The following is a 57,671-nucleotide window of genomic DNA, read 5'->3' as shown; positions in this document are numbered from 1 at the left end:
TATGCTCTCCACCAACCCTTGCCCATCGGTCAGCACGTGCTTTTTATATCCGTAGCGATAGTGCCTGCCTTTGCGCACCCAACGAGCTTCCGTATCCACCCCTGGTCTGCGACTTTTTAGCTCATACTGATAAGCCTGCTCTTGCGCTTGCTCTTCTTCGGTGCGCAAGTCTTCTCGGTCGTCGGCCACTTCGATGAGGATACTTCCATCGGGAGCGTGCGGGCTATCCACAATGCTCGCATCCACGATAGCCCCTTGGTCAATACGACTAATCCCGTGCTTTTTGAACTGCTTATTCAGCTCGCGAAGGAGCTTATCCATAATCCCCAAGCGTGTCAGTTCAGCGCGAAAGCGACAGATGGTGCTGTGGTCTGGAGCTGGAAGGCCCATATCCAAGAGGAGGAATTCGCTGAAGAGGAGGGAGTCATTGATCCGTTCTTCGACTTCGTAATCACTCAGGCCGTACCAGGTCTGAAGCAGTAGGATCTTGAACATCATCAAGGCATCATAGGCTGGATTGCCGGTGGCGTTCTGGGTCTTTGTATACTTCTTGTTGAGTAGTGTGCGAATACCTCGCCAGTCAACGCAAGCGCTGATCTGTCGAAGGAACGAGTGCTTCATGCGGTCGCGGCGCACCTGCGTATAAACTTGTAGGAAGCTCGGCGCGGATTCGGTTTGTTTGGTTGGCAAGCGATACGACTGTTTTTGCTGTGAAGGTACTAAATATCAGAAATATACGGAAATGGAATAGACCTGGGTCCCCTCCAGTGCCGTGCAATGGTCTCATATAGGTCGCCGTCGTGACCTATATAGGTCAGCTCAGCGACCAATATAGGTTCACATTACTCCCCCGCAGAGAGCCATATCCTCCCGATCCACTCCCCCACTCCATATACGACCCATCCCCTACGGAGTAGCTCCGTAGGGGATGGGTCATTAGCCCGCCAGATAAGGGGCAGGAGATGAAGCGATGGGTAGCAACTACTGCATCACCTTACGATCGGTGAAGAGATAGAGGCGGTCACCTGGGCGCACCTTCTCAGGCACGGCGATCGAGCAGAGCTGACCCTTGACAGCCTTCTCTACAGGCTCCATGTCCACACGGATCTCTTCGACGACAAAGCGCACAAGCCCCGTCGTCGGGCCCGTGATGATGATCTCATCACCGACCTTCAGCTCACCACTCTCGACGGCAAACTCCCCGACACCGACTTTACCGAAATACTTGGTCGTCTTGGCAACGTAGACCTTCTGCTTCGTAGCCGAAGAGCCGTAGCTCGACGTCCATTCGCCGAGGCGCTGGCCGAGATAATAGCCGTCCCAGAAGCCACGGTTGAAGACCTGCCCGAGGTGGTTGTCCCACTTCTCGACGTTGTCCGTGGTGAAGTTCCCCACGCAATAGGTGTCGACGGCCTCGCGGTAAGCACGCACGACCGTATCGACGTACTCGGGGCCACGCGCACGGCCCTCGATCTTGAGGACGCGCACACCAGCATCAAGCATCTTATTGAGGAAGTGGATCGTCTTCAGATCCTTGGGCGACATGATGTACTGGTTGTCGATCTCCAGCTCAATGCCCGTCTCCTTATCCTTGACCTCATAGGAGCGGCGGCAGATCTGCGAGCAAGAGCCACGGTTAGCGCTCTTCCCCTGCTCGTGCAGGCTGAGGTAGCACTTACCTGAGACGGCCATACAGAGGGCGCCGTGGGCAAACATCTCGATACGGATGGGCTCACCAGCAGGGCCGACGATGGGCTCCTCAATGATCGCCTTATGGATGGCAGCGACCTGGTCCATATTCAGCTCACGTGCCAAGACCACGACGTCAGCAAACTGTGCGTAGAAGCGCAGCGCCTCGACATTGGTGATATTGAGCTGGGTGGAGAGGTGGACTTCGACACCGATACTACGCGCGTAGAGCATGGGTGCGACGTCGGCAGCGATGATAGCCGACACGTCGGCATCCTTCGCCGAGTCAATGATCTCACGCATGAGCGCAAGGTCTTCGTCGTAGATGATGGTATTGACGGTAAGATAGCTCTTGACGTCATGCTCACGGCAGATCGCCGCGATCTTATGGAGGTCTTCGGTGGTGAAGTTATTTGCACTCTTCGAGCGCATGTTGAGACCTTCGATACCGAAGTATATGGAGTCAGCACCCGCGTTGATAGCTGCCATGAGCGACTCATAGGAGCCCACGGGGGCCATGATTTCGTAATCTTTCCTGTTCATTTGTGATAAATAGAGATATGGAGTGCAAAGATAGCTCAATATAGCTCCACGGACTTTCCACCTCCATAGAGAAAGTCTATCAGCACCCCTATACAAAGCATCCGCGCCCGATACCAGCTGGGGTATCGGGCGCGGATGTAAGGCGGCTGTTCCGGCAGACAGGTACTATCTGCGGCGCGTCGTGGTAGCAGTGGGAGCAGCCGAAGTCGCGGCGGGTGCGAAGGCTTCGGTGATAGGATGCCCGATGCAACCCGAGGGATACTGCGTCTTCAGCAGAGCAGCCAGCGTAGCGGCGATATCCGTGATATACGTCTCACGATAGAGATGGCCTGCACGGACGCCATGCCCCATGAAGACGAGGGGGATGTGCGTGTCGTAGGGAGACCACACGCCGTGTGTCGTACCCTGAGGGAGCGAAGTGCCTGACTTCGAGTACCACCCTGGATCGGGCACGATGAAGATATCACCACTGCGACCCTTGCGGTAGCCGTTGATGATACGCGTCTTGATCGCATCGGGGATCGCAGCCATAGCCACTTCTTCGGCAGGTACAGCGTACGCCACACCAGGGAGCTTATCCTTGAGTGCCTTGCAGATCGCCTGATAGAGGCCGTGGCGATTGACGCCAAGCGAGTCGATGAGGTCCTGACGGAAGAAGACCTGATAATTCATATACCCACGGACGATCTGTGCATCACGGCCGATGTAAGCACAGGCTGCGGAGTCAGCGATGCGGCGAGCCAAGTCGCTACGGAAGGCCTGCCCGGGGATCTTGTGATCGCGGTCAAAGGTGAGGTTGTGCGCAGCAGCGTGGTCGGCAGTGAGGATGAAGAGGTAGCCGTCACGACCGAAGCGCCCATCGAGGTAGCGGAAGAAGTCGGCGAGATCCTTATCTAGACGGAGGTAGGTATCCTCGGTCTCGACAGCGAAGGTACCATAGCGGTGACCCACATAATCGGTAGCCGAGTGGCTCATAGCGAGGAAGTCCGTCTCGTCAGCACGCGAGCCGAGGCTTTCTCCTTCGATAGCGGCCTTAGCCATCTCGAAGGTCAGCGTATTCCCCATAGGCGTGGTGCGGATGACACCAGGGCCCTTGACCTTCGCCAGCTCGGCGGTGTTGAGAGGGAGTGTAGCGGGGAACTTGCCATCCTTATCCCAAGGCTGTTCGTAAGGCACAGCGTCGGCCGTGCTCTCACGATAGGTATCGATAGGATAGAGCGTATTCCAGCCGTCCTTGAGGAGCTCAGCGACACGACCACGAGCATTGAACTTCTTCACCCACTCGGGCAGGTCCTGCATGTAGTAGGTGCTGGTGATGAAGTTGCCCGTCTTGTCGTCCAGCCAGTAAGCACCGTTAGCCGTGTGGCCTGCGGGGAGGATGGAGGCGCGGTCCTTGATAGCTACTCCGATGGTCTTCGAGCGGAAGTTCGTAGCGATGCGCAGCTCATCGGAGATGGTCGTCGTGAGGAGGTTGCGGGGAGACATCTGCCCGCTGACGCCGTTGGGTACACCGACCGAGCTTACCGTCGTGTCTTGCGTGCAGTAGATGGGGTTGCCATCCTTGAAGAAGTCATTCCCTGCGATACCGTGGATCGAGGGGACACTACCGGTGTGGACGGAGCTGTGCCCGATAGCGGTATAGGCAGGGAGGTAGTTGATGCGGGTATTCTCGCAGTTGAAGCCCTGCGTGAGGAGGCGCTTGAAGCCACCCTCGACGAAGCGAGCCTGATAGCGGTAGAGGTAGTCCCACGTCATCTGGTCGACCATCATCGTGACGACGATGCGGGGGCGGTTGTGCTGCGGAGCGGCCTTCGCTGCCACGGGCGCGGTGAGCGTGAGCGCAGTCAAGGCGAGGGCGCCAAAGAGGTTCTTATGTATCATAATGTAGGGTGTGAATAGTCGTCTTTCGTGGCTAAGCGGGGAGGAGCAGCTCGACACGGCTCCAGCGCTGGCGCACTTCGCTGCTGACGAAGGTGAGGCCAAGCTCTTCGCCTCGAGCACGCAGGAGGGGTATGTCCTCCTCGTAGAAGCCGCTGAGGATGAGACGTGCGCCAGGGCGCATCACCTCGCGGTAGCGGGGCATGTCCTCGAGCAGGATATTGCGTGTGATGTTCGCCAAGATGAGGTCGTAGCCTTCGCGCCCCTCGAGGAGGGCTGCATCTCCGCAGAGCATCTCGTCGATGGTGACGCCTGAGAGTGTGGCATTCTCCTGCACATTAGCATAAGCCCAAGGGTCGATATCGATCGCCGTGAGGTGACGTGCGCCACGCTTGAGGGCGATGAGACCAAGGATACCCGTACCGCAGCCCATATCGAGGACACGCTGTCCCGAGACGTCGTGCGAGAGGATCCATTCCCCGACGAGGGAGGTCGTCTCGTGATTGCCCGTACCGAAGGCCATCTTGGGGTTGATGATGATCTCCAGAGGCACCTCGGGACGTGGGTCATGGAAGGGGGCACGGATCAGGCATGCTCCATCGCCGAGGAGGATGGGCTGGAAGTAATTCTTCTCCCACTCCTCATTCCAGTTGATGTCGGGCAGCTCTTCCGCCGTAAGCGTATAGGAGAAGCCTGCGACGGGGAAGCCATCGAGGAGCTCGCGGGTCGCGTCAGCATCGTACTGCTCCGTCGGGATGAAGGCCTTCAGCTCGTAGGCATCTTGCTCGAAGCTATCGAAGCCCAAGGGCCCCAGCTCGGCGATGAGCCAGTCGCTAAGGTCTTCATCACGAAGAGACGTGGCGGCGCTATCGTAGTGGTAGCTGATAGTCAGCTGTAGGTATTGCATAGGGATAGATAGGGATAGATAGGGATGAATAGGCGGGAGAGCCGTTAGCCTAAGACCTCACGGAGCACCTCATCCATAGCGGTAGCGGTGCGGTCGAAGTCCTCACGGCTGTGGGCCATCGAGAGGAAGATACACTCAAACTGCGAGGGGGGCAGGTAGATCCCACGCTCGATCATGCCACGGAAGTAGCGGGCATAAGCCTCCGTGTCGGAGCGCTTAGCATCGGCATTCGAGTGCACACCACCGGGCGTGAAGAAGATCGTCGAGAGCGAGCCGACGCGGTTGTACGAGAGGCGATCGGTGTAGCGGTCGAGGATGGGGCGGATCGTTGCCTCGAAGGCCTGCCCCTTCTCCTCAAGACGGGTATAGAAGTCAGGCTCGGCGAGCGTCTGGAGCATCGTGATACCTGCTGCCAGAGCGAGCGGATTGCCCGAGAGCGTCCCTGCCTGATAGACGTCGCCGAGCGGAGCCAAGCGATCCATAATGTCGGCACGACCACCGAAGGCCCCGACGGGGAGCCCACCACCGATGATCTTCCCGAGGCAGGTGAGATCAGGACGAATACCATAGAGCTCCTGCGCACCACCACGAGCAGCACGGAAGCCGCTGATGACTTCGTCGAAGATGAGCAGTACGCCCTCTTCCTCCGTCACTCGGCGCAGCTCCTCGAGGAAGCCTGGTGCGGGAGGAATGAGCCCCATATTGCCCATGATCGGCTCGAGGATGATAGCAGCGACCTCACCACGATGCGCCTCGAGGGTGCGGCGCACGCTCTCAATATCATTGTAGGTAGCTACCAGCGTGTCCTCGATGATGTGCTTCGTCACACCAGCGCTCGACGTCTGACCAAAGGTAGCCAGCCCCGAGCCTGCCGAGATGAGGAAGGTATCGGCATGGCCGTGGTAGCAGCCCTCGAACTTGATGATCTTGTCGCGCCCCGTGAAGCCACGTGCCAGACGGACGGCACTCATCGTCGCCTCCGTCCCCGAGTTCACCATACGCACACGCTCTACCGAGGGGAAGAACTTCGTGCAAATAAGCTCTGCCATCTCGACCTCGCGGGCATTACAAGCCCCGTAGCTCGTCCCCTTCTCCAGCTCACGGCGGATAGCCTCCTGGATGGGAGGGTAAGCGTGCCCGAGGAGCAGGGGTCCCCAGGAGCTGATGTAGTCGATGTATTCATTGCCATCGACGTCAAAGACGTGGGCGCCCTTGCCGTGATCGATATAGAGGGGGGTGAGGCCTACCGAGCGGAAGGCACGCACGGGGCTATTGACCCCGCCAGGGATATACTGCGAGGCCCGCTCAAAGAGCGCAGCCGAAGAGTCTACTCGTCTCATACTATCTATTGAAGTCTCGCTGGCGAGGCCCGAAGGGGAGCTACTGCCAGCCTATAATATGCTCTCCTACAAAGTTAGGAGAAAATGCCGAGGGGAGGGGTTTCTCACCGCGCCTGCGCTCCAAAGCGTACCACGACTATACACGCTAAGGCAACAGCACGCCCATATACAAGCGCCCCGCCCCACCGACCGCAAGAGCGGTAGATGGGGCGGGGCGATGTCTTAGCGTAGCACGTCACGCTACGAGAGGACTACTGCTGATCGTCCTTAGGATTGGCCTCAGTCTTCTTCTTGTAGTCGCTGTAAGCGTAGTAGATGACAGCGATACCGATGAGGATATAGGTGATGAGGATACCCGTGAAGCCACCGATCTTATAGACGAGGTGCTCGTAGCGGTTGACGGAGACTGTACCCCCAGCATCGAAGGTAGAGGTCATAGAGAAGTAGCGCCAGACGCCGAAAGCGATAACGATAAGACCGCAGACAGCGGAGAGGATAGCACCGGTAATAGGCTTACGGCTACCAGAACCCGTGTACATATTACGGGAGATGAACTTGTTGTCGTTGTCGTTGCTCATTGCTTATGGGGATTTATGAATTGAATGACGTGGGGATTACTTCGCTGGACGCTTGGCCTTCTCTACACTACCATAGAAGAAGACTTCGAGACGCTCACCCGATCCAGTAGACTGGAAGAAAATGGTGGGGTAGCTCGACGAGGACTTAGCAGCCTCCATACGGAAGACAGCCGTGAACGTGCCATCAGCACCGACTTCCTTGGCGAAGGGGCCATCAAGCTGCTCATTCGCACCGAGGGGCTCGGTCATCTTCAGGCGAAGCGAGCCGTCAGGCTCCGTACCGATGACGCGGCACCAGAGGATGTTGACACCACGCGAAGAGGGCTTACCATCAGGTCCGTAGGTCACGATGGGCAGGCCGATATGATATTCATCGCCCGTGACGGGAGCCTTCGTCACCTCCTCGGTGGCGTTGGCCTTCTGCCAGCGATTATAGGTAAGCTCCTTGACGATGGAGAAGACGGCAAAGAGGATCACAAAGAGCCCCAGCGCCATAACGGTCTTACCCAACACGGAAAAGTGCATACCAGCACCAGGTACGGGGGTACAAGTGGCGGCGCACTCCTTATAGAAAGCCTCCATCTCATCGGTCCAGTGAGCCGCAGCGATATCCTCGCCCGTAGCCTTGACGCGGTAGGCAGCTGTGGGCTTCTTGCGCACATTGCGAGAGAGCCACGTCTCTACGGTAAGAGAATAAAGGACGAGCTCGAGGGTCTCTACCTCACCTGAGAGGGGAGACTTGAGGTTGACCTCGAAGACCTTAATAGGAGAGTAGTTAGATGAGACGGAAATGAACATCTGACGGATATGATTAGAAAGTGAAGGGATTGGGGTAGCGACGAGGAGAGCTAAAGGCATAGTCGCCACAGTCTCTACCCTTATATCTTACTACGATTAGTCTGCTGATTTAGTATAACTCCCGTAGCCCTCTACTCAAGTCGTAGCCGCTGAGCGGGTGCATTTAGCGGCCCGAGAGGACGAGCAGGACGCTCACGTCGTGGGGCGAGATGCCTGGGATACGCGAGGCCTGACCGATGGTACGCGGACGGATGCGGTCGAGCTTCTGCCGTGCCTCCGTGCTCAGCGCTTGTATCTCGGCATAGTCGAGTCCCTCGGGGATGAAGACGTACTCCAGACGCTCGAGCTTCTCGGCCTGCTCACGCTCACGCTGTATATAGCCGCTGTACTTGATGAGGATCTCGGCACACTCGGTGATCTCCTCGCGACGCGAAGGGATGGCTTCGATGGCACGACGGAGGGCGGGCACCATCTCACTGAGGTCGGAGAGCGTCAGCTGGGGACGCAGGACGAGGTCCACGAGCTTACAGCCCTGACGGAGCGGAGCGAGCCCACGCGCCTCGAGCTGAGGATTGATCTTGTCGGGGCGGATGGAGTAGCCCGAGATGAAGGCGATGAGTTCGTCGCGCAGGCGGATCTTCTCCTCGAGAAGGCGCACTCGCTCCTCGGTAGCTAAGCCGATCTCGGCAGCACGGGGCGTGAGACGCACGTCTGCATCATCCTGTCGTAGGAGGATGCGGTACTCGGCGCGCGAGGTGAACATACGGTAGGGTTCGTCCACGCCCTTCGTGACGAGGTCATCGATGAGCACCCCGATATACGCCTCGGAACGGCTGAGCGTGAAGGGAGGGAGGTCGTGCACCTGCTGGTGGGCATTGATACCCGCGATGAGCCCTTGGCCTGCTGCTTCTTCGTAGCCGGTGGTCCCGTTGACCTGACCTGCGAGGAAGAGGCCTGCGATGACCTTGCTCTCGAGCGTATGATGCAGCTGTGTGGGGTCAAAGAAGTCGTACTCGATGGCGTAGCCTGGGCGATAGAGGCGCACATCACGCAGCGCAGGGATCTGTCGCAGGGCCTCGAGCTGCACCTCTAAGGGCAGCGAGGAGGAGAAGCCATTGAGGTAGTACTCATTCGTGCGCTCGCCCTCGGGCTCGAGGAAGAGCTGATGACGGTCCTTGTCGGCGAAGGTGACGATCTTCGTCTCGATGCTCGGGCAGTAGCGGGGGCCGATACTCTGGATCTGGCCATTGTACAGCGGTGAGCGATCGAGGGCCTCACGGAGGACAGCGTGGCAGGCCTCATTGGTATAGAGCGTATAGCAGGGGAGCTGACGCAGCGTCGAGCGGGTAGGCGTATCGAGGTAGGAGAACTTATGATGATCATCCTCGCCCTCCTGTACGCCCATCTCATCGAAGTGCAGGCTACGAGCATCGATACGTGGGGGCGTACCCGTCTTCATGCGGTCGGTGCGGATACCCGCCTCCTGCAGCTGCTCGGAGATGCCGTAGGTAGCTGGCTCGGAGATACGGCCACCCGTGATCTGCAGCTCACCGAAGTGCATCAGCCCCGAGAGGAAGGTCCCCGCGGTCAAGATGACGGCATCAGCGGAGAAGTGCACGCCCAGCTGGGTCTCTACGCCACGCACACGCCCCTCCTCGAGGGTGAGGCGCGTGACGGTATCCTGCCACAGATCGAGTAGCGGCTCGCTATCCAGCTCCTCACGCCAAGCCTCCATAAAGTGCATACGATCACTCTGCGCACGAGGGCTCCACATAGCGGGGCCCTTGCTGCGATTGAGCATGCGGAACTGAATAGAGGTGCGGTCGGTGATAAGCCCCATGCGCCCCCCGAGGGCATCGATCTCGCGGACGATCTGTCCCTTGGCGATACCGCCCACAGCGGGGTTGCAGCTCATCTGCCCGATCTTATTCATATCGGGCGTGATGAGGAGCGTATGAGAGCCGAGGTGTGCCGCAGCAGCAGCAGCCTCACAGCCGGCGTGGCCAGCCCCGATGACGATGATGTCGTAGTGGGGCATCAGACGTTGAAGCGGAAGTGCATGATGTCCCCATCCTGCACGACGTAGTCCTTGCCTTCGACAGCCATCTTACCGGCCTCCTTGACAGCCGCCTCGCTGCCGTAGTGGAGGAAGTCCTCGTACTTGATGACCTCGGCACGGATGAAGCCCTTCTCGAAGTCGGTGTGGATAGCAGCAGCGGCACGGGGCGCCTTGCTGCCCTTGGTGTAGGTCCAGGCACGTACCTCCTGCACCCCAGCGGTGAAGTAAGTCTCCAGATCAAGGAGCTTGTAAGCGGCCTTGATCAGACGAGCCACGCCCGACTCCTCGAGACCGATCTCAGCGAGAAACATCTGACGCTCCTCGTAGGTCTCCAGCTCGGCGATCTCACTCTCGATCTTCGCAGCGACGACCAGGAGTTCGGCCCCTTCGCTGGCGACAGCTTCGCGGACACGCTCTACATACTCGTTGCCCGAGACAGCGGAGGCCTCGTCGACATTGCAGACGTAGAGTACGGGCTTGCTGGTCAAGAGGTAGAGCTCACGAGCGACCTTCTGCTCATCCTTCGTCTCGAAGGTGACGGTGCGGGCGTTGAGGCCCTGCTCCAGAGCTTCCTTGTAGCGCATCAGGACGTCGCAGGCGAGCTTTGCCTGCTTGTCACCGCCCGTCTGGGCCTGCTTGTAGACCTTCTGCAAGCGGGCTTCGACCGTCTCGAGATCCTTGAGCTGCAGCTCGGTGTCGATGATGGACTTGTCGCGCAGGGGGTCGACACTGCCGTCGACGTGCGTGATGTTGTCGTCATCGAAGCAGCGCAGCACGTGCAGGATAGCATCCGTCTCACGGATGTTGGCCAGGAACTTATTCCCCAGCCCTTCGCCCTTGCTCGCACCCTTCACCAGACCAGCGATGTCGACGATCTCGACGGTCGTGGGGACGATGCGCTGGGGCTGGACGATCTCGGCCAGCTTCGTCAGGCGCTCATCGGGGACGGTGATGACCCCGACGTTGGGCTCGATGGTGCAGAAGGGGAAGTTAGCGGACTGCGCCTTCGCGTTGGAGAGGCAGTTGAAGAGGGTGGACTTACCGACGTTGGGCAAGCCTACGATACCACATTGTAGGGCCATTATGCGTATTGATTATATACCTTATTATAAGATGCAAAGATAGCGAAATGCGAGGAGGTCTCTAAGAGAGCCCCCTCGCATCACACATTACAGCGCTTGGATAAGCGCCTGTCATTTACATATCCTACAGCTCACTCACCCTCCTCTTGAGTGGAGTGACGATGCCATCGGAGAGCTGAAGCCTCACCCAAATACCATCCGGCCTGTTCGGCCCTGAGATCTGATAAATAGGCTCACCCCCATTATAAATCCCCACCAAGAAGAGTATTGCCTCTGCCCCATTGACAAGCCAAGTCGAATTATTAATCACGGGAGGAAGAAACTCACACTCCAGCTCTGCCCCCCCATTGGCACTCAGCACGCGCACAAACGAGGGGTCAATCTTCCCCTCAAGAGGGTAGAAATCGGGGCGTGGAGCTGTGACCACAATTGAATTGTACGTCACATCCAAGCTATCTTTAAGCAGCCCATTCGTCTTCCCATCGACAAAGCCTAAGAGATGCTTCTGGTACACCTCAGCAGTAATATCCTGCTGCTGCTCATTGACGACAAGGACATGGAAATTACTCTTTACGGGGCGCTGTCGATAGGGCTCATCCATTCCCGTGACACGACGAGGAGTATCCTTGTGACAAGCGTAGCACACTACGGTTATAAGCCATAGCAGCATCAGACGGGAGATTGTTTTCATAAAGCAGGAACCCTTGGAGTATGATAGCGATGAAGCCCAACCACAATTTGAGGATTATCCTTTTGTAGACGGGGGCGTTGAAATTCATCCAACCATACATCATCGGTTGCAGAGTACCACCCGTTTCCTCCATCGGGTCCCCACCCCCAGTTCATATAGATGCGATCCTCATATTCTGTCCACGTCTTAAGCTTGATGAATAAGAACTTCTTCGTGACCTTATAAGCCTGTTCATAATATCCATCACAGAACCAGATATGACCATCATATCCAGTGCCATTCCTGTAGCCTATCAAAAGAACTCCTCTTTGGCAATCAGCCTCCTGATCACCATAGACACGAGCCTTAAACGAAAGGTTCTTATAGAGTGTCTCAATATCATAATTCACACGGTCTGCATCTGGAAAGCCGAGCTTACGCAATCCTTTAATGATCGCATCAGGACTTGCTCCACTAACATATGGACTCCAGCCATAGCCGGGAATGCTATCTGCTATCTGACGAAGAACCTTCGAGACCTCTCTTCCTTGGGTGTTATTTGCAGTGGCAAACTTGGCATCATAGCGAACACTTGGAGTTACAGAAGTGTAGCTACCATTGATACGATGCTCACAATCGTAGAGCAACATCCCTATAGCAACTGCAGGGCATCCGATTAAGCTCCCATCCTTTGCAGCATAATTAAAGTTCCCAGCTTGCGACCAATTAAGGTCTTTCCCCGTATGCGGGTATATCGCTGGCTTGCCAGATGAATATTCTCGAGTTGATCGCATCCCTGCAACAGGCGCAGCGTTCTCCGGGACTATTTCATATTCATAGTCCTTCTTTCCCAAGTCCTTCCACTTTTCGAAGTAGGGGGAGTTAACTCGACTGGGGTCATTGATATGCTTTTTCGCTTTATCTATGTAGCCCTGAAGTGCTCCATGCAGAGGATTTTCCGACGACACTTCAGAAAGGACAAGATGCCCCTTATCTGAATGAGCAACAATCGGGAACGAGCTATTATCACCTGACAGGATCACGAATCCTCCATTATCTCTATAGTTAATTGCATACAGTAGCGTATCACGCCCCTCCACGTAGTAATTAACATCCGAAATCTCGCGTGGTACAGCGATAGATCTCAAGTTTTGAGGACGAGAGATACTATCCTCATGCTTGAGGAACATAGTAGCGTAAATACGAGCCTGCTGTTCACTGAGCTGAACACTCGTGGCAGCTTCCTTTGAGGGAGCTTCTTGCTTTGATGCAGGAGTAGGAGCTTCTTGCTTACAGGAGATCACGCCCGCAAGCAGGGTCATGGACACCCCACAGAGGGCGACCAACCGAGATAGTTTTTTCTGTTTCATAAGACCAGATTAGTTAGTATGTGAATTAACGAGTCAAACCTAACCAATTATCCCCAGACTACCAAATCCATAGCTTCCATCCTAAAACCCGAGGGTCACATCAAGCCTATATCGACCGAAACTAAGTGAAATCTCTGGTAAGACCAGCCGCTCGTAGAAGCTCGTTGCAGGGGCTTTTGAGATGGCGTCCTGCTCATGCAGTTAGGCCGATCCGCAGACAACTATTGGTCTGCACTCAAACCACTATGGGTTCGGGGATCAAACCACTATTCGTTCGCACCCCAAACAACTACTGAACCGAGTCCAAATGACTATTGGTCATTGCTCCGACCTATATTGGTCGGCGGGCTGACCTATACTGGTCCGACGACGAAGCTATATAGGTCGCGATGGCGACCTATATAGGATGGCGAAGAAAGCTATATAGCTTTGTGAAATGACCTATATTAGGTTGTTGGTCCGCGTAGGGAGAAAAGTTGTGGACGAGTGGCAGATAAGTTTAGGCTACGTGTGTGGACGATAAATCTACGTACGTGGATATTTGGATTTACGTGCTTGGTCTTTAAGACTACGTGCATAGACAGAGGAAAACCACTACGTGAAGGTGCTTTTTTCTTCACGAGAACGATGCTTTTCCCTCCGCTGAATAAGAGGAATACGCGCGATAAGGCGAGGGGCGTGCGTATCACTTCGGAGAGGTGTATCGGGGAGCTGGGCGTGCGATGCCTTAGCACAATACATAGAGAGCAGGACTCTGCCGCAACCGTCTCATATAGGTCAGCCCGCCGACCAATATAGGTTGCTTTGCCCCATCCATAGAGGAAGATAGATCCCTTATCAGAAGCTTCGCAGCGACCCGCCAGCAGGGAGGGACTCCCCCCTTCCTCTGGAGCGAACAAACAGCAGAGAACAAGCACACTGAAATGAATAGTGTGCAATTGCCGTTTTCTTTCTTTATTCCGCGGTAAAAAGCGTAACTTTGGTACGAGGAAATCAATGAGCACAAAGATGAAAGACCTACCACTCTTCTATGCCCCAACCCTACGCGAGGAGCTCCAGCTCCCCGAGGGAGAAGCCCAGCATGCTATCCGTGTGCTGCGCGCGAAGGTAGGCGATGAGTTCCTCGTCACCGATGGCTGTGGCACCCTCTTCGAGACCCGCGTCTCAGGCGTAGACCGCCGTCACTGCCTCCTCTCGATAGAGCGCGAGGAGCCCTGGCAGAAGTACTGGAGAGGCCACTGGGCCGTAGCCGTCGCTCCCACGAAGAACATCGACCGCCTCGAGTGGACGCTCGAGAAGATGGTCGAGGTAGGTCTGGATGAAGTCTATCTCATCCGCACCCAGCACTCCGAGCGCAAGCATACCAGCGCCGAGCGTCTGGAGCGTATCATCCAGAGCGCGATGAAGCAGTCCCACAAGGCCCTCCTTCCTCGCCTCATCCCCGATGTGCCCTTTGCCCAGCTCCTCGAGATGACAGCGGACTATGACCTGCGGCTCATGGCCCACTGCCGTAGCACCGTCGGCCCCGAGCGCCACACCATCGATCACTTCTTCCGCCCCGAGGCGAAGACACTCCTGATGGTCGGGCCCGAAGGAGACTTCTCCGTCGAGGAGATCGAGGAGGCTACCCGTCGCGGGTGCCAGCCCATCACCCTCGGAGCGAGCCGCCTGCGCACCGAGACCGCCAGCCTCATCGCCCTGCAATGGCTACACACACTCGATATGACGAGCCAGCGTAGGCCCACGACACACGAGAAATAATACACGAAATAATCCCTTATCAATAACTCACCCTTATGGCACAGAGAGAAATCAAACTTAGCCTTGTCTACCGTGACATGTGGCAGTCCTCAGGGAAGTACCAGCCCCGCAAGGACCAGCTCGAGCGTATCGCCCCCGTCTTAGTCGAGATGGGCTGCTTCGCACGCGTCGAAACCAACGGGGGGGCCTTCGAACAGGTCAACCTCCTCTACGGGGAGAACCCCAACAAGGCCGTCCGCGCCTTCACTAAGCCCCTCAACGAAGCTGGCATCCAGACGCACATGCTCGACCGTGGTCTCAACGGCCTGCGTATGTTCCCCGTCCCTGCTGACGTACGTCGCCTGATGTACAAGGTCAAGAAGGCCCAGGGTGTCGATATCACCCGTATCTTCGACGGGCTCAACGACCCCCGCAACGTCATCCCCTCCATCCACTACGCGAAGGAAGCTGGGATGATCCCACAGGCTACGCTCTGTATCACCCACTCCCCCGTCCACACCGTCGAGTACTACGCTGACCTGGCGGACCAGTTCATCGCAGCTGGCGCCCCCGAGATCTGCCTCAAGGATATGGCAGGTATCGGCCGTCCGCGCTTCCTCGGCCGTCTGGTGAAGGCTATCAAGACCAAGCACCCCGACGTCATCATCGAGTACCACGGTCACTCAGGCCCTGGCTTCTCCGTAGCCTCCATGCTCGAGGTCTGTGACAACGGCGCTGACGTCATCGACGTAGCTATGGAGCCCCTATCTTGGGGTAAGATCCACCCAGACGTCATCACCATCCGCGAGATGCTCATCGACGCTGGCTACAAGGTCGCTGATATCAATATGGACGCCTACATGAAGGCTCGCGCCCTCACGCAGGAGTTCATCGATGACTTCCTCGGCTACTTCATCAACCCCTCCAATATGCTGACCTCTTCGCTCCTCGTAGGCTGCGGTCTGCCTGGCGGTATGATGGGCTCGATGATGGCTGACCTCAAGGGCGTACACGCTGGTATCAACATGCACCTGCGTAAGAAGGGCGAACCCGAGCTGAGCGTCGACGACCTACTCGTCCGCCTCTTCGACGAAGTCGCCTACGTATGGCCTCGCCTCGGCTACCCCCCACTCGTCACGCCATTCAGCCAGTACGTCAAGAACGTCGCTCTGATGAACGTCTACAACCTCACCATCGGCAAGGGCCGCTGGGAGGCTATCGACAACAACACGTGGGGTATGATCCTCGGGAAGTCCGGCCGTCTGCCAGGCAAGCTCGATCAGGAAATCATCGACCTGGCGAAGGAAAAGGGCTTCGAATTCACCACCGAAGATCCTCAGCTCAACTACCCCGATGCGCTGGATAAGTTCCGCGCTGAGATGAAGGAGAACGGCTGGGAGCTCGGCGAAGACGACGAAGAACTCTTCGAATTCGCTATGCACGAAGCTCAGTACCGCGACTACAAGAGCGGTGCAGCTAAGGAGCGCTTCCAGGCTGAGCTCGACAAGGCCAAGACCGACGCCCTCGTCAAGAAGGGCTACAGCGCCGAAGATGCAGTGAAGATCAAGCGCCAGGGCACCGAGCCTATCGAAGCTCCTGCCTCCGGTCAGATCATCTGGGAGGTAGACCCCGAAGACTACTCTACGGCTCCTGCCCTCGGTACCTTCATCAAGACGGGTGAGCCTCTCTGCTACATCCAGACGACTGCAGGCTACTTCGAGCCCGTCATCTCGAACTTCACCGGCCGCCTCGCTGAGGTAGCTGCTCAGGGTGCTAACATCCGCAAGGGTGAAGCCCTCGCTTACGTCCGCCCCGCTGAGAAGGAAGAGCTCTTCGTAGAGAGCGAACCCGAACGCCTGCGTCGCGTAGAGCAGCTCGAGGAAGTTCGCCACGTCATCCGTGCTCGCCGCGCTAAGAAGTAAGCGACACCGCCCATAGGGCAACCATTCCTCTCGGGGGCTACACCCAGCACTTAGCTGATGGTGTAGCCCCCGAGTCTTATATCTCCTTACCATAAAGCCACACGCCTTCGCGCGCGCGTAACCTTATATATACTATACCCTACGGCACGCCTCCGCCACGCTCCCTCCGCGACCCTTCCAGCACGACCGAGCGCCTTCATAGGGACCGCGCACCACGCACACGCCCCGCACTACTCTACCAGAATCAGGCGATGCACCGCCTCTCGCGCCCTCCTCCGCCACACACACCACCGAGGGAGAACACAGGTACGAGCCATCACCGACGAAGACGACCAATAAAGACCACCACCCCTACCCCGCCCCACTACCTTTGTATCGCTCCCCCAAGGTAGGCGGAGTGCCCCCAGAAAGGGGCTGTATTCCTCTTTATTGATTGACTTATGTACATCACCATTCTGCAGCCGAGGCTCCTCACCTTAGCCCTCCTCATCGGGCTCTATGGCTGTGCCTCACACCACCGCACGACACACGAGAGCACGACCGAGAGCCACACCACGAGCGACCTACAGCGCACCCTGCACACCACTCACCAAGAGCACGCCCTCGACACCCTCACACTGGACCTCACCGAGGTCGTGCAGCTCCTCCCTCCAAGCGATGATACTACCGTCTCCTCCAAGGCGAAGGGTGCAGGCTGGATAGCGCACTACCACCTCCGACAGATCGGGCGGCATCAGGCGACCACCACGGGCGCTCTACGGGAGGTCAATAGCCTTCGCTCCACGACCCGCACCATAGATAAGGGCATCACGTCGCATAAGGTACCAGCCAGCCCCTTACGTCCCTTCGCCCTCGGCGTCACCCTTCCCCTCCTTCTCGGAGCCGTCTACCTTACTTATAAGAGGACCAAGCGATGAGACCCACGGACATCCGCTACATCGTCGTGCACTGCAGCGCCACGCGTGCCAGCCAATCCTATTCGCCCGAAGCCTTGGAGCGTGACCATCGTGCCCGTGGCTTCCGCTCGGCAGGCTACCACTTCTACATCCGTCGCTCAGGTGCTATCATCCCTCTGCGCCCGCTTGAGCAGATAGGTGCCCACGCACGAGGCTACAACCGCTCGAGCTACGGCGTCTGCTACGAAGGTGGCTTAGATGACACGGGCCATCCCGCAGATACCCGCACCGCCGAGCAGCGCACGGCCCTCCGTCAGCTCCTTGAGCACCTCCACGCACTCGCCCCACAAGCTACCATCCTCGGCCACCGTGACCTCAGCCCCGACCGCAACGGTGACGGCCGTATCACCCCCGACGAATGGATCAAGCTATGCCCCTGCTTCGATGCACAGAGGGAATATCACGACATCTCCATCAGCCCAATAAGCCATGCAACCAAATAAATCCAAGGCGACACTCCAGCTCGTCATCGCCACCCTGCTCAGCCTCTTCGGCATGCTCCTCCTCGGTGCAGCCTTCGTCACCGCCCCACCTGGGGAGATTCACTCCAGCGTGCTCATTGCTTACGGCGAGGTGATGACCTTCGCCGGCGCCCTCTTTGGCATCGACTACCACTACCGCCGGTAGTCGATGCCCGCGCCTCACCACCCACGCCACACCACACCGCACCCCGCCCTACCTCCTGCCCTCCATACTCCACCTCTATATATACACCTCACACCCACCTCCTCTCACACGTTCTGATCCCATCTTCAGCACCTCTCTCCACCCTTCTTCCACACGTTTTCACCCTGCCCTCAGTAGCCCTCTCCATCCTTCTGCAGAGCTTCTCCCCACTCTTCCGCACACTCTCACTCCGTCCTCAGCATCTCGCAGCCATCCTTCTATACTCCTTCCCGCCCCTCTTCCGCGCACCCTTCCATCCCTCTTCCGCGGAAAAGTTTACACTCCCCCGCCTAAAGCAAGCAGTAACCCACCTGTGGAAATCTTTTGTTCCAAAAGAAGAAGAACACTTATCCTCAACACCTTATCCCGACGACATCATGTGGATAACTCTGTGAGTAGTTCTGTGCATAGCGAAGAGAAGGCTTGATTTATAAGCGCTTAGGAGGACATCACAGAAGCTCCTTCTGCGGGAAGGTGGTAATCGCTTGAGAACAAAACCCATAGAATTAGTATGAGAAAAGCAAGCCTCAAGGCCGTTTTTTTTTCTCCGCACTTTTGCCAAACTTTGCACCAGATAAGAGGTCACACAAGACACCCCCTATACCACACTATACGACTAATGTATAGCACATTAAGGGCAAAATCACCTTGTGGATAACCTCCTCACCCCATAGCAACTGAGGCCCAGCAGCACGAGCGCCTACCACCGCGCCCGACGCCCCCGCTTGGCTCCTAAATATAGTAATGCCCTTGGTCCACGACTACGTAAGGCAACCCCTCATGCAAACGACAACTCCTCCTTCAGGGGAGCAGCTCTGGAAGCAATGCCTCCAGATCATAGCCGGCTCCTGTGACCCCCAGACGCTCCAGCGCTGGTTCGCCCCCATCCGTCCGCTCGGCATCGAGACGCGCGAGGATGAGCAGGGGCGTTTCAAAGCGCTCGTGCTCGAGGTCCCTTCGAAGGCATTCTACGAGGAACTCGTACGCACCTATGAGACCCTACTCGTACGAGCTCAGAACGAGATCCTCTCTCCTCAAGGGCTCGAGATCTACCTGACACCCGCTCAGACGGCTCAGCCAGCACCTCAGCCTAAGCTGGCGCGCACGCAAGACTATACGTCGCACCTCAGTGCCGATCTCCGCTTCGAGACTTTCTACGAGAGTGCTTGTAACCGCGAGGCCCTGCGCATCGCCGAAGCTACGGCCGCGCGCCCAGGGCAGGCTCCGCTGAACTTCATCTTCATCTATGGCCCCAGTGGCGTAGGGAAGACCCACCTCTCGCAGGCTATTGGGCAGCGTGCCATGGAGCTCCACCCCACGATGCGCGTCTGCTACGTGTCGAGCTCGAAGTTCGAAGCACAATTCGTCCGTGACAGCCTGATGCGCGGTCCCGAGCGTGGTATGTTCGTAGACTTCTACCAGCAGATGGATATGCTCATCATCGACGATATCCAGGGGCTCATCGGTAAGACCAAGACGCAGCAGGCGTTCTTCGATATCTTCAATCACCTCTACCTCCTCGGCAAGCAGATCATCGTCACCTGTGACGTCCCTCCTGTGGACCTCAAGGGAATGGAGACGCGTATCATGACGCGTATCCAGAGCGCGATGATGCTACGCATTGACCGCCCCGACCTGGAGCTTCGCCGCAAGATCCTCCAGCGCCGTGTCGCCGACAGCGGTGTCGAACTCGGAGAAGAGTGCGTAGAGTTCATCGCCGAGAGCATGCAGGACAACGTCCGCCAGCTCGAGGGGGCTATCCGCACGATCATCACGCACTCGCAGTTCTCCGATCATGGTGCAGTAGACCTCGAGGCCACGCGCCGCATCGTCGGGGGCACCGTCTCCATCGAGCGCCGTGAGGTAACGCCCGAGTCCATCCTCGATACCGTCTGCTCCGTTTTCGGCGTCGAGAAGGCACAGCTCCGCACACCCTCACGTAAGGCCGTCCTTGCCCTCCCCCGCCAGGTCACGATGTACCTCGTGAAGAAGCACACCAGTGCGTCCTACAATACGATCGCCCAGCTGCTGAACCGCAACGACCACACGACGATTATGCACGGCTGCAAGGCTATCGAAGGCCGCCTCTCCCTCGAGCCCGCTCTCAAGGAGCGCATCGAGCAGGTCGAAGCTACCCTCTTCGCTTAAAGCACACACCTATATAAAAGTAGCGGCCCCCACCTCAATCGTGAGGTGGGGGCCGCTACTTTTTTGTTTCTACTACGAGTATCCGTCTTACTTCAACACGTGGTAGCCGATGAGATCCTGTAGCTTGACAACAAGCCAAGCGATCCCGAGACTAATGAAGAAGACGATGAAGGCACCTCCGTATTCGTAGATCTCGCTGAGAAGTGGGCTATGTGCATTGAGTGCCTTCCATCCGATGATCACAGCGATATGGAAGTAGTAGATGTTCCCCGAATACTTCTCCCCAATAGTCTCCAGCCACGTACCCTGCCCCAGACTCTTATAGGAGAGCATCAGCATGAACGCAGCGAACGGCATGGGGAACAGCGCAATAGCACTAGCAGCATATGTATAGCCACTCAAGCACCACGTCACTAGGCATTCAATTCCCATGAGGGTGAGCACAAGGAAGAAAATATTGATCCAGCGATAGCTCAGCAAGCGAGTTTCATTGGCTCTCACCCAGTAGCCCATCGCAAGGAAGGGCACTGCACGGGTCAGGAAGTTAAACACAAAGGCCGACTCTGGCTTCCCAAAGAGCAGCATGCGGTAGGGGCCAATGAATACCCATAGCAGGATCAAGAGGAAGAGCAAAGGCACCCGGCGCCCCTTCATAATCCGCAGATATCCCCCAAAGAAGAGCAACCCAAAGAGCACAGCCGACAGGTACCACAGGTGTCCCGTGACATAGTTATTAAAGCCCAAGAAAAGCCACTGTACATAGCGCATGTACGAGACGCTGATTGGCCCAAGATTTGGTGGATAGATTAGGGAATAAAAGAGTTGTAGGACGATGATGATAGGGACGACTTTCTTGACCGATTTCCAAATGCGCGAATGCACTTTACCAAGGTCTGATGCATAGAGGAAGTACCCTGTAATAGAGAAGAAGAGCTCCACCATAAACCCTGGGATTCGCACCCAAGGGAGTAATAAAGGAGAATGGGATACCACCACCGCAAAAGCGAGTAGAGCTTTCAGTACATAGAGGGACGAGATCGCCTGAGACATGCCCTCACCATTCGAAATAGAGGGAGTAACTTGTGTCATACGTTAATTCACTAATTCTAGCTACGTGAAAGAAATCTCTTAAATAACAAGGAACACCGCTCAATGAGTATCGCAATAAGCAGACTAATGAAGAAGACGACGAAGGCACCGGCATAGTCATAAATCTGATTAAGCAATGGACTATGTGGATTAAGAGCCTTCCATCCGATAATCACAGCCATATGATAGTAGTAGATATTCCCCGAGTACTTGTCCCCAATGGTCTCGAGCCACGTACCCTGACCGAGCTCCTTATATGAGATGATCAGCATGAAGAAAGCAAATCGCAGTGGGAAAATCTCCACAAAGCCGCCGTCGGCTTGTCCCTGAGATAAGGTATGGATGAGCAGATTCTCTGAGCATGATAAGACCCAGAGGACGATGTAAATATTCAGCCATTTGCGCTGGAGAAGCACTGACTCATTAGCACGTATCCAATAGCCCATCGCAAGGAAAGGCAGGGCACGGCTAATGAAGTTGAATAGATAAATAGATCCATCCTTTCCATCGATGAAATATCGATAATCACCCAATATCATCCAGCCTAGTACACACAAGAAGAGTACTGGGATATATTTTCCCTTGGTGAAGCGTATAAACAGGGAGAAGGTGATTAAGGAATAAAGTAGAGAGGTCAGATACCACAAGTGTACCGCATCAAAGTTCGCAATCCCCATAAAGGCCCAGTTAAAGAGGACCACAGGTGACTTCCAGTCTGGTGGTGCCAAGGGGATATAAAGAAGCTGCAGGAAGATCATGATGGGGATAACCTTCTTGATTGACTTCCATATACGCGACTGGATCTTCCCGAGATCCTCCGAATAGAGGAAGTAACCCGTGATAGCGAAGAAGAGTTCGGTCGCCAACCCTGGTATATTCACCCAAGGAAGTAGGATGGGAGCATGGCACGTGACGACGAAGAATGCCAGCAAGGCCTTCAGTACGTAGAGCGAGGAGACAGATGCTCGAGCGGTAGCAGGCTGTCTTTCGGTCGATAGGGAAGACATAGTGATAGCTAAACTTTAAAGGGAGAGGGAGGAGGACTTAGCGACGGGAGAGGGTGCAGATACCGCAACTACCACCGCCCTTGGCGCAATGCTTGCAGTAACGGCAGTTCTTACAAGCGGTACAGTACTTCTTACCCGTGCAGCGACCGCCTTCGGTAGCATGCGAAGAGGTGCAGGAGAGAGACGAAGCAGCAAGGAGGGAGAAGGTGAATAGAGAGAGGAGTAATCGACGCTTCATAAAGAGGAATAGGTCTAAGCAATATTGCCCAAAGAGGCGGAGCTATAGTGTGGGGAGAGGAAAGCTATACTGATCGCTGGGCATTCCTATATAGAAACGAGCGTGAACCAATACTGCTCCGATGACAAACCAGTATTGGTCCGACGACGAAGCTATATAGCTTCATTCCGCTATGCAGTAGTGCTTCTGAGCACCACACGCGTGGTGATGCCACAGAGATACAGAATGAGCACTGGGGGCAAAGTGAAGAAGGAGACTATACCACGAGATAGTGGTACAGTCTCCTTCCTTAGGGTTGGATAGCTAAGTGCTTACCAGCTGGCCTTCTTCACCCCAGGGATGAGACCGGCAGAAGCCATCTCACGGAACTGGATACGAGAGATGCCGAACTGGCGCATATAGCCCTTGGGACGACCCGTCATGCTGCAGCGGTTGTGCAGACGTACGGGAGAAGCGTTCTTAGGCAGAGCCTGAAGTGCTTCGTAGTTCCCTTCGGCCTTGAGCTGAGCACGCTTGGCAGCATACTTAGCGACGAGCTTTGCACGCTTTACTTCGCGTGCCTTCATTGATTCCTTTGCCATAGTATTTAGTTGCCTTTCTTAGCGTTCTTGAATGGGAGGCCGAACTCCTTGAGGAGTGCGTAACCTTCTTCGTCAGTCTGAGCCGAGGTAACGAACGTGATGTTCATACCGAGGATCTTGGTGATGCCGTCGAGGTTGATCTCAGGGAAGATGATCTGCTCGCTGATACCGAGGGTATAGTTACCACGGCCATCGAACTTGCTTTCGATCCCCTTGAAGTCACGGATACGAGGCAGCGCGATACGGATCAGACGCTCGAGGAACTCGTACATCTGCTCGCGGCGCAGGGTAACCATAACACCGATAGGCATCTTCTTACGAAGCTTGAAGTTAGAGATGTCCTTCTTCGAAACCGTAGCAACAGCCTTCTGACCGGTGATGGCAGAGAGTTCTGCGATAGCTACGTCAATGATCTTCTTATCAGCCGTAGCCATACCGAGGCCCTGATTGATGACGATCTTCTTCAGGACGGGCACCTGCATGCGAGACTGATAACCGAACTGCTCGATGAGGGCGGGAACGATGCGTTCCTTATATTCGTTCTTAAGACTTGCAGTATTGCTCATTACTTAATCTCCTCTCCTGACTTTTTGGAATAACGTACGAGCTTCCCTTCGTCGTTGAGACGACGACCGATACGCGTAGCCTTACCCGTCTTAGGATCGACGAGGTTGAGCTTAGCGATATGGATAGGAGCTTCCTTCTTCTCGATCCCTCCCTGAGGGTTCTTTGCGCTGGGCTTAGCGTGCTTAGCGACGATGGCTACGCCTTCGACGATAGCGCGCTGCTTGTCTACGAGGACTTCAAGCACACGGCCCGTCTTCCCCTTATCTACACCGCTGAGGACGACGACCTGGTCGCCCTTCTTGATATGTAACTTACTCATTTCTTCTTTCGTCTTTAAGGGTTAGAGGACTTCAGGCGCGAGAGAAACGATCTTCATATTCACGGCACGCAGCTCACGAGCTACAGGGCCGAAGATACGGCTACCACGCATATCGCCAGCAGCATTGAGCAGGACGCAAGCGTTGTCATCGAAGCGGATGTAGGAGCCGTCGGGACGACGAACTTCCTTCTTCGTACGGACGATGATTGCCTTAGATACGACACCCTTCTTCAGGTCAGAAGAGGGGATGACGCTCTTGACAGCAACGACGATGATATCACCGACAGAGGCATAGCGACGGCGCGTACCGCCGAGGACGCGGATACAGAGGGCTTCCTTTGCACCGCTATTGTCTGCTACTACGAGTCTTGATTCTTGCTGGATCATATACTACTTAGCTCTTTCGATAATATTGACTAATCTCCATCTCTTGGTACGGCTCAAAGGGCGAGTCTCCATGATACGGACCGTATCACCGATGTTGCACTCGTTCTTCTCGTCGTGAGCATGGTACTTCTTCGTCTTGTTGACGAACTTACCATAGATAGGGTGCTTTTCCTTCCACTTGACAGCGACCGTAATGGTCTTGTCCATCTTATTGGAAGAAACGACGCCTACACGTTCTTTTCTTAATCTTCTCTGTTCCATCGGGAGGACACATTAATTGTTGTTGAGTTCGCGCTCACGAAGGATGGTCTTCATCTGAGCGATCGTGCGGCGCATGCGGCGGATCTCAGCAGGGTTGTCTGCGGGGGTCACAGCATGGTCGATGCACTTCTTGTTGTAAGCTGCCTCTTCGGCTACTACACGCTCCTGTAGCTCAGGCGTAGTGAGCGCCTTGATCTCTGCTAATTTCATCTCTTCTATTACAGGTTAGTGTTAGACATATCGTAGTCGCGGCGGACGACGAACTTCGTCGTCACGGGAAGCTTCTGTGCAGCCAGGCGGAGAGCTTCCTTAGCGATCTCGAAGGATACCCCTTCGATTTCGAAGAGCATACGGCCTGGAGTTACGTTAGCCACGAAGCCTTCGGGCGAACCCTTACCCTTACCCATTCGGACGTCGGCAGGCTTCTTGGTGATAGGCTTATCGGGGAAGATACGTACCCATACCTGACCCTGACGCTGCATATAGCGAGTCACAGCGATACGAGCGGCCTCGATCTGACGACCGGTGATCCAGCGCGTACCCAGAGACTTGATCCCGAAAGAACCGAAGGCGAGCTGGTTGCCACGCTGGGCGTTACCCTTAGCGCGACCCTTCTGGACTCTTCTAAACTTAGTTTTCTTAGGTTGTAACATTGCTGTCTTCTGTTCTTATACGTTAGCGATTACCCCCACGTCTGCCACCACGAGCATCACGACGGCCATCACGACGTTCGCGACCGCCTTCACGGCGACCACCATGTCCTGGCTGAGGGTTGGTGAACGAAGGAGCGAGGTCACGCTTGCCGTAGACTTCACCCTTGCAGATCCACACCTTGATACCAAGGATACCGACCTTCGTCAGAGCTTCAGCCTGAGCGTAGTCGATGTCTGCACGAAGCGTGTGCAGAGGCGTACGGCCTTCCTTGTACATCTCGGAGCGAGCGATTTCTGCACCATTCAGACGACCAGAGATCTGTACCTTGATCCCTTCTGCCCCACCACGCATAGCAGCGCCAATGGCGCCCTTGACTGCGCGACGGTAAGCGATCTTCCCTTCGAGCTGACGAGCGATGTTGTCAGCGACAATCGCAGCATCGATATCTGGACGACGAACTTCAAAGATGTTGATCTGAACATCCTTGTTGGTGATCTTCTTGAGCTCTTCCTTGAGCGTATCCACATCCTGACCGCCCTTACCGATCACGATACCGGGGCGAGCCGTGCAGATCGTGATAGTGACGTGCTTGAGAGCACGCTCGATGACGATACGAGAGACACTTGCCTTAGCCAGACGGACGCTCAGGTAGCGACGCAGACGGCTATCTTCAAGAAGCTTGTCACCGTACTTACGACCGCCATACCAGTTGGAATCCCATCCACGGATGTATCCCAAACGATTGCTTATAGGATTAATCTTTTGTCCCATCTGGTTTAGTTCTCTTTATTGGTTATTGAATCGACAAAGATCGTGACGTGGTTCGAACGCTTACGGATACGATAGCCACGACCCTGAGGGGCGGGGCGCATACGCTTGAGCGTAGCAGCACCATCGACGAAGATGCGGGAGATATAGAGCTCACCGTCTTCGGCCTTGCGTCCGTTCTTCTCTTCCCAGTTAGCGATAGCTGAGCGGAGGAGCTTCTCCACGCGAGCAGCGGCTTCCTTGTTAGAGAACTTGAGTACCCCAAGAGCACGACCTACTTCCATGCCACGCACGAGGTCAGCTACGAGGCGCATCTTACGAGGCGACGTAGGGACGTTGCGGAGCGCAGCGAAGTACGTAGACTTCAGGGCTTGCTTTCTTTCTTCGGCTGATATTTTCTTTCTTGCACCCATTGTTTCTTTTCTTACTTAAAGGTCTGAATTACTTCCAGCCGAATTACTTCTTCTTATTACCGCCGTGACCACGGAAGGTGCGCGTGGGAGAGAATTCTCCGAGCTTGTGACCCACCATGTTTTCGGTGATGAAGACGGGGATGAACTTATTCCCGTTGTGTACGGCAATCGTATGACCGACGAAGTCAGGGCTGATCATCGAGGCGCGAGCCCAAGTCTTGATGACGACCTTCTTGCCGGATTCATTCATCGCCAAGACCTTCTTCTCGAGCTTCAGGTTGATATATGGACCTTTCTTTAATGAACGACTCATAATTCTTTTTGATTAATCAGTTACTTCTTACGTCTCTCGATGATATACTTAGACGAGTGCTTCTTAGGAGCACGAGTCTTGAGACCCTTAGCGTAGAGACCCGTACGTGAGCGTGGGTGACCACCAGAAGCGCGGCCTTCACCACCACCCATTGGGTGATCGACAGGGTTCATGACGACACCACGGTTGTGAGGACGACGGCCGAGCCAGCGGCTACGACCGGCCTTACCGGAGCGCTCGAGAGCGTGGTCGGAGTTGCCTACGGCACCGATGGTAGCCTTACAAGCGGAGAGGATACGACGCGTCTCGCCCGAAGGCATCTTGATGACGGCGTAGAGACCTTCGCGAGAAGTAAGCTGAGCGAAGACGCCAGCAGAGCGGACCATCTTAGCGCCCTGACCTGGACGAAGCTCGATGTTGTGAATGATCGTACCGACAGGGATGTTAGCCAGTGGGAGGCTGTTCCCTACCTCAGGCGCAGCTTCTGCACCTGACATCACTTTCTGACCTACCTGCAGGCCGTTGGGAGCGAGGATATAAGCCTTCGCACCATCAGCGTAGTACAGCAGAGCGATGCGAGCCGTACGATTGGGATCGTACTCGATGCTCTTGACCGTAGCAGGGATACCGTCCTTATTTCTCTTGAAGTCGATGAGACGAAGCTTCTGCTTGTGACCACCACCGATGTAGCGCATAGTCATCTTACCGGTGTTGTTACGACCACCGGACTTCTTCTTACCTACGACAAGGGACTTCTCTGGTGCGCTGGCAGTGATGTTATCGAACGCACCAATAACCTTATGTCTTTGCCCCGGCGTTGTGGGCTTGAGTTTACGTATTGCCATTGTTGAACTTAGATGTTAGCGTAAAAGTCGATGGTCTGACCCTTCTCGAGTGTAACGACAGCCTTCTTAAACGCAGCGACCTTGCCGCGGATGAGTCCACTCTTCGTATAGCGAGCCTTGCGCTTACCGCTATAATTCACGGTGTTTACACTCTCGACCTTTACATTGTACAGCGCCTCGATGGCCTTCTTGATCTCGATCTTGTTGGCATCAGGAGAGACACGGAAGACGTAGCGTTCAGCAGTCTTCTCTGTCAGGGCAGTTGTCTTCTCGGTGATAACCGGCTTGATGATAATTCCCATGATTCGTTTCTCCTATTGATTATGCCTTAAACTGTTCGTTGATCACAGCAACAGCAGCCTCGGTGAGGATGAGCTTCTTGCAGTCGAGCACCGAGTAGGTGTTCAGCTGGAAGGCGTTCATCACGCGAGCAGTGCGGAGGTTGCGTGAAGAGAGGACGAGGTTGTCCGAGAGAGCTTCGACGACGAAGAGGGCCTTCTTGTCAGCGACCTGAAGCGCCTTCGACAGAGCGACGAAGTCCTTAGTCTTGGGGGCAGCGAGCTCAAAGTTTTCGACTACGACGATCTCCTGCTTCTGAGCCTTGTAGGTCAGAGCCGAGCGGCGAGCCAGAGCCTTTACCTTCTTGTTGAGCTTGAAGCCATAGTCACGTGGGGTAGGCCCGAAGACGCGACCACCACCGACGAGTACGGGAGAGTTGATATCCCCACGGCGAGCACCGCCACCGCCCTTCTGGCGGATGAGCTTGCGGGTACTACCCGAGATTTCGCTACGCTCCTTAGACTTGTGCGTACCCTGGCGCTGGTTGGCCAAAAATTGCTTTACGTCTAAGTAGATGGCGTGGTCGTTAGGCTCGATAGCGAAGATAGCATCATCGAGCGTGATCTTACGACCGGTATCTTCTCCCTTGATGTTATATACACTCAGTTCCATTTACTTTTCGATTACAACGATTGAACCTTTAGCACCTGGCACGCTACCCTTGATGAGGAGGAGGTTGTGCTCGGGCATTACCTTGATCACTTCGAGGTTCTGAACGGTTACACGCTCATTACCCGTCTGGCCCGCCATACGCGTACCCTTGAAGACCTTAGCAGGATACGAACACGCACCTACAGACCCGGGAGCACGAAGACGGTTGTGCTGACCGTGCGTAGCCTGACCGACACCGCCGAAGCCGTGGCGCTTGACTACACCCTGGAATCCCTTACCCTTGGAGGTACCGACGACGTCGACGAATACCGTCCCTTCGAAGAAATTCACGTCGATCACATCACCCAGATTATACTGGCTGCAATCGAACCCCTTGAACTCGGCCAAGTGTCGCTTGGGAGCAACGCCAGCCTTCTGGAAGTGACCCTGAAGAGGCTTGGACGTGTGCTTTTCCTTAGCATCAACGAACCCAAGCTGAAGTGCTTCATAGCCATCCTTTTCCAGAGACTTGATCTGCGTCACCACGCAAGGACCTACTTCAATAACAGTGCATGGGATGTTCTTCCCCTCGGCACTGAACACGGATGTCATTCCGATTTTCTTTCCTAATAAACCTGGCATTTCAGTTTCGTATTAATAATCACACCTTGATTTCTACTTCTACACCGCTGGGGAGCTCGAGCTTCATGAGAGCATCGATCGTCTCAGCCGTGGAGTTGTAGATGTCGATGAGTCGCTTGTAGGAGCTAAGCTCGAACTGCTCGCGGCTCTTCTTGTTGACGAAGGTCGAGCGGTTCACCGTGAAGATACGCTTGTGCGTGGGCAGGGGAATTGGTCCGCTGACTACAGCACCAGAGGCCTTGACGGTCTTGACGATCTTCTCTGCCGACTTGTCGAGCAGGGTGTGATCGTACGACTTCAACTTAATTCTAATCTTTTGGCTCATATCTCTGTTATAGTACTATTTACTTGATGAGATCTACACGGCCGCCTACTTCCTCGAGGACCTGGCGAGCGATAGAAGAGGATACTGCTTCGTAGTGAGAGAAGGTCATCGACGAGGTAGCACGACCGGAAGTGATCGTACGGAGGCTCGTCACGTAACCGAACATCTCTGCCAGAGGCACCTTAGCCTTCACAAGGCGTGCACCCGAAGGAGTGCTGTCCATACCTTCTACCTGACCGCGACGCTTGTTGAGGTCACCGATCACGTCACCCATGCTTTCTTCAGGCGTATCGACTTCGAGCTTCATGATAGGCTCGAGGAGAACGGGACCTGCCTGAGCAGCAGCATTCTTGAATGCCTGGATAGCACAGATCTCGAAGGAGAGCTGGTCAGAGTCCACGGGGTGGAACGAACCGTCGAGGAGCGTCACCTTCAGCTTATCCAGCGCATAGCCTGCGAGGACACCGTTGGTCATAGCCTTCTGGAAGCCCTTCTGTACAGAGGGGATGAATTCCTTAGGCACGTTACCGCCCTTGACTTCGTCTACGAACTGCAGATCGCCTTCGAAGCCTTCGTCGGCGGGCTCTACACGGACGATGATGTCAGCGAACTTACCGCGACCACCCGTCTGCTTCTTGTAGACTTCACGGAGCTCAACGGGCTTCGTGATAGCTTCCTTATAAGATACCTGGGGCTTACCCTGGTTAGCTTCGACCTTGAATTCGCGCTTCAGACGGTCGATAATGATCTCCAGGTGGAGCTCACCCATACCGCTGATGACGGTCTGACCGGTCTCTTCGTTGGTCTGCACACGGAAGGTGGGGTCTTCTTCGGCGAGCTTAGCCAGACCGACACCCATCTTGTCCATATCCTTCTGCGTCTTAGGCTCGACAGCGATACCGATAACGGGCTCGGGGAAGTCGATAGACTCGAGGATGATAGGAGCATCTTCGGCGCAGAGCGTGTCACCCGTACGGATATCCTTGAAGCCTACACCAGCACCGATGTCACCGCAGCCGATGACTTCCATAGGGTTCTGCTTGTTGGAGTGCATCTGGAAGAGGCGTGAGATACGTTCCTTCTTGCCCGAGCGGGAGTTGTAGACGTAGGAGCCTGCAGGCAGCTCACCAGCGTACACGCGGAAGAAGCAGAGACGACCTACATAGGGGTCCGTAGCGATCTTGAACGCCAGAGCCGTCAGAGGCGAGCTGGGGTCTACCTTACGGATGATTTCCTTTTCAGGATCATCGGGGTCGGTACCGATGACTTCGGGGGTATCCATAGGGCTGGGCAGGTAAGCTGCGACAGCGTCGAGGAGGGTCTGGACACCCTTGTTCTTGAATGAAGAACCGCAGAGCATGGGGTTGATCTTCATCGCGAGCGTACCCTTACGCAGGGCAGCGCGGATCTCGTCTTCGGTGATCGTAGAGGGATCGTCGAAGTACTTCTCCATGAGGACGTCATCGCAGTCAGCGAGCGTCTCAAGCATCTTATCACGCCATTCTTCGGCTTCAGCCTGCAGCTCAGCAGGGATATCGATCGTGTCGTAGTGAGCACCCATCGTCTCGTCATCCCAGACAAGAGCCTTCATCGTGACGAGGTCAACGACACCGCGGAAAGTTTCTTCCTGACCGACGGGGATCTGGATGGGGCAAGGGGTAGCACCGAGGATGGTCTTGATCTGACGTACTACTTCGAAGAAGTTAGCACCGGAGCGGTCCATCTTGTTGACGTAGCACACGCGGGGTACGCGGTACTTGTCAGCCTGACGCCATACGGTCTCACTCTGGGGCTGTACACCACCGACAGCACAGAACGTAGCGACAGCACCATCGAGGATACGGAGCGAGCGCTCTACTTCGACAGTGAAGTCAACGTGCCCTGGGGTGTCGATGAGATTGATCTTGTACTTGGTGTTGTCGTAGTTCCAGAAGGTAGTCGTAGCAGCGGAGGTAATCGTGATACCACGCTCCTGCTCCTGCTCCATCCAGTCCATCGTAGCACCACCATCGTGTACTTCACCGATCTTGTGGGTCAGACCCGTATAAAAGAGGATACGCTCAGACGTAGTCGTCTTACCGGCATCGATGTGGGCCATGATGCCGATGTTTCTCGTGAGCTCTAAGTGTTTGTTGTCAGCCATTGTCTTTTGCTATTCTTAGAATCGGAAGTGAGCAAATGCGCGGTTGGCTTCTGCCATACGGTGCATATCTTCCTTGCGCTTGAAGGCGGCACCTTGGCTATTGAATGCATCCACGATCTCTGCAGCAAGCTTATCTGCCATGGTCTTACCACCACGCTTGCGAGCAAAGAGGATGAGATTCTTCATGGAGATAGATTCCTTACGCTCGGCGCGGATTTCGGTAGGCACCTGGAAGGTAGCACCACCGATACGGCGGCTCTTGACTTCTACCTGAGGAGTGATGTTGTCGAGGGCAGCCTTCCAGATCTCCAGGGCAGACTTGTCTTCCTGCTGGATCTTCTTGCCTACAATCTCGAGCGCGGTGTAGAAGATATCGAAGGCGATGCTCTTCTTACCGTCGTACATCAGGTGATTAACGAACTTCGTCACCTTAACGTCACCAAATACGGGATCAGGGAGTACCTGTCTCTTTTTGGGTTTAGCTTTTCTCATTGCTTAATGTAAATTGCGTTTCTGTCGATTGGTTGTGCTGTGATCTTACTTCAACGCTCCCGCTGGAGCATTTACTCAACCTTGATAGCCTATCCAACGAACTCAAGAAACTTGGTTCTATTGACTCTTAGCTTGGCGGCCCTATACATTATATATATGTGGCGGGCTCGCCAGGTGAGAGCTGCACGAGCTCTCGGGGGTTAGTTTTTTTTCGCCGGAGGGAGAATTACTTCTTACCCTTTGCTGGAGCAGCTGCCTGACCGGGCTTAGGACGCTTAGCACCATACTTGGAGCGACGCTGCAGACGGCCATTGACACCAGCTGTATCGAGCGAGCCACGTACGATGTGATAACGTACCCCTGGGAGGTCCTTTACACGACCACCACGTACCAGCACGATGCTGTGCTCCTGCAGGTTGTGACCTTCACCTGGGATGTAGGCATTGACTTCCTTACCATTCGTCAGGCGGACACGAGCGACCTTACGCATCGCAGAGTTTGGCTTCTTAGGGGTCGTCGTGTACACACGCACACAGACGCCTCGGCGTTGGGGGCAGGAGTCCAGAGCAGGGCTCTTACCCTTCTCGACGAGTGACTCACGTCCCTTTCTAACCAATTGTTGAATAGTTGGCATTTCGTTTCTACTTATGTTTGAATAACTTATCTACTCTTTAGTAGTCGCAGTACACACCACAGGCATATACCACGGGTGCACAAAGGTACACATAATCTGCGAATATACAATACGATAGATCAGGGCTCCATCACACGTTGCGCTCAGCAGTTTCCACCCAAGACTCCATCAGACACGAGACCAAGCACGGGTCTTGGCGATAAATCACACCGACATCGTAGGGGTCTCCTCCAGGTGCTACAAGTAGCCTCCTTTGATGTCCACATTGCACGTCGAGAGGATGCTCCAAAGAATTGAAGTGCTTTTTGCCTGAGGAAAGCAAGCTTTCCAAGGGGAGACTGTTGCGCGGAGTCCTGTCCTCTATCGATTGGGCTAAGGCATCGCACACCCAGCTCTCCGATATACCTCTCCGAAGAGATACACAAGCCCCTCGCCTTATCGCGAGTATTCCTCTTATCCAGCGGAGGGGAAAACATCATTCTCGTGAAGAAAAAAGCGCCTTCTCGTAGTGGCTTTTCCGCATCTACGCACGTAGTCTTAAAGACCAGGCACGTAAATCCAAATATCCACGCACGTAGATTTTAAGACCACGTACGTAGCCCAAACTTTTCTGCCACTCGTCCACAACTTTTATCCCTACGCAGAGCAACAACTCTAATATAGGTCACTTCACAAAGCTATATAGCTTTCTTCGCCATCCTATATAGCTTCACCCACGCACCCATACCTATAGATGACATTGTGTAAGCCCACCTCTTCATTACTCGGACTTCGTTCCCTCGCAAATCGGAGGCTTTAGGCTGAGAAGTTCGACAGAGGAAAGTGCAAGCTGTGAAGCGATGGCCTTGCACAATGGTCTCAAGGGAGGTAAGAAAACTTTCCACCGCTGGAAAGTTTGCTCCCCAGCGGTGGAGCAGACGCCCTGGACGCGATGCACTCCACTCGGAGCTACCGAGGGAGAAAAGTCTAAGAAAAAGAGATGAAGCGACTACGGACAAGGATGACGGACTGCAGAAAGCACATCGACCAAATAGCCAAAGCCACAAGGGGCACCAAAGGCTAAATGCCTTCAGCGCCCCTTGTGATAAAGGAGGTAGTTATTTAGCTTAGAAGCGGTAAGACGCAGAGAACTGAATCGAACGCCCTGGCATATGGTAGCCATCCTTCTCCGTATAGTATTCGGAGAAGATATTGCGGAAGTTCGCTCCTACATGTAGCTGCTTTGTGACATCATAGTGTGCAGAAGCAGACCAGACGTCGCAATAGCTTCGGGGCGGATAACTTCGATTTTCCCAGGCACTTGCTTGAGTGGCACAGCCGTTCGCGTAGAGTAGACAAGTACCTTGTCCAGCTCGTGCGTGGCGATACTGTCCGTACTTGCGATCTGAGCCACAGCTGTCGCTGGAGCTATCGCCGCAAGAAGAAGCAATGTCTTCTTCATAATTGCTTTTAGTTAAGAGGTGATAGTTAAGAGCCTACTTCTCTATAGAGGAGTAGAATCAGGAGGCTGCGCAGCTCGTCTAAGATGAGTTCATAGCAAGGAGTTTTGCCTTGCTCTATCGAGAGTCCACAGGGATCCAGTCGGTAGCGCTGGGAGACATAGGAGAAGGTAAGTTGTGATAAGTCCATAAGACTCGCCCAACTGATAAGCCCCCATCGCCACTGATCCACAAGGTGGAGAATCGAAGCAACGGCAGCGCAGAGGTGGCTATCGGAGGCAAGCCGCTGGAGGGCCTCCCGAAGAGTCGCTTCGTCCTGAGCACTCGCCGAATAACGTGCTTGATAAAGAGCAAGAAGATCCTCAATCCCTAGCCCGTAGCGTATTCCCTGCTGGAGGAACGAGCTTTGCCGCTGAGCATTCATCCCGGACTGTCGCTCCAGAGCTTTCGTCACGGCCTCCTTCACAGACTGACCGATCATCTCACCAAGAAGGACGTGTTTCCCCGCCCCGTAGAGGACAACGGGAGATTCTTCATTGCAGACTGCGATGAGGCTATCTGTTCCCGACCCCGTCGCCAGCCCTTCCGAATAGCGACTCGGAGCCATCAATTCCTGCAAAGCAGCTGCCTTAGCTTCGGTAGCCGTGATGAGCGCACGAGTAAGCGCCCCAGGATCAAGATATGCATCAATAAATAGGAACACATTGATCGTACCAGGAGGAGGCAATAGGCTTCGCTGCTCGAACTCATCATAACTGGCCTTGTCTCCGGCACGGCCTCCATTGACATCGATACCCGCAGTAGCTATGGCCTGCACAGTTACCCCATGATAGGTGCGCTCTGCTCGAGCATGATTCTCGATAAGTGCAGCTGTACCCATTCCCGTCGTACGCTCTGGATCCAAGCCCAGCTCTGAGGCGATGACAGTATAGTGCTCTATGATATTCCCACCCTTGAGCCCTGGGCATCGCTTCTGAAGGATATCTGGGTCGCGCCCGACACTGTGATTGAACACATAGTGGAGGTCATTGCGGTAGCCACCATTAAGATTGGAGCTACTCACGACACCACGTTGCCCTGAAAAAGAAATAATCATCGCCTCTTGTGCAAAGTACACCGCATCGCCCATAGGGGTACGGAAGAGCATCTCACCTTGCTCTAAGCTCGGGGTATGAGAAGTAGAACGGGACATCTATAGTAGGATTTATCGGGGATGAAGGAGGCTACGCAACTGGGCCAATTCATCCAGATGATAGTATTCGGCTTGGAGCGACTCTGCAAGATGACGCGCTTGCTTGAGACGAATAAAGCCACTCTCGGTATCTATAATCAGACAGCGATAACAGCGGCGCTGCAGCATCTTAGCGGCCTCCGCTATGCGCATCGCATGGTTCTCACTGCGCTGCGCCGAAGTCGCACGACCATCCGTCAGGAGAAGTACCACAGGCAGACATTCCGCCACACGGCGTCGCTCTGCATCAAGATATTCGCCAGCACGCTCTATGGCAAGCCACAGTGGGGTGCGACCTCCCGTACGAATATCTTGCATCAAGTGTGCTGCCCGCTCAGCACTATGCGTGAACGGCAGGCGCAGCTCCGCTTCATCTTGTGCAAATGTGATAAGTCCGACCTTATCACGCTTAGCATACGCCTCTTTGAGCAGCTCGATGATGGTCCCCTTGACAAGGCTCATGCGCTCGCGCACCCCCATAGATCCAGACACATCCAGGACGAATAGGATATGATACCCGCCTCGATGATGTAGCTGCCTACTGCGGTAGTCTTCTGGATGAATACAGAGCTTCATAGTCGGATCCTTGAGATGGCGCTGACGTAGATATTGGTAGGGGATGGCCGCTCGTATCGTAGCGGGCAGGGAGAGCTGGGGACACTGAGTACTATATGGACGCACGCGACCTAAGCGCCCTCGCTGACTCGGCTGGTCACTATACAGACGACGCCCCGAGCCCAGAGATTCCTTCAGATGACGTTCCCTCGTCTCCAAGGGTTGGTGTAGTAGGTATGCCTCCTTAGCCTGCTGTAAGCTCGCTCTGCTCGATGTATGGGGGTCTTCCTTCGGCGTCGACTGGAGCGGAGGGATCATCGGAACATCTTGCTGCTCGTCCTCTGCGTGCGAGGCATCCAGAGAGTTGTTTGTCTCTTCAGCATAAGAAACAGGGTTATCCCCTCCTCTCATCATCTCAGTGTCTCCCCCCCCCTCTGATTCCCCTTCCTCGTGATGATCAGAAGAGAAATCCTGCGCTTGCTCCTCGTCATCGGGCAGCTCTGCAGGGGGCTCAGGGTGCGTCTCCAGCCAGCGATGAGCCAAAGCTAACTGACGGACTGCATCGACATCGCCCCGCTCTGCCTGTCGCTTTCCCTGCCAAGCAGCCCATGCCAGAGCGCTATGAGCCAAAGCCAGCTCTCCTCTATGCCCTAAAGTCAGAGGATCAGCACAGACCTGAACGACATACTTCTGCAGCTCCTTCCCGATCCTCATTCCTCCCAATCGCTGGCGCGCTGCCTCCACCAGGCTAAGGAAGGTCATGTCCTCACCTGATTTAGGGATGCGGAGAGCTTCGCTAAGGATACGTTTACGCAGAGCCACATCCAGCGTAGGATGGAGCTCAACAAAGAGATCGAATTTATCCAGGAGCGCCGATGGCACTGCGCCTTCTTCGGGGTTAGTGGTAGCGATGAGCGTACAGCGTCTCTCCTCAGGCAATTGTTCTTGGTAGACCATCAGCTGACCGAGCAGCTCACGACTATGAAGTGGGAGCTGCTCCACCAATAAGACACGTCCTTCAAGCCGAGCAAGAAAGCCTGGAGATAAGCGCAATCCTCCATCAGTATCCAGCATATATCGGGCATAGAGCATCTCTGGACTCAGATGAAGAGGTAAATAGATCACGTCCTCAGGATACATCGAGGCGATGCAAGAGAGCAGCATAGACTTACCCGTACCACTGCCTCCGCTCAGGAGAAGACTTGCTCCCTGCCTACGGATCAGAGTGATGATAAGTGCCTGACGTGCTACCTCTGCACCTATCCACTGAGAGAAGGTATGCGCCCCCATCTCTTTCTCTCCTATTGCAGCTTAGTTACACACTCTTGGAACAAGCGCTCACACAGCTGACGAATATCTTCAGCTGCAAAGTAACGCTCTTCAAATGGTAAGCGTCTCAGTCGGTGGGGCAGCACCAATTCGGCCGCCGTATAGACATGCTCGGCACTGAGCTCCGTAGCTCCTTCGAGAGCTGCGGTAGCCAAAGCCGCTTTGAGGAGCATAATATCCGAGCGATGTCCATCGACCTCCAGCTCAATACCCAGACGAGCAATAAGCTCCAAGAGAGGCTCAGTATAGCGCAGTTGAGGCAAGAGCAGGCGAGCCTGGCGCACTCGTTCGGCAAGGACAGCTTCTTCCTCTCGATATCGGGCACAAAAGGCCTGTGGATCTCGTTCGTAGTCGAGTCGTCGCTGCAGCACCTCACAGCGGTCCGAGACACTTCGCTCTCCGTGCACTTCTACGGACAAAGCAAAGCGGTCGAGAAGCTGAGGGCGCAGGCTACCCTCTTCTGGATTCATCGTCCCGACGAGCGTGAAGCGTGCAGGGTGACTATGCGAGATCCCCTCACGCTCTATATGATTGATGCCCATCGCTGCGACATCTAAGAGGATATCGACCAAGTAGTCCTCGAGGAGATTCACTTCATCGACATAGAGAATCTGCTTATGAGCACGCGCCAAGATACCAGGAGAGAAGCGTAGCTCTCCCGTAGACAAAGCATGCTCCACATCGATCGAACCAACGAGCTTATCCTCCGTCGTAGCAATAGGGAGCTCCACGACGGAGAGTCCCTCGAGGAGTTGGCTCAAAGCTCGTACAATGGTCGACTTTGCTGTGCCTTTTTCCCCGAGGATGAGTACACCTCCGAGGGTAGGATCTATGAGATTGAGCAGTAAGGCTCGCTTCATCTTCTCCTGCCCTACGATAGCAGAGAAGGGGAAATAATAAGGATGAGTGATCGAGTCCACAGAAGCTGTGCAAGAAGACATAATGAGAGAGGTATTGTGAGGACGAGTAAAAGCTAATGAGTCACGGGCTGGAGTGCAGTCGAATGGAACAGCTCAAGGAGAAGGCATCCGATGAATTATCCCGAACTACCCTCCTCCAGCACCCCCTCACAGGAGAGGTATATCTCAGTAATCATCTCTATCGTCTCAGGCTTGGCTTGCCACATACCTCGCTGAGCAGCTTCCAAGAGACGCTGAGCTATCTCATAGAGTGCCCAAGGATTGGCAGACTTGAGCCACTCCCTATTGGAGGGATCTCCCAGAAAATGTGAGGCAAGGGCTTCGTAGTTCCAATCTAAGACACTGTCCGCAGTCGCATCCCACCCAAAGACATTATCCATATTGTATGCCACATCATAGGCCCCACGATATCCATGGCGCTTAAGTCCCTCGATCCATAGCGGGTTAAGAAGGCGGGAGCGCAGCACCCGTGCCGACTCTTCAGAAAGCGTACGCACGACACTATGCCGCGGATCAGAGGTATTACCATAATAGGACATAGGAGCCTGACCCCGTAGCTTCTTTACGGCAGCGATGATTCCTCCGTGATAGATGTATTCGTCATCAATATCATAGAGATCAAAGCCAATGATATTCTGATTCTTGACCGTCGCCTCGACCCGAGCAAGCTTACGCTCAAAAGCCCCTCGAGATACACGGCCGTGTAGCTCTTGGCTATAAGCATGACACCCCCAGGTAATAGCCGTCTCACCAAGATCATCACTACTCTGCCATTGCTTCGTCTCTACCAAAACAGCTACCCCCCCACCATAGGTACCTGGAGGACAACCGAAGACTCGGAGCTTAGCTTCTTGGCGTGCTGTCCCTGGATCTATCCCTGCAGCTCGAAGCTCAGCCACTTCCTCCTCATAGTGCTTTTTCACCCAGTTCGCTTCTATAGGCTCATCAAGGGAGAGCACAAGCTGAACCGCCTCGTCAAGTAGCGTGATCAGTGTCGGGAAAGTATCACGAAGGAGCCCTGAGATACGTGACACGACATCCAGACGAGGACGTCCGAGCTCTGACAAGGGGATAACCTCCAGACCGATGACCTTATCGGAGTGCTCACTGAGCCACTGAGGACGTAGCCCCATCAACCAAAGTATCTCACCAATATCTTCGCCATGGGTACGCATTTGGTCACCTGAATAGAGAACAAAAGCAGTGCTTTCAGGTAGACTTCCAGAGGTATTAAGATGCTTCTCCAAGAGCTGCTGACCAAGCCGCACACCTATCTGATAGGCCGCATGTGAGGGGATCTCACTGGGATCGATCGCATACATATTGCGCCCTGTGGGGAGAATCTCCAACTGACCTCTGCTCGGACTACCTCCCTTAGAAGGCGGGACAAAGCCCCCACGCACGCCGAGGGCACAGTGATCCAACTCCTCGGTGATGCGACAGAGACGTGGATAGACCCCATCTATCGCAAGCTGTAAGACGCCTCGCAAAGACTTCTCCTCTCCGAGACAATCACCAAGTATCGTCTGTAACAGCTCGCCTGCAGGCTGTGCTATAAAGCCATCCGCAAGCATAGCTTCAATAAGCTGTTGCCCTCGTTCCGTCAGTTCATCGATCATCATCGACGCCGTATGCGTTGGGCTTATCTTAGCATCGAGCTCCATTAATAAAGACTCCTCTGTATAGCCATAGTATCGAGCCAGACCATCCAACAAGGTCGTCACCGATCCGTGCGGCAAGCGGAGCAGCATACGTATGCTCGCCTCCATCCGCTCCTCCATAGGGGGCTGACCGAAGATGTGCAAGCCATCACGCACCATAGAGGCTTTGAGATCCGCGAGCCAGTTATGAAGCTCAATGAAGAAACTCTCTTCGACATCGCCTTCTCGTGAATAGCCAAGGTCTTGATGCAGCTCTAAGGAGCGTGCTTCTTCAAGGAGGGCTTCACGTAGTATAGGACGTTGACTCTCGGCGACAGCTCCACTGATGTAGCTATTGAGTCGTACATCAAATTCTGCCAAGGGGCCATAAGCTCCCCCTTCGCGCATTGCCGGCTCCATATGATGGAGCAAGACGGCTGCCGAGCGACGCTTCGCCTGAATAGCTTCGCCTATGACTGCCGTATGGTAGATATATAGGTGGGGCATATCCAGCGTATTGAGCTGGGGAAAGCAGGAGCAAGAGAGAGCCTTTTCCTTACCTGGTAGCCACTCCAGCGACCCATGCGTACCGACATGGATGAAGAGATCAGCCTGGAAGACATAGCGTATCCAGCGATAGAAAGCTATGTAGTAATGGGGACAGACTATATCCGTACTGTGGTAGATGGCTTCAGCATGCTCCTCATAGCCTCGAGGTGGTTGCAAGCCGATGAAGACGTTTCCATTGATCATCCCAGGCACAGGCATCTCTCCCTCCACGACATGAAATGTCCCTGGGGCTTCTCCCCAAGAGGCGACCAAGCGCTGCTGTACCTCTGGAGTGAGTGCATCGAACCATCCTTCATAAAGCTTCGAGGGAATACGATCCACAGCACGTCTTATCACCTCTCGAGGATCCAGCCAAGAGTGATCATTCGTCACCGCACGGATAATCTGCCTAATGATATCATCTCCATCAGCATAATGGTGCGGTAGGTCTATGCCCTCTTCACGTAGCCTATTGATGAGGTGGTAGACCGAGGCTGGACTATCCAAGCCCGCAGCACAACCTATACTATCGTTGCGCGGAGGCATATTGTGGAAGATAATAGCAATGCGCTTCTTCTCCTGAGGCTTACGTTGTAGTTGCGCCCAGCGTACAGACAGCCTGGCGACCCATTGGAGTTCGTCATCGAGCGGAGCAAAGTAAGGCAGACCCTCCTCGTTCAGCTCGCGTGTGGCAATGGGGTAGGCATCTACCTGTCCATCAAGTTCGGGATAGCAAACACTGGAGATCAGGCCAATGGTATCCAGTCCATCTACACGACTATGGTACTCCTCTGCACTATAGTTCGTTGCATAAGTCTGCAGGACGGGAAGCGCCAGCTGACGGAGGATACCTGTAGAGGCATCTTCTGGCTGAGTATAAATCGCACCACTACGCTCAAAGATGCCCAAAGCATAAGGCATCAGATTGATGATGCAGTGAGGTAAGACCTCTCCTTCACTACGGAAGTAACTATCCAGCGCATAGCTAATCCCTTGCTCACCCGTCACAGCGTCTTCCGCTCCCGTGGAAAACAAAGCATGTGGCTCGACTCCCAAATGCTGTAGCGCCGCGAGCAAAGCATCCACATGACGGAGATTATCGGATCGATAGAGGTAGAAGGGGATAATCACCCCGATGATGCTCCGCCCTGCTCTCCGAGCCTCTACGACCTCAGCTAAGCGCTGAGGCTCTTCCTCTTCGCTATAACCATAGAGCCCATGCCAGCGAGGATATTGCGCTGGCGCATAAGCCCAATCGAATCCCCCAAAGCGCGCCGCCAGGAAGCGATGTAGTTGTGTGGCATTAGCCCTATCATAGCACTTGACATAGCGCTGTATCGTGAGGTAGTCAGCAGCACTCAGGCGCAGCTGCGGCATCAGGGCCGTACACTCATCCTCCATATTATTATGGACGAAGAGTGTCTGCTCCATCCGCATGCCTGAGATGAGTCGCTGCAGGCCTCTGAAGCAAGAGACCGATCCATGAGTCAGTACGAGGATGAAGTGCGCCTGCTCCGTAAGGGCCCAAGCGCGGTCATCTCCCGCATTGAGGCGAGAGATAGCGATGCGGTCTACCTGGAGTCGGGGATCATCTTCCGAGGGGGCGACAGCTGTATGTGCATCCAGAATATAAAGGATACGATAGGGCTGAGAGGACATTATTTGCGAAGTATCGTGGATGGAGACGGATTAAAGGCCAGAACGATGAAGTGCATTGTACGTGGCTACCTAAGGCGCATCCAGTAGCGAGTCTCATAGCCCGGGAGAAGCTCGGGGTGAGCTATCTTGATGAAGTCCTTGAGGACTAAATCAGGATGGTAGGGTCCACTCTCCCAGAAATCATTCCCACCCTCTGAATTGAGCGTCTTGCGGTCTACCCATACTTCCCCCTCACGTACAGCATCGAAATGAATATAGCGCTCATTGAGCGCAAGGAAGTCCGAGAGCTTATCCAGCTTACCCGTCATCAAGCAAAGCCATATCTTCTTATGCTGATTGCGCCGAAAGACATATTCGAAGCTGCTGGGACGACTATCTATTTGTCCCGGTATGAAGTCACAGCTAATGGCAGCATCAGAGAAGGCTTTGACAATGTATGAGTATTCGCCTGGTACATACCAGACGCCCTTATAGTCCAACCCATACATGACAGGTACGATTCGAGAAGTCCCCTTAGCCTGCTTGGCTGCTATCTGATAGTTGGATGCCATTTGACGGAAGGCGGAGTCAGCCACAGCGTTGCGTCCGTAGAGCAAGCCTATGACCTTAAGCCATTCTGCTCGTCCGAGCAGATCCTGTTCCTTCCAGTTATTGAAGTAGACGATATTGATCCCTGATGCCACCAGATCCGTATCCTTCTCCGTACCACTATACAAGTCTTGTAGAAAAACGTCTGGATGCAAACCGATGATACGCTCTATATCCTTACTCATTCCACGTCCTATACGCTGCACCTTACCTTCTTGGATACGGCGACGCGTCAGGCTGTCATTGACCTTCTCAGGATCAGACACGGCGACAAGTACCTCCTGCAAGCCCAAGACAGCGACTGCCCCCACATGGGGGGAAGAGCTCGTCGCCAGATTACGCGCTGGGACAGGAATATATACCGCTTGGGGATGCGCCACTCTGGGCTGCTCACGGCTGCGAAGATAAAGGATGTAGTCGGCGACGGTATCACGCGTACCAGGCTTATACATGACGAGCTCCTTATAGTCGGGGTGATTGGCTACGGTGAATCCGTGCGCATACTCCACAGTGACAGGGAAATTGAAATCTATGGAATCACGCTCCAAGATCGTATCACCCTGCTGCGTGTGCTGCTGACCTCGTCCACAGGAGGTAAAGCTAACGAATAGGGAAAGTATCCCGATAAAAATGGATGTACTGAGTTTCATACTATGCCAAATGCTGCCGCAAGACAAATTACATTGATCTGCGAGTATAGGCATAGAGGAAGGGTAAGCTGTATCAGGTCACTTCGCGAGAAGCCCCATTACCCTAATGGTATTATCATGTACCAAGCTCCAGCTCTTCTACCCGAGAGTCCGTAGAGTAGGCGAAGACACAGACAATCGCTGGCCGCCCACGCTTTATTAAGCTTAAAGGCTGGAGGCAGGTCTTCCGGCTCAGTCCAAAGCGCTACGCCTTCCCACCCCTGTATAGGGCAGTGGCTCATAGTAGCACCATGATGACCTTACGGCTACGGGGATAGCGCTGGTTTTACACCAGCTTCCCTTTTAATCTGCCCTCGCAACATAATGCAGAGCGAGGGTAGAACCTTCAGCATACACACCTAAGACAGGGCATCTTCCCGTCAGGTATGCTCGCAAAATTAAATAAAAGGAGCCTATTGCACAAGGAAAAAGTCAACGACTTCACCTCGCTAATGCACTGCTATGATACATATTCTCATCGAGTCAACGAAACACACCACAGATAAGAGTAATACAAGGCAGGAGGCTACCTCAGAGCGATTTCTCTGAGGTAGCCTCCTGCTTTTCCCCTGAGGGGCGGCGTGCGCTGTACTAAGTTCCCTCAGCACAGCGGACTGACAGTCAGGACTACTTTAGCGTACCGTCGTGAGCAGCCTTCACCATCGCCTTGCTGGGGAGGATGTAGACTTCGACACGGCGGTTTTCGCGACGGCCAGCAGCGGTAGAGTTGTCAGCGACAGGCTCGTAGCTACCCTTACCCTCGACCTTCATACGCGAAGAAGAGACACCCTGACCAGCGAGGAAAGAGCGGACGCTTGCAGCACGGTTGTAAGAGAGGGGGTTGTTCACGCGGTCCGTACCCGTGTTGTCGGTGTGACCGATGATCATCAGGTCCGTATCGCTGTGCTCAGAGAGGTTAGCAGCGAACTTACGCAGAGTAGCCTGTGACGTAGAGCTCAGCGTAGCCGAACCCGTAGCGAAGAGGATACCGCTATCGAAGGTGACGCGGATAGCCTGACCGTCGTTGACGGACTCGATCTTAGCGTCCTTGACGTCGCGCTCCAGTTCCTTCTTCTGCTTGTCCATCTTCTTACCGATGAGCGTACCAGCCGTACCACCTACGACACCACCGATGACAGCACCGACAGCAGTATTACCAAGTACGCGACCGATACCAGCACCGATAGCAGCACCACCAGCGGCACCGATACCAGCACCCTTGACAGCGTTGCTTGCACCACAGCTTGAGAGGACGAGTGCGCCAGCCAGGAAGGCTGCCGCGAGAGATTGCTTCTTCATAATTATATACTACTTATTAATTTAATTCTGTTTCGCTGACCGACACCTTTGCTCTTAGTCCTGAGCGGCGCGGGCATTGAAATACTTCATAAACTGAATTCGCTCAAAAAGACTTGGGTCAGCTACGGCTCCGTAGCTCAGACGACCACGCAGCTCCGAGAGGCTCTGATAGCCGTGCTCGAGCATCCAGTGGCGAAGACCCTTCAGCGCCTCTGCGATAGCAGTGGCACCCTGCTTATAGACTGCCGTACACATCTGTGCCGTATCAGCACCTGCCAAGAGCACCTTCGTCAGCTCCTCCCAAGTGTAGACCCCCGTCGAAGCAGAGATACCTACATTGGGGACGCAGCCACGGATCACGCCCGTGAAGCGGAGCGTCTCGGTGAAGTCGCCCTCGTGAGAGAAGACCTCACCGCCGATGAGCTGCTCGCGATTCAGATCAATGTCGATCTGGTAGGAGCGATTGAAGAGCGTCACAGCGGCAGCACCTGCAGCACGGAGCTTATCGACGAGCATCGGCAGATTCGTGTGGTAGCGCGAGAGCTTCACGATGATTGGAAGCCCCTTACCCGCGAGTGCCGTGACGATAGAGACGTAGTAAGCCTCAATCTTAGCCGGATCTGCGAAGAGCTCCGTCTCGAGGCGCATCACATTGACCTCCAGGGCATCTGCCCCTGCATCACGCAGACGCTCTGCAAACTCGACCCAGCTACCCGCCTCGGTGCAGTTGATACTGGCGATGACCGGCACAGTGAGCTTAGCCTTCGCCTCACGCACGATACGTATATAGTCCTCGATAGCTTCGCTCCGCACATAGGAGGAGATATAGTCATTAGCCTCGGGGTAGTCATTCTTAGCGACGAGGTGACCTGTCTGCATCAAGATCTGCTCTTCGAAGAGCGACTTGAGGATGACAGCACCCACGCCAGCCTCTACCAAGGCGCACGTACGATCCACGTTGCGGGTAAGCCCAGAGCTCCCGAGAATGAGAGGGCTCTGCAGTGTGAGCCCAGCAAACGAAGTGCTTAAATCGACCATCATAGCAAGTCCGAATTGTGAACAAATATGAACATAGCGTCCAAGCAAAGGTAAGATTATTTCACAAATAAGCGTATACCTTCGTCATATCGGCAGTACTTTCTCCAAAAATCGCGCGCCACAAGCTCCACTAAAACGCACCACTCCCCCAGCTTCGTACCTATCAGAGAAAGTATATCTCCCACGAGACACCGATATACACCACTATAATAAGGAACAGCATCCTCCCGAGCTATATGCCCCCTCGCACTACGGGGAGGAGCCCCATTCCACCACGACCTATTCACTAAGACAATACGAGAATAAGCCCAGAGCTGCACGAGAAAAACTCTGATCACATAGAGCAAAACCTTCGTCCACGTACGTAGTCTTTAGCTCCAGGCACGTAGATCTTAGAATCCTCGTACGTGGATTTTAAGACCACGCACGTAGATTTATTAAAATCCATACTCCTTCACCTGTTATTTCCTTAGACAAACGCAAGTTTTCTCGTACGCAGCAAAAAAACTTCTTCTATAGGATGGCACCTGGGAGCACCATAAGATTAAACCTTCTTCAAGCCAAAGACACTAATTTATATAGAGCGATCATTCAAGAGTTTACAGCGCTGTTACACATCCCCTCCTCCTGAGATAAAAATCCCCACTCTATGGGCCAACGGGAGGATCACAATGATAATTACAGGAAGTACATTCGCAAAATCCGCGGAATAAAGTCACTAAAAAAGCGAACATATTGCTGAGAGCTATGTTATTATTTCGGAGGAAAATGGTAACTTCGCACATTAACTCGCTTAATTTTTTAAATTATATAAATTATTATGGCACCAAAAGAAAAAAATCCACATCTCACCCGCATCGGGATATTCTATGACGGCAACTATTTCTGGCACGTCAGTACCTTCTATTATCAGTTCCACGAACGAAAAAGCCGTCTGAGCGTCGGGGGGCTACACCGCTTCCTGAAGTATCAGATCGCCCAACTCGAGGGGACCTCTCCCGAGCTGTGCAAGATCGTAGATGCGCATTACTTCCGTGGACGTCTGTCAGCAGCCGAGGCCGCGAAGGCTTCGGGCGATGTGCTCTTCTATGAGCGCCTCTTTGACGATGTCCTGAACTCGGAGGGTGTGATGATGCACCATCTGCCCCTCTCCCGCACGGGCAAGGGCAATAAGAAGAAGGAGAAGGGCGTCGATGTGCTCTTTGCTCTGGAGGCTTATGAGCGTGCATTGCAGAATCAGTTTGACGTCGTCGTACTCATCGCCGCCGATGGAGACTATATCCCCTTGGTACGTAAGCTCCACGCCCTCGGCACCCGTGTGATGGTCCTCGGCTGGGATCTCGAGCACGAAGGTGACGGCCGCCGAGACAACACGACGACCTACACGTCATACGAGCTCCTCGAGGAAGCGACTTACCCCGTGATGATGAATGAGCTGATCGATAGCCGAGCCTTCCGTAGCGACCCCATCGTCAATGGTCTCTTTGTCAACAAGGGTCAGAGCGAGGAGCGCAATCGTGAGGTCAAGGGTCGCCCCTACCAAGCCCCACAGGCGCGTACACGCCCCATTGACCCTGCTACGGTGAAGAGCGCCGAGGAGCCCACAGCCCTCGTCAAGGCAGAGACTGATGCTCCCGCCACGACCACCGAGACCGTACAGCTCGCTACTGGCCCCGAGCCAGAGATCACGCTGAGCGTACACGACTCGCTCGAGACGCCCGAGGTGAAGGTCATCGGTCATATCGATCTACCCGAGCACAAGCCCGCCCTCGTCCTCGGCGAAGAGCTGCATGACGGCCTCGTCCGTGGCCAGATCAATGCCCTCAAGGCAGGCTTTGGCTTCATCGACGTCGGTGTAAAGGAGAACGCCTTCTTCCACTATAAGAGCCTCAACGGCATCAACTTCAACGACCTCCTCGTCGGGGATATCGTCGAGGCACGCCTCGGCCGCAGCGAGAAGGATCAGCTCGTCGCCTCGGATGTAGCCCTCATCGAAGAATAGTCGCAGCGCACAGCTCCGACCTTCCTAAAATATTTAAGCATCGCTCCACGGTAGGATCCCCTGCCGTGGAGCGATGCTTTTTACCTTTACCCTGCGATGCACATACCCTCTACCCCGCTCACAGCGTGCATATTAAGCATACAGCGTACACGCGCACGGGTATAGTCTCGTTTGCACTTTTGTCCGTGATTACATACATTTGTTTCAGTGAATAGAATGGCTCGGAAGCCACACTCCCTGCGCCTTATGCCGATGCACGCGACAGGGGGAAGCCACCGAAGAATTTGGGTCGATAACTACGACCCCTCACCCATCAAGACTTCACCACATGAACGGAACTATTAACGGGACGGAGCAGCGCCCGGGGGTCGTCACAGCTATATCCCCCGACATCGTGACCGTCCAGATCCAGCAGCAGAGCGCCTGCAGCGGCTGCCACGCACGCGACCTGTGCGTGAGCTCGGAGTGCCGTGAGCATCTGCTCCAGCTGAAGACCTACGGACAGCACTTCTCTATCGGAGAGCAGGTCCTCGTCGTGGCCCGCCGGAGCGTAGGACGCCTGGCAGTCCTCCTGGCCTTCGTCCTGCCCCTTCTCCTCCTCGTCCTTACGCTGAGTATCGCACAGACGCTCCTCGCCCTCAGCGAGGCTGTGGCTGTGCTCGTCGCCGTCGGCCTACTCAGCCTCTACTACCTCGTGCTCTACACCCAGCGCCATCGCCTCGAGGGGCGCCTCGTCCTCATGGTGGAGCCCGTCACCCCACACCACGAATAGCACCCTACCCCTATGTATATCACGATCATCGTCCTGACCCTCATCGGTGTGATCGGCGCCGGCTTGCTGTACGTCGTATCACGCAAGTTCGAGGTCAAGGAAGACCCCCGCATCGCGGAGGTCGCTGAAGTCCTCCCCCAGGCCAACTGCGGGGGCTGTGGCTTCCCTGGATGCGCCGCCTTCGCTGGCGCCTGCTGTAAGAGTGAGACCCTCGAAGGGCTCTTCTGCCCCGTCGGCGGTACGCCCGTCATGGAGAAGGTCGGAGGCATCCTCGGTGTCGCCGCCCAGAAGCAGGATCCGCTGGTCGCTGTCGTGCGCTGTAATGGTACCTGCGACGCGCGCCCACGTACGAACATCTATGACGGTGCCAGCAGCTGTACCATCGCAGCCGCGCTCTACAAGGGCGACACCGACTGTAGCTGGGGCTGTCTGGGCCTGGCCGACTGCGTCCACTCGTGTAACTTCGACGCTATGTATATGGACCCCGAGACGCGCCTGCCGGTCATCCTCGAGGACAAGTGCGTAGCCTGTGGTGCCTGCGTCAAGGCTTGCCCGAAGTACATCATCGAGCTGCGTAAGAAGGGTCCCAAGAGCCGCCGTATCTTCGTCAGCTGCGTCAACAAGGATAAAGGTGGGGTCGCCAAGAAGGCCTGCGGCAATGCCTGTATCGGCTGCTCGCTCTGCTTCAAGGAGTGTAAGTTCGAGGCCATCACCATAGCCGACAACCTATCCTACATCGACCACACCAAGTGCCGCCTCTGTCGTAAGTGCGTCTCCGTCTGCCCGACCAACGCTATCCATGAGATCGGCTTCCCCCCTCCCAAGCCCAAGGAAGAGGCTCCAAAGAAGGAGGCCGAAGCCCCCACACCTACTCCGGCGCCTGCAGCACCTACGCCTACAGAGACTCCCACTCCCGCCCAATCGTAGACCTCAGCCATACACGTTTATGCTTCGCACATTCCGCCTCGGGGGGATTCACCCACCCGAAAACAAGCTCTCAGCTAAGCGCCCCATCGAGGAGCTCCCACTGCCTCGTGAGGTCATCATACCCATCGGCCAGCACATCGGCGCACCTGCCACCCCCATCGTCCAGAAGGGCGACCTCGTCAAGGTAGGCACTATCATCGCCAAGACGTCTGGCTTCGTATCGGCCAACATCCACTCCTCCGTCACTGGCAAGGTCACGAAGATCGATAGCTTCTTCGATGCGGGTGGCTACAAGCGCCCCGCCATCGTCATCGCCGTCACACAGGGCGAAGAGGAGCAGTGGGAAGAGGGCATCGATCGCTCCACGACCCTCGTCAAGGAGTGCACCCTCGAGCCCAAGGAGATCATCGACCGCATCAGTGCCGCAGGTATCGTAGGCCTCGGCGGTGCGACCTTCCCCACGCACGTCAAGCTCTCCCCTCCCCCAGGGGCGAAGGCTGAGGTCCTCATCATCAATGCCGTCGAGTGTGAGCCTTACCTCACCAGCGACCACGCCCTGATGATGAGCAAGTCCGACGAGATCCTCGTCGGCGTCGAGATCCTCAAGCGTGCCCTCGGCGTGAGCCGTGCCGTCATCGGTGTGGAGAACAATAAGAAGGACGCCATCCTTCGCCTCTCGCAGATCGCCATGGACTACCCTGGCACCGAGGTAATGCCCCTCAAGGTGCAGTACCCTCAGGGCGGTGAGAAGCAGCTCATCGATGCAGTCCTGCGCAAGCAGGTCAAGAGCGGTGCCCTACCTATCTCCGCTGGCGCTGTCGTACAGAATGTAGGTACCGTCTTCGCTGTCTACGAAGCTGTACAGAAGAATAAGCCCCTCGTCGAGCGTATCACGACCGTCACGGGCAAGCACCTCGAGACCCCCTCGAACTACCGCGCCCGTATCGGTACGCCTATCGGCCACCTCATCACCGCCTCAGGCGGCCTGCCCGAGGACACGGGTAAGATCATCGGTGGTGGCCCTATGATGGGTAAGGCACTTCTCTCCACGGACATCCCTGTGACCAAGGGTACGTCGGGCATCCTCATCCTCCCTCGTGAGGAGTCGACACGCCGCCCCATGCGCAACTGCATCCGCTGCGCCAAGTGCGTCACCGTCTGCCCCATGGGACTGAACCCCGCCTTCCTCATGCGCGACGTCCAGTATGCCGACTGGAATGCTACCGAGAAGGGCTACATCGTCGACTGTATCGAGTGCGGCTCGTGCAGCTACACCTGCCCTGCCAACCGCCCCCTACTCGACTACATCCGCACCGGCAAGCAGAAGGTATCCGCCCTCATCCGTGCACGCAAAAGCTAACCCTGCCCTATGGATCGCCTCATTATATCTCCTTCCCCCCACATCCACAGCGGTGACAGCGTCGAGCGCAACATGTACGCTGTGCTCATCGCACTTGCTCCAGCGTGCCTCGTCTCACTGGTGACCTTCGGCCTCGGCGCCTTCATCGTGCTCGCCGTGAGCGTGCTGGCCTGCGTCCTCACCGAATGGGTCATCACGAAGTACCTCTACAAGCAGCCCTCCACCATCGGTGATGGCTCGGCTATCCTCACGGGGCTTCTCCTCGGGATGAACCTCCCCTCGAGTCTCCCCTGGTGGATCATCGTCATCGGTGCCATCGTCGCTATCGGCGTAGGTAAGATGAGCTTCGGCGGGCTCGGTGGGAACATCTTTAATCCCGCGCTCGTAGGCCGTGTCTTCCTCCTCATCGCCTACCCCGCACAGATGACGCTGTGGCCCAAGGCTGGGCAGTACTTCAGCTATACCGACGCCGTCACGAGCGCCACGCCTCTGGGCATCGCCAAGGGCATACAAGCTGGCACGCCTGGCATGAGCTGGGATCAGATACCTGCGACCTCTGACCTGCTCTTCGGCATCCACGGAGGTAGCCTCGGCGAAGTCAGTGCGCTGGCGCTGCTCCTTGGTCTCGGCTTCCTGCTCTACCGCCGCGTCATCACTTGGCATATCCCCGTGTCGATCCTCGCTACAGCGTTCGTCTTCGGCGGGATCATGCACCTCGTCAACCCCGCTCTCTACCCCGCACCGCTCTTCCAGCTCCTCACAGGTGGTATGATGCTCGGGGCGATCTTCATGGCTACGGACTACGTGACCAGCCCCATGAGCGCCCGCGGTCAGCTCCTCTATGGTGCACTCATCGGGCTCCTGACGATCCTCATCCGACTCTTCGGTAGCTATCCCGAGGGGATGTCTTTCGCCATCCTCATCATGAATAGCTTCACTCCTCTGATCAATATGTATATCCGTCCGAAGCACTTCGGCGGGCGCTAATGCTATGAAGAAGCTCAGTTCGACACTCCCCAACATGCTCCTCTCGCTCGGGGGCATCTGCGTCCTGGTCTCTGGGATCCTCGCCGTAGTCAACAAGGTCACGACCGCGCCTATCGCCGAGGCAGAGATGCGGGCGAAGGTCGAGGCAATACGTGCCGTAGCACCTGCCTTCGACAACAATCCCTTCGCTGAGAAGCTCATGGTCTTGCCCGAAGGCGAGACCGACAGCCTCACCGTCTACCCCGCGAAGAAGGGTAGCGCACTCGTCGGCTTCGCTATCGAGAGCTACACGCAGAAGGGCTTTAGCGGCCTCATCCGTGTGATGGTCGGCTTCGATGCCGAAGGGCGCCTCGTAGACTTCTCCGTCCTCCAGCACTCCGAGAGCCCAGGCCTTGGCTCGCGTATCCCCGAGTGGTACCACGAGAAGAGCGAGACGGGCGGCATACGTGACATGCGTGGCCTTGATATGAAGGCATCGGCACCGCTCACCGTCTCGAAGGACGGGGGGAAGGTAGACGCCATCACCGCAGCCACCATCAGTAGCCGCGCCTTCCTCGACGCTGTGAACCGCGCTTGGCGTACCTTCTCCTCCCTCGAAGGCACCGCCACAGCACCAGCTACGAACTCTCAAGAATAGTCCCTCCTATGAAACCACTCGATATCATTCGCAACGGGATCGCAACGGAGAACCCGACCTTCGTACTCCTCCTGGGGATGTGCCCCACGCTGGCGACCACGACCTCCGCGCTCAACGGGCTGGCGATGGGTCTGGCCACGATGTTCGTGCTCATCTGCTCCAATACCGCTATCTCGCTCATCAAGCACCTCGTCCCCGACGCCGTGCGTATCCCGAGCTTCATCGTCGTCATCGCTGGCTTCGTGACCATCGTGCAGATGCTCATGCAGGCCTTCGTCCCCTCGCTCTACGCTTCTCTCGGCCTCTTCATCCCGCTGATCGTGGTGAACTGTATCGTCCTCGGGCGTGCCGAAGCCGTAGCTGCTAAGCAGGGCGTGCTCCACAGCGCACTCGACGGCGTGGGCATTGGCCTCGGCTTCACCCTCTCGCTGACGCTGCTGGGCTTCGTCCGTGAGTTCCTCGGTAGCGGCTCTATCTTCACCCTCCAAGTCCTCCCCAAGCAGTACGGCGCCCTGCTCTTCGTCCTCGCTCCTGGGGCGTTCCTCGTCTTGGGTTATCTCATTGCTCTGAAGAATAAGCTGAGCGCAAAGAAGTAAATCTCATGACTCACTATCTCCTCCTCTTCGTTGCGGCGGTATTCGTCAACAATGTCGTCCTCTCGCAGTTCCTCGGTATCTGTCCCTTCCTCGGCGTCTCGAAGAAGGTAGACACGGCTATCGGCATGGGCGCTGCGGTGACCTTCGTCCTCGCGCTCTCGACGATGTGCACCTTCCTCCTGCAGAAGTTCGTCCTCGAGCCCTTCGACATGGTCTATATGCAGACCATCTCCTTCATCCTCGTCATCGCCGCTCTCGTGCAGATGGTCGAGATCATCCTGAAGAAGGTATCCCCTGCACTCTACCAAGCCCTCGGCGTCTTCCTCCCGCTCATCACGACGAACTGCTGCGTCCTCGGGGTCGCTATCCTCGTCATCCAGAAGGAATACACGCTGCTGGAGAGTGTCGTCTACGCGATCTCCATCGCTATCGGCTTCACGCTCGCCCTCGTGGTCTTCGCTGGCATCCGTGAGCAACTCTCTCGCACTGAGCTCCCCGCCTCAATGAAGGGCATTCCCATCGCCCTCATCTCCGCCGGCATCCTCGCCATGGCCTTCATGGGCTTCAGCGGCATAGTGAAGATGTAAGAAGCACAAGCCCATACTCCCTCACATACAACAGCCCCCAGCACTACCATCGGGTAGAGCTGGGGGCTGTTATATATGAAGGGCTTAATAATTAGTTGTTACACTTGTCGGTAGCTTTGGATGATTTTAGCAGATTCCAAAGCCCAGGAATAGACCTCGGCAACCACTTAAGTAGAGTTCTAATATCGGGCTCTTTCACTATTAAGTTTAAGACCTCCTGCATTTCCGAAGTAGTCATCAGTTCAATCCAGGCTTCAACAGATAGCCCAGCATCATCGAGTCCATTCAGCATCTTTTCTCTAAAGATCGCAGAAGAAGGCTCATCATACTTTGTTAGAAATAGCCAAATACTGTGCTCCGGATATGCTTTAATCCAGGGTACAAGTGTCTCTGTAATGACTTCTCGTGTGCCTATATCTTGGCAAAACAAACCATATACAACACTCTGCAAGTTCATCACCTGGTTGAGGATAAATTCATCACCCCAGCCCCCACCATAGGTATAGTCCTCACACTGCAACAGATGCTCATACCGCTTGAAACACGAGTTAAATACGTCCTTCAGATGGTCTTCTACCTCTGCCTTTGTATATATATATGTAGCAATATCTTGTCGCCGCAAGCCTCTCATGATGCAGAAGCACCTGTATGCAAGAGCTGGATACTCAGCTATAACCCAGTCAAACAACCTCATCTTAAAGTCATTACACTTACCTCTCGCTACAATGCCCCAATCCTCGTAGCAAGTATAAGTACCTCTCCGCAAACAAAACCTCAGACTATTCTCAAGCTCTTCGGCACCGCACTTATCAGCCATATACGCGATAAACTTCCATGTTCTTATGCGGTCTTCATTAGGAAGGGGGCGTGATTCTATCATCTTATCAAGCAAACGAATCATGGCTTTTCTATCACCCATACGATAGCGCCTATCAAGCACCTCGCACCCCGATTCGTCATCCTTACACTGCACTAATGCTAATACATCTTGACACCACGATTCTCTATCCTCATCTTCTAGGTCTGGGAAATAAGAAGTAAAACCTCTTCTATCCTGAATCAAAGAATTGACTCCTATACCTGGTAGCCCTTTGGAAGATTGTCCGCTTACAACATTGTCTCGCCCCTCAAACAGCGCAGAAACGACCTCTGTAGAAGCGGCCCACTGAGCCGCTTGAACAACTGGACTTATGTGATCTGACAGCATGGAGCCAGAGTCTTCTTGCGAAGTATCGTCAGAAGAGCCACTAGCAATATTCCGCTTGGAAAAAGGATTCTTGCGAGCCCAGCGATTCTCTGGATCCAAGGAATAGAAGGGACCATTGTCATCAAAGCATATTCTATACTTCACAGCATCATACACTCCTGGATCCTTATACTTCAGAAGTGTGAGCAAGAAGAAGTCTATCGGATCTACATAATCCTGTACTTTATATCTCTGCGATATTTCGAGGGAGAAGTCCGAAATAAATATCTCTTGATAGCGCTTGAGATGCCTCATGGAACCTAAGTGAGAGACAATATATGGGGCTATTTCATGCCAGCCCTGCAAAACGACTTGCTTTGTGATCAATTCTCCATCCCCCAGCTTCTCCTCAAGGGACTTCACCATAACCTCTGCAAGCTTTTCTTCAACATAGCTAGATAGATGAACCTCTCGAGTAATATACTTATCTAAGTACCCCTGGCTAGGGTTAACTCCTAGATACTTCTGAAATACATCATTTGCATACTTCTTATCACATGCGACGAGGAAGACCGTATTCTTGAAGTCAGCATTGACATCAATCAGCTTAATCGTCTCCAATAGCTCCTCACCCTCAAGACGATCCAAATCATCCAAGATGATATATAGTCTCTTACCAATCTTCTCAATCGCAGTGCTAACAGTAGCCTTATCTCCCTTGACACAGAGTAAGCGTAAGACATCTGCAAGTAGGCGTGCCTTTGAGAAATTATTCAGTAGCCCTATCTGCTCTGCATATCGAGTCACTATAAGGCTCGCTCCCCAATAATATCGTGAGAGCTCTTGAGCAAGCTTCGCAAAGAAATCCTCCTGAATATGCTCTACAGACTTGGCTGAGCGAGGATTGAAAGTAACCACGACCCCATCTGCAGATAACTCGTTTGACAAGAGGTTAAGAAATGAAGTCTTCCCATAGCCCCAAGGAGCAATGATACCATAGCAAGTAGATCGCTCCTTTAAGTCTAGTCCCCTTAGCTCCTTCGCCAGTTCGCAAACCTTGGAGTTAAAGCCCAACTTATCATCCTCAGCATGCTCAATGGGACCTGAAGTCGCCTGTTTTTCTTGATGTCCGACCTCCGCTTTCTGCTCGCACAGTCGTTTTAGCTTTGACCATATCCTTCTAGTCCATAACACCCGAAGTTTCCTGGCACATCTCCTTGCTTGCTTTAATATCAAGTTACATAGCTCAACTTCCACGGTCTTCTTATATAGTCGTATTGGCTTTGACCATATCCTTCGCATCCAAAATACACGAAGCATCCTCATACACCGTCTGTTTGAGCTTAGATAGCGTAAAACACCACGCCATCCCATTACGTATAGCCATGGTAAGAATAGGAGGTCCGTCCAAGTTGCACGGAATACCATCCAATCTCCTAATGGTATTCTCCAGAAGTAAAACTCGGGGCTTAGCCTATAGTATAGGTAAGCTGCCGCCAAAAGGAGTAATCCCCAACGGAGCTGTACGGGTATGTACGTTCTCTTATATCGCCTAGGCAATATGTAGCAGCAACAGACCACTAACAGACAGACGAAAGCTCCAAACCAGTGCGGAGATAGCTCTGCGATACAATGCTCCTGCACGAAGGACAAGAGCTTCCGTATATACGGATCTACCATCAAGAAGGCTGCAACGGCAAGGGCTATTTGGAAAGCTCCACGCCAAGAGAAGAAAGAAGTAGTAGTCGTTTTACTCATACGCTGGGATAAGTGAGTTGGTATTGAGGTTGTAGCATCAAGCGGGGATGCTGTATTGCAAAGGTAAAGAATTAGCGCTGGGTCTTGGAGAGCGCACGCATACAGGGTATTAGACCTTGGTGATAAACGCACTACGCCCCGCCTTCGTTGGACGAAAGCGGGGCGTAGCTATATGTACTTGGAGTGTCGCGGGAACGGCTTACATCATGCCACCCATGCCACCCATACCGGGGTTCATGGCGGGCATAGCGGGAGCATCCTCCTTCTTGTCGGCGATGACGCACTCGGTCGTGAGGAACATACCTGCGATCGAAGCGGCGTTCTCCAGTGCTACACGCGTGACCTTTGCTGGGTCGATGACGCCCGAAGCGTAGAGGTTCTCGAACTGGTCAAGGCGAGCGTTGTAGCCGAAGTCACCTTCGCCATCCTTGACGCGCTGTACGATGACAGCACCTTCCTTACCAGCGTTAGCGACGATCTGACGCAGGGGCTCTTCGACAGCACGGCGGATGATCTCGATACCCGTCGTTTCGTCGTCGTTCTCCCCGACAAGGCCGTCAAGAGCACGGACAGCACGCAGGAGCGCCGTACCACCACCAGGGACGGTACCTTCTTCGACGGCAGCACGCGTAGCGCTGAGGGCGTCGTCGACACGGTCCTTCTTCTCCTTCATCTCGACTTCGCTGGGTGCACCGACGTAGAGGACGGCGACACCACCGGAGAGCTTAGCCAGACGTTCCTGGAGCTTTTCGCGGTCGTAGTCGGAGGTCGTGTTAGCGATCTGCGCCTTGATCTGAGCGGCACGCTCGCGGATCGCTTCCTTGTCACCAGCACCATTGACAATGGTGGTGTTGTCCTTGTTCACGCTGATCTTCTCAGCCTTACCAAGCATATCGAGGCTAACAGCGTCGATGCTGAGGCCGGTCTCTTCGCTGATGACGACGCCATCGGTGAGGATAGCGATATCCT

The 57,671-nt window shown here is 54.8% G+C and carries 56 protein-coding genes and 1 riboswitch (2 of these 57 only partly in view); of the genes, 14 read left to right on the top strand and 42 right to left on the bottom strand.

The window, feature by feature from the left end; all coding sequences use genetic code 11:
- The 11 genes from IEX77_RS04720 to IEX77_RS04670 form a co-directional block, all read right to left on the bottom strand.
- Nucleotides 1-690, bottom strand: partial view of an IS5 family transposase gene (locus tag IEX77_RS04720; protein WP_188807936.1) — the 5' portion only. It extends 393 nt beyond the left edge of the window; the window shows 690 of its 1,083 coding nt (coding positions 1-690); the start codon lies at nt 688-690; the stop codon falls past the left edge of the window.
- A gap of 291 nt (nt 691-981) precedes the next feature.
- On the bottom strand, nt 982-2,232 hold the full coding sequence (locus tag IEX77_RS04715; protein ID WP_188807935.1) for a U32 family peptidase: 1,251 nt from the start codon (nt 2,230-2,232) through the stop codon (nt 982-984).
- A 165-nt stretch (nt 2,233-2,397) separates the two neighbouring features.
- Nucleotides 2,398-4,113, bottom strand: coding sequence for an alkaline phosphatase PafA (pafA, locus tag IEX77_RS04710; RefSeq protein WP_188807934.1), 1,716 nt, complete (start codon nt 4,111-4,113; stop codon nt 2,398-2,400).
- Between the two features lie 31 nt (nt 4,114-4,144).
- Nucleotides 4,145-5,017, bottom strand: a complete 873-nt coding sequence (prmA, locus tag IEX77_RS04705; RefSeq protein WP_188807933.1) for a 50S ribosomal protein L11 methyltransferase — start codon at nt 5,015-5,017, stop codon at nt 4,145-4,147.
- 44 nt (nt 5,018-5,061) lie between these two features.
- Nucleotides 5,062-6,357, bottom strand: a complete 1,296-nt coding sequence (hemL, locus tag IEX77_RS04700; RefSeq protein WP_188807932.1) for a glutamate-1-semialdehyde 2,1-aminomutase — start codon at nt 6,355-6,357, stop codon at nt 5,062-5,064.
- Nucleotides 6,358-6,608: 251 nt separating this feature from the next.
- Nucleotides 6,609-6,935, bottom strand: a complete 327-nt coding sequence (locus IEX77_RS04695) for a hypothetical protein (protein WP_188807931.1) — start codon at nt 6,933-6,935, stop codon at nt 6,609-6,611.
- A 36-nt stretch (nt 6,936-6,971) separates the two neighbouring features.
- Entirely contained in the window at nt 6,972-7,793 is an 822-nt protein-coding gene (locus IEX77_RS04690) for a hypothetical protein (protein ID WP_188807930.1), read from the bottom strand.
- A 103-nt stretch (nt 7,794-7,896) separates the two neighbouring features.
- Nucleotides 7,897-9,771, bottom strand: a complete 1,875-nt coding sequence (mnmG, locus tag IEX77_RS04685; RefSeq protein WP_373287889.1) for a tRNA uridine-5-carboxymethylaminomethyl(34) synthesis enzyme MnmG — start codon at nt 9,769-9,771, stop codon at nt 7,897-7,899.
- Nucleotides 9,771-10,874, bottom strand: coding sequence for a redox-regulated ATPase YchF (ychF, locus tag IEX77_RS04680; protein WP_188807929.1), 1,104 nt, complete (start codon nt 10,872-10,874; stop codon nt 9,771-9,773). The genes mnmG and ychF overlap by 1 nt, the downstream gene beginning before the upstream one ends.
- A 124-nt stretch (nt 10,875-10,998) precedes the next feature.
- Complete coding sequence (locus tag IEX77_RS04675) at nt 10,999-11,565, bottom strand: hypothetical protein (protein ID WP_188807928.1); 567 nt, start codon at nt 11,563-11,565, stop codon at nt 10,999-11,001.
- Nucleotides 11,562-12,914, bottom strand: coding sequence for a Spi family protease inhibitor (locus IEX77_RS04670; protein ID WP_188807927.1), 1,353 nt, complete (start codon nt 12,912-12,914; stop codon nt 11,562-11,564). Before IEX77_RS04670 ends, IEX77_RS04675 begins: the two co-directional genes overlap by 4 nt.
- 1,008 nt (nt 12,915-13,922) lie before the next feature.
- Between IEX77_RS04670 and IEX77_RS04665 the strand changes: the two genes are divergently transcribed.
- The 6 genes from IEX77_RS04665 to dnaA all read left to right on the top strand — a co-directional run bounded on the left by IEX77_RS04665 (nt 13,923) and on the right by dnaA (nt 20,346).
- Entirely contained in the window at nt 13,923-14,675 is a 753-nt protein-coding gene (locus IEX77_RS04665) for an RsmE family RNA methyltransferase (protein WP_188807926.1), read from the top strand.
- A gap of 35 nt (nt 14,676-14,710) precedes the next feature.
- Entirely contained in the window at nt 14,711-16,576 is a 1,866-nt protein-coding gene (locus IEX77_RS04660) for a hydroxymethylglutaryl-CoA lyase-like TIM-barrel protein (protein ID WP_188807925.1), read from the top strand.
- Nucleotides 16,577-17,016: 440 nt separating this feature from the next.
- Entirely contained in the window at nt 17,017-17,493 is a 477-nt protein-coding gene (locus tag IEX77_RS04655) for a hypothetical protein (protein WP_188807924.1), read from the top strand.
- Complete coding sequence (locus IEX77_RS04650) at nt 17,490-17,975, top strand: N-acetylmuramoyl-L-alanine amidase (RefSeq protein ID WP_188807923.1); 486 nt, start codon at nt 17,490-17,492, stop codon at nt 17,973-17,975. Before IEX77_RS04655 ends, IEX77_RS04650 begins: the two co-directional genes overlap by 4 nt.
- Nucleotides 17,962-18,159 carry a hypothetical protein gene (locus tag IEX77_RS04645; RefSeq protein ID WP_009432862.1) on the top strand — a complete coding sequence of 66 codons (198 nt, stop codon included), beginning with the start codon at nt 17,962-17,964 and terminating at the stop codon, nt 18,157-18,159. The genes IEX77_RS04650 and IEX77_RS04645 overlap by 14 nt, the downstream gene beginning before the upstream one ends.
- An 819-nt stretch (nt 18,160-18,978) precedes the next feature.
- The gene (gene dnaA / locus IEX77_RS04640) at nt 18,979-20,346 is read left to right on the top strand and encodes a chromosomal replication initiator protein DnaA (RefSeq protein ID WP_188807922.1); all 1,368 of its coding nucleotides are present in this window, start codon (nt 18,979-18,981) and stop codon (nt 20,344-20,346) included.
- 87 nt (nt 20,347-20,433) lie between these two features.
- Here the strand turns inward: dnaA and IEX77_RS04635 are convergent, their stop codons facing one another.
- The 29 genes from IEX77_RS04635 to IEX77_RS04495 form a co-directional block, all read right to left on the bottom strand.
- Entirely contained in the window at nt 20,434-21,435 is a 1,002-nt protein-coding gene (locus IEX77_RS04635) for an acyltransferase family protein (protein WP_188807921.1), read from the bottom strand.
- A 17-nt stretch (nt 21,436-21,452) separates the two neighbouring features.
- Nucleotides 21,453-22,442, bottom strand: coding sequence for an acyltransferase family protein (locus IEX77_RS04630; RefSeq protein WP_188807920.1), 990 nt, complete (start codon nt 22,440-22,442; stop codon nt 21,453-21,455).
- A 37-nt stretch (nt 22,443-22,479) separates the two neighbouring features.
- Nucleotides 22,480-22,680, bottom strand: a complete 201-nt coding sequence (locus IEX77_RS04625) for a hypothetical protein (protein WP_188807919.1) — start codon at nt 22,678-22,680, stop codon at nt 22,480-22,482.
- Nucleotides 22,681-22,991: 311 nt separating this feature from the next.
- Nucleotides 22,992-23,261 carry a 30S ribosomal protein S14 gene (gene rpsN, locus IEX77_RS04620; protein ID WP_021667372.1) on the bottom strand — a complete coding sequence of 90 codons (270 nt, stop codon included), beginning with the start codon at nt 23,259-23,261 and terminating at the stop codon, nt 22,992-22,994.
- 5 nt (nt 23,262-23,266) lie between these two features.
- Entirely contained in the window at nt 23,267-23,827 is a 561-nt protein-coding gene (gene rplE, locus IEX77_RS04615; RefSeq protein ID WP_044114908.1) for a 50S ribosomal protein L5, read from the bottom strand.
- The gene (gene rplX, locus IEX77_RS04610; protein ID WP_009432225.1) at nt 23,827-24,147 is read right to left on the bottom strand and encodes a 50S ribosomal protein L24; all 321 of its coding nucleotides are present in this window, start codon (nt 24,145-24,147) and stop codon (nt 23,827-23,829) included. Before rplX ends, rplE begins: the two co-directional genes overlap by 1 nt.
- A gap of 21 nt (nt 24,148-24,168) precedes the next feature.
- A complete protein-coding gene (gene rplN / locus IEX77_RS04605) occupies nt 24,169-24,534 on the bottom strand; it encodes a 50S ribosomal protein L14 (RefSeq protein ID WP_009432249.1) in 366 nt (121 codons plus the stop codon).
- 3 nt (nt 24,535-24,537) lie between these two features.
- The gene (gene rpsQ, locus IEX77_RS04600) at nt 24,538-24,795 is read right to left on the bottom strand and encodes a 30S ribosomal protein S17 (protein WP_044114910.1); all 258 of its coding nucleotides are present in this window, start codon (nt 24,793-24,795) and stop codon (nt 24,538-24,540) included.
- 12 nt (nt 24,796-24,807) lie between these two features.
- Nucleotides 24,808-25,005 (bottom strand): 50S ribosomal protein L29, encoded by a 198-nt coding sequence (gene rpmC, locus IEX77_RS04595; protein WP_009432251.1) that lies wholly within the window; start codon nt 25,003-25,005, stop codon nt 24,808-24,810.
- Nucleotides 25,006-25,013: 8 nt separating this feature from the next.
- Nucleotides 25,014-25,448, bottom strand: a complete 435-nt coding sequence (gene rplP, locus IEX77_RS04590; protein WP_009432248.1) for a 50S ribosomal protein L16 — start codon at nt 25,446-25,448, stop codon at nt 25,014-25,016.
- 22 nt (nt 25,449-25,470) lie between these two features.
- Nucleotides 25,471-26,220: a 30S ribosomal protein S3 gene (gene rpsC / locus IEX77_RS04585; protein ID WP_009432220.1), complete on the bottom strand. Its 750-nt coding sequence runs from the start codon at nt 26,218-26,220 to the stop codon at nt 25,471-25,473.
- Between the two features lie 5 nt (nt 26,221-26,225).
- Nucleotides 26,226-26,630, bottom strand: coding sequence for a 50S ribosomal protein L22 (gene rplV / locus IEX77_RS04580; protein WP_009432229.1), 405 nt, complete (start codon nt 26,628-26,630; stop codon nt 26,226-26,228).
- Between the two features lie 43 nt (nt 26,631-26,673).
- The gene (gene rpsS, locus IEX77_RS04575) at nt 26,674-26,943 is read right to left on the bottom strand and encodes a 30S ribosomal protein S19 (RefSeq protein ID WP_009432244.1); all 270 of its coding nucleotides are present in this window, start codon (nt 26,941-26,943) and stop codon (nt 26,674-26,676) included.
- Nucleotides 26,944-26,963: 20 nt separating this feature from the next.
- On the bottom strand, nt 26,964-27,788 hold the full coding sequence (gene rplB, locus IEX77_RS04570) for a 50S ribosomal protein L2 (protein WP_044114911.1): 825 nt from the start codon (nt 27,786-27,788) through the stop codon (nt 26,964-26,966).
- An 8-nt stretch (nt 27,789-27,796) separates the two neighbouring features.
- The gene (rplW, locus tag IEX77_RS04565; RefSeq protein WP_009432241.1) at nt 27,797-28,090 is read right to left on the bottom strand and encodes a 50S ribosomal protein L23; all 294 of its coding nucleotides are present in this window, start codon (nt 28,088-28,090) and stop codon (nt 27,797-27,799) included.
- 19 nt (nt 28,091-28,109) lie between these two features.
- Nucleotides 28,110-28,739, bottom strand: a complete 630-nt coding sequence (rplD, locus tag IEX77_RS04560; RefSeq protein WP_009432235.1) for a 50S ribosomal protein L4 — start codon at nt 28,737-28,739, stop codon at nt 28,110-28,112.
- A complete protein-coding gene (gene rplC, locus IEX77_RS04555; protein WP_188807918.1) occupies nt 28,740-29,360 on the bottom strand; it encodes a 50S ribosomal protein L3 in 621 nt (206 codons plus the stop codon).
- Between the two features lie 19 nt (nt 29,361-29,379).
- Complete coding sequence (rpsJ, locus tag IEX77_RS04550) at nt 29,380-29,685, bottom strand: 30S ribosomal protein S10 (protein WP_005468099.1); 306 nt, start codon at nt 29,683-29,685, stop codon at nt 29,380-29,382.
- Between the two features lie 19 nt (nt 29,686-29,704).
- Nucleotides 29,705-31,828, bottom strand: coding sequence for an elongation factor G (gene fusA / locus IEX77_RS04545; RefSeq protein WP_188807917.1), 2,124 nt, complete (start codon nt 31,826-31,828; stop codon nt 29,705-29,707).
- Between the two features lie 15 nt (nt 31,829-31,843).
- A complete protein-coding gene (gene rpsG, locus IEX77_RS04540) occupies nt 31,844-32,320 on the bottom strand; it encodes a 30S ribosomal protein S7 (RefSeq protein ID WP_044114916.1) in 477 nt (158 codons plus the stop codon).
- A 226-nt stretch (nt 32,321-32,546) separates the two neighbouring features.
- A complete protein-coding gene (gene rpsL / locus IEX77_RS04535; RefSeq protein WP_044114917.1) occupies nt 32,547-32,954 on the bottom strand; it encodes a 30S ribosomal protein S12 in 408 nt (135 codons plus the stop codon).
- 1,207 nt (nt 32,955-34,161) lie between these two features.
- Nucleotides 34,162-34,395, bottom strand: a complete 234-nt coding sequence (locus IEX77_RS04530) for a hypothetical protein (RefSeq protein ID WP_188807916.1) — start codon at nt 34,393-34,395, stop codon at nt 34,162-34,164.
- Nucleotides 34,396-34,421: 26 nt separating this feature from the next.
- Nucleotides 34,422-35,585 (bottom strand): adenosylcobinamide amidohydrolase, encoded by a 1,164-nt coding sequence (locus tag IEX77_RS04525; RefSeq protein ID WP_188807915.1) that lies wholly within the window; start codon nt 35,583-35,585, stop codon nt 34,422-34,424.
- A gap of 12 nt (nt 35,586-35,597) precedes the next feature.
- Nucleotides 35,598-37,469, bottom strand: coding sequence for a VWA domain-containing protein (locus IEX77_RS04520; protein ID WP_188807914.1), 1,872 nt, complete (start codon nt 37,467-37,469; stop codon nt 35,598-35,600).
- Nucleotides 37,470-37,480: 11 nt separating this feature from the next.
- Nucleotides 37,481-38,449, bottom strand: a complete 969-nt coding sequence (locus tag IEX77_RS04515) for a magnesium chelatase ATPase subunit I (protein WP_188807913.1) — start codon at nt 38,447-38,449, stop codon at nt 37,481-37,483.
- Between the two features lie 95 nt (nt 38,450-38,544).
- Nucleotides 38,545-42,276 (bottom strand): cobaltochelatase subunit CobN, encoded by a 3,732-nt coding sequence (locus IEX77_RS04510; protein ID WP_188807912.1) that lies wholly within the window; start codon nt 42,274-42,276, stop codon nt 38,545-38,547.
- A 65-nt stretch (nt 42,277-42,341) separates the two neighbouring features.
- On the bottom strand, nt 42,342-43,514 hold the full coding sequence (locus IEX77_RS04505) for an ABC transporter substrate-binding protein (RefSeq protein WP_188807911.1): 1,173 nt from the start codon (nt 43,512-43,514) through the stop codon (nt 42,342-42,344).
- Nucleotides 43,515-43,713: 199 nt separating this feature from the next.
- Nucleotides 43,714-43,916, bottom strand: a riboswitch (cobalamin riboswitch).
- A gap of 264 nt (nt 43,917-44,180) precedes the next feature.
- Nucleotides 44,181-44,852, bottom strand: coding sequence for a YiaD family glycine zipper/OmpA-like lipoprotein (locus IEX77_RS04500; RefSeq protein ID WP_188807910.1), 672 nt, complete (start codon nt 44,850-44,852; stop codon nt 44,181-44,183).
- Nucleotides 44,853-44,906: 54 nt separating this feature from the next.
- Complete coding sequence (locus tag IEX77_RS04495) at nt 44,907-45,893, bottom strand: dihydroorotate dehydrogenase-like protein (RefSeq protein WP_229770795.1); 987 nt, start codon at nt 45,891-45,893, stop codon at nt 44,907-44,909.
- Between the two features lie 817 nt (nt 45,894-46,710).
- On the opposite strand from IEX77_RS04495, the gene IEX77_RS04490 reads away from it, so the two are divergent.
- The 8 genes from IEX77_RS04490 (at nt 46,711) to rsxA (ending at nt 53,758) form a co-directional block, all read left to right on the top strand.
- Complete coding sequence (locus tag IEX77_RS04490; protein ID WP_188807909.1) at nt 46,711-47,892, top strand: NYN domain-containing protein; 1,182 nt, start codon at nt 46,711-46,713, stop codon at nt 47,890-47,892.
- A 328-nt stretch (nt 47,893-48,220) separates the two neighbouring features.
- The gene (locus IEX77_RS04485) at nt 48,221-48,664 is read left to right on the top strand and encodes a SoxR reducing system RseC family protein (protein ID WP_188807908.1); all 444 of its coding nucleotides are present in this window, start codon (nt 48,221-48,223) and stop codon (nt 48,662-48,664) included.
- Between the two features lie 12 nt (nt 48,665-48,676).
- The gene (locus IEX77_RS04480; RefSeq protein WP_060935685.1) at nt 48,677-49,591 is read left to right on the top strand and encodes a Fe-S cluster domain-containing protein; all 915 of its coding nucleotides are present in this window, start codon (nt 48,677-48,679) and stop codon (nt 49,589-49,591) included.
- Nucleotides 49,592-49,610: 19 nt separating this feature from the next.
- A complete protein-coding gene (rsxC, locus tag IEX77_RS04475) occupies nt 49,611-50,951 on the top strand; it encodes an electron transport complex subunit RsxC (RefSeq protein WP_188807907.1) in 1,341 nt (446 codons plus the stop codon).
- 9 nt (nt 50,952-50,960) lie between these two features.
- Nucleotides 50,961-51,938, top strand: coding sequence for an RnfABCDGE type electron transport complex subunit D (locus IEX77_RS04470; protein ID WP_044114925.1), 978 nt, complete (start codon nt 50,961-50,963; stop codon nt 51,936-51,938).
- 4 nt (nt 51,939-51,942) lie between these two features.
- Nucleotides 51,943-52,575 carry an RnfABCDGE type electron transport complex subunit G gene (locus IEX77_RS04465; protein ID WP_188807906.1) on the top strand — a complete coding sequence of 211 codons (633 nt, stop codon included), beginning with the start codon at nt 51,943-51,945 and terminating at the stop codon, nt 52,573-52,575.
- An 8-nt stretch (nt 52,576-52,583) separates the two neighbouring features.
- Complete coding sequence (locus IEX77_RS04460; protein WP_009432252.1) at nt 52,584-53,171, top strand: RnfABCDGE type electron transport complex subunit E; 588 nt, start codon at nt 52,584-52,586, stop codon at nt 53,169-53,171.
- Nucleotides 53,172-53,176: 5 nt separating this feature from the next.
- Nucleotides 53,177-53,758: an electron transport complex subunit RsxA gene (rsxA, locus tag IEX77_RS04455; RefSeq protein WP_188807905.1), complete on the top strand. Its 582-nt coding sequence runs from the start codon at nt 53,177-53,179 to the stop codon at nt 53,756-53,758.
- Between the two features lie 91 nt (nt 53,759-53,849).
- Here rsxA and IEX77_RS04450 read toward each other — a convergent pair whose 3' ends face one another.
- Nucleotides 53,850-56,702, bottom strand: a complete 2,853-nt coding sequence (locus IEX77_RS04450) for a KAP family P-loop NTPase fold protein (RefSeq protein WP_188807904.1) — start codon at nt 56,700-56,702, stop codon at nt 53,850-53,852.
- A gap of 199 nt (nt 56,703-56,901) precedes the next feature.
- Nucleotides 56,902-57,671 carry the 3' portion of a chaperonin GroEL gene (gene groL, locus IEX77_RS04445; RefSeq protein ID WP_188807903.1) on the bottom strand. 868 nt of this gene lie beyond the right edge of the window, so 770 of the gene's 1,638 nt are visible here — the last part of the coding sequence; its start codon lies off the right edge, out of view; its stop codon occupies nt 56,902-56,904.

It is taken from the genome of Porphyromonas pasteri (genome assembly GCF_014647755.1).
Lineage (GTDB): Bacteria > Bacteroidota > Bacteroidia > Bacteroidales > Porphyromonadaceae > Porphyromonas > Porphyromonas pasteri.
This window is presented reverse-complemented; position numbering and strand designations above follow the sequence as displayed.

Bases quoted from the DNA above. Each gene is read 5' to 3' on its own strand.
- IEX77_RS04715 (WP_188807935.1), bottom strand. From the start codon at position 2,232: ATGAACAGGAAAGATTACGAAATCATGGCCCCCGTGGGCTCCTATGAG.
- pafA (WP_188807934.1), bottom strand. From the start codon at position 4,113: ATGATACATAAGAACCTCTTTGGCGCCCTCGCCTTGACTGCGCTCACG.
- prmA (WP_188807933.1), bottom strand. From the start codon at position 5,017: ATGCAATACCTACAGCTGACTATCAGCTACCACTACGATAGCGCCGCC.
- hemL (WP_188807932.1), bottom strand. From the start codon at position 6,357: ATGAGACGAGTAGACTCTTCGGCTGCGCTCTTTGAGCGGGCCTCGCAG.
- IEX77_RS04695 (WP_188807931.1), bottom strand. From the start codon at position 6,935: ATGAGCAACGACAACGACAACAAGTTCATCTCCCGTAATATGTACACG.
- IEX77_RS04690 (WP_188807930.1), bottom strand. From the start codon at position 7,793: ATGCCTTTAGCTCTCCTCGTCGCTACCCCAATCCCTTCACTTTCTAAT.
- mnmG (WP_373287889.1), bottom strand. From the start codon at position 9,771: ATGCCCCACTACGACATCATCGTCATCGGGGCTGGCCACGCCGGCTGT.
- ychF (WP_188807929.1), bottom strand. From the start codon at position 10,874: ATGGCCCTACAATGTGGTATCGTAGGCTTGCCCAACGTCGGTAAGTCC.
- IEX77_RS04675 (WP_188807928.1), bottom strand. From the start codon at position 11,565: ATGAAAACAATCTCCCGTCTGATGCTGCTATGGCTTATAACCGTAGTG.
- IEX77_RS04670 (WP_188807927.1), bottom strand. From the start codon at position 12,914: ATGAAACAGAAAAAACTATCTCGGTTGGTCGCCCTCTGTGGGGTGTCC.
- IEX77_RS04665 (WP_188807926.1), top strand. From the start codon at position 13,923: ATGAAAGACCTACCACTCTTCTATGCCCCAACCCTACGCGAGGAGCTC.
- IEX77_RS04660 (WP_188807925.1), top strand. From the start codon at position 14,711: ATGGCACAGAGAGAAATCAAACTTAGCCTTGTCTACCGTGACATGTGG.
- IEX77_RS04655 (WP_188807924.1), top strand. From the start codon at position 17,017: ATGTACATCACCATTCTGCAGCCGAGGCTCCTCACCTTAGCCCTCCTC.
- IEX77_RS04650 (WP_188807923.1), top strand. From the start codon at position 17,490: ATGAGACCCACGGACATCCGCTACATCGTCGTGCACTGCAGCGCCACG.
- IEX77_RS04645 (WP_009432862.1), top strand. From the start codon at position 17,962: ATGCAACCAAATAAATCCAAGGCGACACTCCAGCTCGTCATCGCCACC.
- dnaA (WP_188807922.1), top strand. From the start codon at position 18,979: ATGCAAACGACAACTCCTCCTTCAGGGGAGCAGCTCTGGAAGCAATGC.
- IEX77_RS04635 (WP_188807921.1), bottom strand. From the start codon at position 21,435: ATGACACAAGTTACTCCCTCTATTTCGAATGGTGAGGGCATGTCTCAG.
- IEX77_RS04630 (WP_188807920.1), bottom strand. From the start codon at position 22,442: ATGTCTTCCCTATCGACCGAAAGACAGCCTGCTACCGCTCGAGCATCT.
- IEX77_RS04625 (WP_188807919.1), bottom strand. From the start codon at position 22,680: ATGAAGCGTCGATTACTCCTCTCTCTATTCACCTTCTCCCTCCTTGCT.
- rpsN (WP_021667372.1), bottom strand. From the start codon at position 23,261: ATGGCAAAGGAATCAATGAAGGCACGCGAAGTAAAGCGTGCAAAGCTC.
- rplE (WP_044114908.1), bottom strand. From the start codon at position 23,827: ATGAGCAATACTGCAAGTCTTAAGAACGAATATAAGGAACGCATCGTT.
- rplX (WP_009432225.1), bottom strand. From the start codon at position 24,147: ATGAGTAAGTTACATATCAAGAAGGGCGACCAGGTCGTCGTCCTCAGC.
- rplN (WP_009432249.1), bottom strand. From the start codon at position 24,534: ATGATCCAGCAAGAATCAAGACTCGTAGTAGCAGACAATAGCGGTGCA.
- rpsQ (WP_044114910.1), bottom strand. From the start codon at position 24,795: ATGGAACAGAGAAGATTAAGAAAAGAACGTGTAGGCGTCGTTTCTTCC.
- rpmC (WP_009432251.1), bottom strand. From the start codon at position 25,005: ATGAAATTAGCAGAGATCAAGGCGCTCACTACGCCTGAGCTACAGGAG.
- rplP (WP_009432248.1), bottom strand. From the start codon at position 25,448: ATGTTACAACCTAAGAAAACTAAGTTTAGAAGAGTCCAGAAGGGTCGC.
- rpsC (WP_009432220.1), bottom strand. From the start codon at position 26,220: ATGGGACAAAAGATTAATCCTATAAGCAATCGTTTGGGATACATCCGT.
- rplV (WP_009432229.1), bottom strand. From the start codon at position 26,630: ATGGGTGCAAGAAAGAAAATATCAGCCGAAGAAAGAAAGCAAGCCCTG.
- rpsS (WP_009432244.1), bottom strand. From the start codon at position 26,943: ATGAGTCGTTCATTAAAGAAAGGTCCATATATCAACCTGAAGCTCGAG.
- rplB (WP_044114911.1), bottom strand. From the start codon at position 27,788: ATGGCAATACGTAAACTCAAGCCCACAACGCCGGGGCAAAGACATAAG.
- rplW (WP_009432241.1), bottom strand. From the start codon at position 28,090: ATGGGAATTATCATCAAGCCGGTTATCACCGAGAAGACAACTGCCCTG.
- rplD (WP_009432235.1), bottom strand. From the start codon at position 28,739: ATGGAACTGAGTGTATATAACATCAAGGGAGAAGATACCGGTCGTAAG.
- rplC (WP_188807918.1), bottom strand. From the start codon at position 29,360: ATGCCAGGTTTATTAGGAAAGAAAATCGGAATGACATCCGTGTTCAGT.
- rpsJ (WP_005468099.1), bottom strand. From the start codon at position 29,685: ATGAGCCAAAAGATTAGAATTAAGTTGAAGTCGTACGATCACACCCTG.
- fusA (WP_188807917.1), bottom strand. From the start codon at position 31,828: ATGGCTGACAACAAACACTTAGAGCTCACGAGAAACATCGGCATCATG.
- rpsG (WP_044114916.1), bottom strand. From the start codon at position 32,320: ATGAGAAAAGCTAAACCCAAAAAGAGACAGGTACTCCCTGATCCCGTA.
- rpsL (WP_044114917.1), bottom strand. From the start codon at position 32,954: ATGCCAACTATTCAACAATTGGTTAGAAAGGGACGTGAGTCACTCGTC.
- IEX77_RS04530 (WP_188807916.1), bottom strand. From the start codon at position 34,395: ATGAAGAAGACATTGCTTCTTCTTGCGGCGATAGCTCCAGCGACAGCT.
- IEX77_RS04525 (WP_188807915.1), bottom strand. From the start codon at position 35,585: ATGTCCCGTTCTACTTCTCATACCCCGAGCTTAGAGCAAGGTGAGATG.
- IEX77_RS04520 (WP_188807914.1), bottom strand. From the start codon at position 37,469: ATGGGGGCGCATACCTTCTCTCAGTGGATAGGTGCAGAGGTAGCACGT.
- IEX77_RS04515 (WP_188807913.1), bottom strand. From the start codon at position 38,449: ATGTCTTCTTGCACAGCTTCTGTGGACTCGATCACTCATCCTTATTAT.
- IEX77_RS04510 (WP_188807912.1), bottom strand. From the start codon at position 42,276: ATGTCCTCTCAGCCCTATCGTATCCTTTATATTCTGGATGCACATACA.
- IEX77_RS04505 (WP_188807911.1), bottom strand. From the start codon at position 43,514: ATGAAACTCAGTACATCCATTTTTATCGGGATACTTTCCCTATTCGTT.
- IEX77_RS04500 (WP_188807910.1), bottom strand. From the start codon at position 44,852: ATGAAGAAGCAATCTCTCGCGGCAGCCTTCCTGGCTGGCGCACTCGTC.
- IEX77_RS04495 (WP_229770795.1), bottom strand. From the start codon at position 45,893: ATGATGGTCGATTTAAGCACTTCGTTTGCTGGGCTCACACTGCAGAGC.
- IEX77_RS04490 (WP_188807909.1), top strand. From the start codon at position 46,711: ATGGCACCAAAAGAAAAAAATCCACATCTCACCCGCATCGGGATATTC.
- IEX77_RS04485 (WP_188807908.1), top strand. From the start codon at position 48,221: ATGAACGGAACTATTAACGGGACGGAGCAGCGCCCGGGGGTCGTCACA.
- IEX77_RS04480 (WP_060935685.1), top strand. From the start codon at position 48,677: ATGTATATCACGATCATCGTCCTGACCCTCATCGGTGTGATCGGCGCC.
- rsxC (WP_188807907.1), top strand. From the start codon at position 49,611: ATGCTTCGCACATTCCGCCTCGGGGGGATTCACCCACCCGAAAACAAG.
- IEX77_RS04470 (WP_044114925.1), top strand. From the start codon at position 50,961: ATGGATCGCCTCATTATATCTCCTTCCCCCCACATCCACAGCGGTGAC.
- IEX77_RS04465 (WP_188807906.1), top strand. From the start codon at position 51,943: ATGAAGAAGCTCAGTTCGACACTCCCCAACATGCTCCTCTCGCTCGGG.
- IEX77_RS04460 (WP_009432252.1), top strand. From the start codon at position 52,584: ATGAAACCACTCGATATCATTCGCAACGGGATCGCAACGGAGAACCCG.
- rsxA (WP_188807905.1), top strand. From the start codon at position 53,177: ATGACTCACTATCTCCTCCTCTTCGTTGCGGCGGTATTCGTCAACAAT.
- IEX77_RS04450 (WP_188807904.1), bottom strand. From the start codon at position 56,702: ATGAGTAAAACGACTACTACTTCTTTCTTCTCTTGGCGTGGAGCTTTC.